Here is a 53115-nt window from a genome sequence, read left to right as displayed (position 1 = left end):
GAACTATTATTCGAAATTCTGATTTAGAGTTTCGTAATAGTTCGTTTTTTTTATTTTTATTACTTTTTAAAATAGAAATCATTCGGCTTTAACAACGGACAATTTAGTTCTGTCCCAGCCTCTTTTTGTTTACTATTTGTTTTACTTTTTGACGTTTTCTCCCTGTCAACCGAACCCGTTAGTCTTGCCCTTAAAGACTTTTCCTTATTTCAATCAGGTATCCTATTTAGTGAAGGTTAGCAGGGAAATACAGGATTTCAAACCCCCAGCCATCAAGCTGAACTTTAAGGTTTTCCGCTTCAGCTGCAAATTCTATGTCTGTAAGCATATTCGTTACCTTAACACCCTTAAGGGGATAAGGCAATACAAATTCCGCCCTTTCATCCGAGGGGTTACCGAGTACAATGATCGTTTTTTCATTATCATATTTTCGGTAGGCAACTATATTAGATTCCGTTTCAATAAATTCAAAATGGCCTTCATTTGCGAGCAGCTTTTCTTCCTTCCGAACCTTGATGAGCTTCTGAATATGAGAAAACAATTCACGGTCCTGTTTTGCCTCATCCCATTCCATGCATTTTCTGCATCCGGGATCCATTGCACCACTTAGTCCAATTTCATCTCCATAATATAGGCATGGTGAACCCATAAAGGTGAATAAAAGTGTGTAAATTAGCTTTACCCTGTCTTTATTTTCTTCACATTCCGTTAAGATCCTCGGTGTATCATGGCTTCCAACCAGATTGAATGCAGATTCATAGACAGTGGCAGGATAGCTGTTAATTTCAGCGGTCATATTATTGGCGAACTCACTGCCGGTTATAGATTTCTTCGCAATTAAATTTAGCAGGTTGGTGGTAAAAGGATAATTCATGACAGCATCAAATTGGTCTCCGCGCAGCCATGGCATAGAGTTGTGCCAGATTTCACCTAATATATAGAGGTCTGGTTTGATGCTTTTTACAGTCTGCCTGAACTCACGCCAGAACTGATGGTCAACTTCGTTTGCCACATCCAGCCGCCAGCCGTCTATATCAAACTCTTCAATCCAGTATCTGGCTACTTTTAGCAAATATTTTTTCACATCTGGATTTTTTGTATTCAGTTTTGGCATTTGTTCTACAAAAGCGAAGGTCTCATAATTAGGGCGCTCCCCGCCTCTCAGAGGGAAACTGTGTGGGTGGAACCAGTCCTTATAAGGTGATGTTTCTTCCTTATCAAGCACATCCTGAAATGGGGGGAAATAGTATCCACTATGGTTGAAAACAGCATCCAGCATCACTTTAATATCCCGATCATGGCATTCTTTTACAAGTCTCTTTAAAGTATCTTTCGCACCAAACTGGGGATCAATTTCCAGATAGTCTATTGTATCATACTTATGGTTGGAAAATGCCTTGAAAACAGGTGTGAAATAGATGCCTGTAATGCCGAGTTCCACAAGATAGTCCAGATGTTCAATAACACCTTCAAAATCTCCGCCAAAAAAGTTATTCGCAGAAGGCTCCTCACTTCCCCAAGGAAGAACACCTTCAGGGTCATTGTCTGGATTTCCGTTAGCAAATCTTTCCGGAAAAATCTGATACCAGACCGTATCCTTTACCCAGGATGGGGCTTGAAATACTTCTTCAGGGTGCAGGTAAGGAAAGTTGAAATAATAACCTGAATCAGCTGGAGCTTCCTCGTAAAAGCCTTTTTCAGTCAAAATCAATTCTTCTTCCCCGGACTTTAAGTAAAATCCGTACCGGGATCTTCTAAATGGCGGGTTAATATAGGCATGCCAATAATCATAAATCCCATCAGAACCTGATTTCTGCATATCTGTTTTTTCATACTGCCATTTACCATCTGCCCATAAGTACTGGTCACCGTGCAGTAAAGTAACTTTAGAAATATCATCTTTCTTTGTTTGCAGTCTAATATGTAAGGTTTCCCTGCTGATAGGATAAACAAAATGATCAGCAGGGTAGTGTATGATGGCTGCCTTTTCCATTAAAAATTCCCCTTTCATAATGCAATCGCTTGCATTATACCACAGTAATGAAGCGAAAATGTATAGTGTAAATTCGAGTGTTTACAAATATATTATTTTCAAACAAAAATAATTTAGAAAAAAGTAGTTGTAAAAGCCCAAAAACCTTGTATAATAAAAAATAGAAATTGTGCAATCGTTTTCATTAAGCGGTTTCATTGAATTATAGGTTAAGTGAACGCTGTTTTAGAAACAGACTAAAGCGTTTACAAATTTGTGCAAACGGTTGTACTGTTTACATTAAGCAACAGATCTATTTAAGGGGGCAATTTCATGAAAAAGTCACTATCTTTCTTTATGATGCTGGTATTGGTTATAGGAATGCTGGCAGCTTGCGGTCCTCAGCGTGAGGCACAGCCGGAAAAAACAGATAAAGATAACGGCACAGGTGAAAACCAGGCTGAAGAGCCGAAACCAGAAAAATTAGTAGTTTGGGAAGACACAGATAAAGGCGTAGCATTAAAGCCTGCCATTGAGTCTTTTGAAAAAGAATATGGAATTAAAGTTGAATTCAAAGAATTAGGCATGGCTGATAAAATCCGTGACCAATTAAGACTTGATGGACCTGCAGGAAATGCACCTGACGTTGTTACACTTCCTCATGACCAAATTGGCCAGGTTGTAACAGAAGGTCTTCTTCAGGAAATCAAAGTTGATGACAGTGTTCTTGATACTTTCACAGAATCATCCATCAGTGCTCAAATGTATGACGGAAAACTATATGGTCTTCCAAAAGCAACTGAAACACCAGTTTTCATCTATAATAAAGCATTAATGGAAAAAGCTCCTGAAACAATGGATGAGCTTTATACTCAAGCTAAAGAATTAACAACTGGCGGCCAGTATGGATTCCTGGCTTTATTCGATAACTTCTATTTCGCTCACGGCCCTATCGCTGGCATGGGAGGATATGTTTTCAATGAAAATGACGGAGCATTAGACCGTGAAGATGTTGGTTTGAATAACGAGGGCGCTGTTGAAGGTGCTGAATTTATTCAAAAATGGTACAGCGATGGCTTATTCCCTAAAGGAATTATCGGGGAAAGCGGAGGAGCTGCAATGGATGGCCTATTCAATGAAGGAAAAGCTGCTTCTGTAATGAATGGTCCATGGGCACTTCAAGGAATGAAGGATGCAGGGATCGATGTTGGTGTTTCTGTAATGCCTAAGCTTCCAAACGGTGAGCATGTTAAAACATTCATGGGGGTTAAGGGATGGAATGTAACTGCATTCACTAAAAATCCTTACTGGGCAACCAAGTTAGTTGAACATATTACAAATGAAGAAAACGCAAAAATCCGTTTTGAGACAACTCAGGAAATCCCTCCTGTAAAGTCTCTTATTGAAGATCCGGTAATCGCAGACAATGAAGCTGCAGAAGCTGTTGCTGAGCAATCTCAATACGCGGTTCCAATGCCAAATATTCCTGAAATGGCTGAAGTTTGGGGACCAATGGCCTCTGCACTTCAAACAATTGCAACAGGTAAAGCGGAGCCAAAAGCAGCGCTTGATGATGCAGTTAATACTATCAAAACAAATATTGAAACAAATCACCCTGCCAAGTAAAGCTTGACAGACAAAAGGGCGGTACCTCCGAGGAGGTATTGCCCATACTTTTATGTAATGATAAAAAAAGCAAGTGCCTGAGCAGACTGCTTCAAATGAATACTTTCGAAGCTTTAAGCAGGAGCGGCAGAAAGCCGCTTTCATGTTCCTTTTATGAGCAACCGTTTGCACAAAAAACCAATCGGTAATATTCTTATAAATGAAATATAATAATAGAAAAATACTTTCTCCTATAAGAAAGGGGAGGCAATAGCCATATGGACGCAAAAAAAATGACATCCAACCATGGAAGAAACGCTGCTCTATTATCCATCCTGCCTGGATTTGGACAGTTTTATAATAAACAGTTCCTGAAAGGTGCCATATTTTTAATTCTTACCATTTCGTTCTTTGCGTCATTCTTTGACACACTGAATTGGGGATTTTGGGGACTTTTCACATTAGGTGAAATTCCAGTTCTGGACCATTCGATCTTTCTTATGATCGACGGAATTATTGCACTGATCATTACAGCATTGGGGCTGATTATTTATGCCTTCAATATTTATGATGCTCATAATAACGGGAAAAAACGTGATTTGGGATTGGCATTAAACAGTGTCAGAGAGCAGTACCACAATCTTCTTGATAATGGTTTCCCATACTTAATGATCTCACCTGGTTTTTTTCTTTTAGTGTTCGTTGTAATTTTTCCCATCTTATTCGTTGTTCTTCTAGCATTTACTAACTATGATCTATATCATTCTCCGCCTGCAAAGCTGGTAGATTGGGTAGGTATTCAGAACTTTATCGATATTTTCAAGCTGGATTTATGGAGAAAAACATTCTTTGGTGTACTGGGCTGGACAATAGTCTGGACTTTCGTTGCTACCACCTTGCAGGTAGCCTTGGGCATTTTCCTGGCAATTCTCGTAAACCAAAAGGATCTTAAAGGGAAAGCATTAATCCGGACAATCTTCATTCTTCCCTGGGCCGTGCCGTCATTTATATCAATACTGATTTTCTCCGGCATGTTCAATGAGACTTTCGGTGTGGTTAATAAAACGATTCTGGATGCACTTGGCATCGGTGCCGTTCCATGGATGACTGAGGAAAATTGGACACGTTTAGCTTTAATTTTCATCCAGTCCTGGCTTGGATTCCCGTTCATTTTTGCCATGACGACCGGTGTGCTGCAGTCTATTCCGGATGAGCTTTATGAAGCTGCAACAGTTGACGGTGCAACGATTCTGCAGAAATTCACAAAGATTACTCTGCCGTTGGTTTTATTTGCAACGGCGCCGATTATCATTACTCAATATACCTTCAACTTCAATAACTTTAATGTTATCTTCTTGTTTAATGGCGGCGGACCGGCTATACCGGGCCAAAATGCCGGCGGTTCGGATATTCTTATATCCTGGATTTATAAACTGACTATGACTTCTGCCCAATATGGTAAAGCAGCTGCAGTTACTATGATTCTTTCGCTTATCGTCATCACTGTAGCATTATGGCAGTTTAGAAGAACAAAATCTTTCCAAGAAGAGGATTTGATGTAGATATGAGCATAAAGAAAAATAAAATGATCCGGCTGACTCTTTCATATTTAATCATTGCCTTAATGAGCTTTATTGTCATTTATCCGCTTTTATGGGTAGTAGGCTCATCATTAAATCCGGGCCAGAGTTTGTCAGGATCATCTATGTTTCCTGAAAATCCAACCTTGGCACATTACAAATATCTATTCGATTTAGAGAAGTCCAATTATGTTAAATGGTACTGGAATTCATTGAAAATAAGTACGCTGACAATGATACTTACGGTTATTACAGTATCCTTGACTGCCTATTCGTTTTCACGCTACCGCTTCATCGGAAGGAAAAATGGTTTATTAACCTTCCTGATCCTGCAAATGATACCTAACTTTGCAGCACTGATCGCCATTTTTGTATTAGCGACAAGAACTGGTTTAATTGATACACATCTTGGATTGATCCTGGTATATGTCGGTGGTCAGATCCCAATGAATACATGGCTGATGAAAGGTTATCTCGACACGATTCCGAAAGAGCTTGATGAATCTGCGAAAATGGATGGTGCAAGCCATCTGCGTGTATTCTGGCAAATTGTTATGCCTCTTGCAAAACCAATTATTGCAGTAGTTGCCCTATTTTCATTCATTGCGCCTTTTGGAGATTTCATCCTTGCAAGAATTCTATTAAGAACAGATGAAAAGTTCACAATGGCAGTAGGATTATATGAAATGGTAGCTAAGCAATTCGGAAATGAGTTTACAAAGTTTGCAGCCGGCTCGGTCTTAATAGCAATTCCGATTGCTGCACTTTTCCTTATGTTCCAAAAATACTTTGTATCAGGTTTGACGGCAGGGGGAACAAAAGGCTAATCTTAAAGGGCTGAAACTTTACTTGGCGCTGCAGGCTGCGAACTTGATTGCAGTTTCGCAGCGGCTTGAAAAATGAAGGAGGAGCGGCGATGAAAAAAGGAATCATAACCTTCATCTTAATCCCGTTTCTTCTTTTTTATGCCCTGCCGGCAGGAGCAGCTGAAAAAGAAGAGCGAAAATGGCAAGATGAATCAATTTATTTTTTAATGGTAGACCGATTTAACAATGGAGATGCAAAAAACGACTTTAAAGTTGATGTTAAGGACCCAAAGGCTTATCATGGCGGAGATTTCAAGGGCATTACAGAACGCCTTGATTATATTAAGGAGATGGGGTTTACAGCAATTTGGCTGACTCCGGTTTTTGATAATGAAGAGAATGGCTATCACGGTTACTGGATAAAAGATTTTTATAATACGGAAGAACACTTTGGGACAATGGATGAGTTCAAAGAGTTAGTCAAGGAAGCTCACAAAAGAGATATGAAAGTGATATTGGACTTCGTAGTGAACCATGTAGGCTACAATCACGAGTGGGTTAAAGACCCTGAAAAAAAAGATTGGTTCCATGAAAAAAAGGATATCGCGAACTGGTCGAATCAGGCTGAAATTGAAAATGGCTGGATATATGGGCTCCCTGATTTAAACCAGGAAAACCCTGATGTGAAAAATTATTTAATAGATGCAGCTAAGTGGTGGATTGAAGAAACGGATATTGACGGTTATCGCCTTGATACCGTTAAGCATGTTCCAAAATCTTTCTGGAGCGAATTCGCCAAAAATGTTAAATCAGTCAAAGAAGACTTTTACTTGCTTGGGGAGGTATGGTCGGAAGATCCCAATTATATAGCCCAATATGAAAAAACAGGGATAGACGGCTTTGTGGATTATCCTCTTAACGACCATTTAAGAACTGCTTTTGCAGAACCTGATAAATCGTTAAGCTGGCTTTTTACTAACTGGGACCGAAATAAAGCAATTTATGAAAATCCCTATTTGATGGGAAGCTTTATGGATAATCATGATACGGTCAGATTTACCCGTGATGCTATATCAAAAAATCATCATCCGGGGCCAAGATGGAAGCTTGCATTAACATACATGTATACTTCACCAGGGATTCCAATTGTTTATTATGGAAGCGAAATAGCCATGGATGGCGGTGAGGATCCTGATAACCGCAGGCAAATGGATTTCCGTACAGACAAAGAATTGATAGATTATATCGCAAAACTTGGAGAAGTTAGGCAATTGCTGCCTTCTTTAACGAAAGGCGATATGGAACTGCTGGAGGAAAAGGACGGTTTTGCTGTTTATAAACGGACATTCGAAGATGAAACGACAGTGATTGCGATCAATAATTCAACAAAGACACAGAAAGCAGTACTTGATTCCTCTCAATTGGAAGAAGGAAGAGAGCTGCGCGGTATGATTTCTGATGATCTTATCCGAAGCAAAGACGATAAATATGAGTTGATTATTGATCGGGAAGAAGCTGAAGTATACGTTCTGAAAGAAAAATCAGGATTGAATATTCCCCTGATTGGAGCCCTTGCAGCAGTTTATTCAGCTTTTATGATTTTTCTATATCTTTTATGGAAGCGGTCAAAAAAGAAGAAATCCGAATAATTTTAATTGCCTCCCCTTCTTCCCAGTCTTGTTTACTGTTTGAGAAATGGAAAGAAATCAAACCTGCATGATTATAATATTAATAACATAGACCTCAAGGAGAGGGTGATTCTATTGGCAGTCACAATTAAAGATGTAGCAAAGATGGCAAAAGTTGCGCCTTCTACTGTTTCAAGGGTTATTGCCAACAATCCTCGCATTAGCGAGAAAACCAAGCAAAAAGTCAGAGAGGCGATGAAACAATTAGGCTACCATCCGAATTTTATTGCCCGCAGTCTTGCAAGCCAGTCAACCCGCGCAATTGGACTGATAATGCCAAGCTCCACAGATGTTGTATTTCAGAACCCATTCTTTCCAACTGTCCTTAGAGGTCTGAGTGAGGGAGCCCATGAAAGGCATTATGCCCTTCATATGACAACTGGAAAAACGGATGATGAAATCTTTGAAGGTGTAATCCAGATGGTACAGGGCGGCCGGGTGGATGGAGTAATTTTGCTTTATTCAAAAGTGGAGGACAAAGTTCTTGCCTTTCTAAAGGAAAGAGATTTCCCGTTTGTGGTTATAGGCAAGCCTTTTTCCGATGAAGAGGAAATTACTTACGTAGATAATAACAATTTCCGCGCAGCCAAAGAAGTAACGGAATATTTGATTAAGCTCGGGCATAAGCAAATTGCATTTGTCGGAGGAAATTTGAATCTAACCGTTACAGTAGAACGGCTGCTTGGCTATGAAAAGGCATTAAGGGATGCTTCAATTGAACTGGTCAATGAATATATTGTTCATGAGGAATTTCTTAAAGAAGGGGGGCAGGAGGCTGTCAGGGGCCTCATATCCCTTGAAAAACCTCCAACTGCACTTGTGGTTGCGGATGACTTGATGGCATTGGGTGTCCTGAATACATTAGATGAATTGGGAATAAGAGTTCCTGAAGATATGTCTATCATCAGCTTTAATAATGTGTTGTTAGCTGAAATGTCCAGGCCGCCGCTGACTTCAGTCGATATCAATATATTCGATCTGGGATTTGAATCTGCCAGAAGCCTCATTTACAGAATTGAAAACCCGCGTGAGCCAGTAAAGCGGATTATCATTCCACACAAACTTGTAAAACGTTCTTCATGCAGCAGTCCTATGCCTGAAGAGCCGGGGATTGTATCATAAAAAGGGAAGCCTGCAGCAGGCTTCCCTTTCAATTTGTTTATCCATTTACAATTGTTCCGCCATTGATATGGATCATCTGGCCGCTAACATAAGATGAATCATCACTGGCAAGATATACATAGGCAGGTGCCAGTTCATAAGGCTGTCCTGCTCTGCCTATTGGGGTATTTGAACCGAATTTTGATACCTTATCTGCTGTGAATGTAGATGGAATAAGCGGTGTCCAAATAGGTCCCGGAGCCACTCCATTTACGCGAATTCCCTGTCCAGCCAGCGATTTGGCCAATGAGCGTGTGAAGGAGACTATTGCGCCTTTTGTAGAAGAGTAGTCGATAAGCTGTTCGTTTCCTTCATAAGCAGTTATGGATGCAGTATTGATGATGGAGCTTCCTTTTTTTAGGTGTGGCAATACTGCCTTAGTCAGATGGAAAAATGAAAAGATGTTTGTTCGGAAAGTTTTTTCAAGTTGTTCAGCAGTAATATCAAGCAGGCTTTTTTGAGGGTGCTGCTCGGCTGCATTATTCACCAGTACATCGATTTGACCGAACTTATCAAGGGTTTTCCTGACAATATCCTTACAGAATGTTTCACTGCCTATATCTCCTGAAATCAACAAGCATTCCTGTCCTTCAGCCTGGATGGCCTCTTTTGTTTTTTCCGCATCTTCATGTTCGTCTAAGTAAACAATTGCTACGCTGGCTCCTTCTTTGGCGAAATAAGTGGCCGCTGATTTCCCAATGCCGCTGTCTCCGCCTGTGATTAAAACAACTTTTCCTTTTAATTTATCAGACCCCTTATAGTTTGGATCGACAGATTGCGGCTCAGGCTGCATTGGCGGCTCTGTGCCGGGCTGATGATCCTGATGCTGGGGCGGAAATTCTGTTGGATTGTTATGAGAATCAGACATTTAAAAATCCCTCCAAATCATTAATACTCTTTTTCATTCCCACTTTATTATGGTGAAAAACCATGGAAATTATTTGAATTAATTTTTATAATGGATATAAAAAGAGCGGGGGAAGAAAATTGCAAATTCGCTTTGCTGAGAAAAAGGACGCCGCAGCAATCTTAAAGCACTGCAGGCAAGCTTTTGGAGAAAGTGATTTTTTATTGACCGAGCCGGAAGAATTTACGATGACTCTAAAGGAAGAGGAGATCTGGATTGAAAGGAGTCTTCAATCAGGAGATCTGATCTTAATAGCAGAAATTAACCAGGAAGTGGTTGGGATGCTGAACTTAAGACGCTCAAAAAGCAAAAAGGTTAACCATTTGGGGTATTTCGGAATCTCGATACAGGAGGAGCATTGCAATCAGGGACTGGGGAGCAAAATGATGAAACAATTCCTGCAATGGGCTAAAGGAGAACCCGGTCTGGAAAAAATTTGTCTTGAGGTGTTTGCCTATAATGAGAGGGCCATTCATATGTACAAACGATTTGGATTTCGGGAGGAAGGCCGTAAAATTAAACATATAAAAAGAAAAGATGGGACCTATGCAGATGAATTATTGATGTATAGATTTGTTAAATAGCAGCACAAACAAAAAAGCAAACGGAGTTTTCCGTTTGCTTTTTTAGCGATAGTTAACGAATTGAACATCAACTGTCAAATCTGCTTCTTTAACAGCAGCAATGATCTTCTGCAGATCATCGCGGTTTTTGCCGGTCACACGTACCTGATCATCCTGAACCTGGCTCTTCACTTTCAATCCGCTGTTTTTAATCAGAGTATTAATCTTCTTGGCATTTTCTTTATCAATGCCCTGGACAAGCTTTGCTCTTTGGCGGACCGTTCCGCCTGATGCTCCCTCAATCTTGCTGTAATCAAGATTTTTTACAGGAATGCCCCGTTTGATTAACTTGCCTAATAAAACATCCTTAAGCTGGTCAAGCTTAAATTCATCATCAGATAGAAGCACAAGCTCTTCTTTATCCAGCTTTATATCACTTTTGCTGCCTTTAAAGTCATAGCGGGTGGAAATTTCCTTCATGGCAATATTAATGGCATTGGTTACTTCAGAAAAGTCGACTTTGGATACAATATCAAATGAGCTTTCTTTAGACATGACAGCCTCCTTAGGGATAACAATTTAAGTTTCACTTCTAGTCCTTATTATAGTAAAATATAGCAGTTCAAACAACTTTAGGAGTTATGTGATCTTTTTGGGGAAAGATTTAATATAATGAATATTTGCTGTTTATTGCAGAGAAGGAGGAAAAGAGATGGCTATAGAAGAGAATTTGGGCCGTGCTGTTAAGCTGATCGTTTCAAGGGAAGCGGCATATGGCTATTTTTTAACGGATGGAGAGGAGGATGTTCTTCTTCATCAGAATGAGACGGATGAAAAGTTCGAAGTAGGGCAGGAGGTTGAGGCTTTCCTTTATATGGACTCACAGGGAAGAATCGCAGCAACAACTGTCATTCCAGAGATTCAGGCTGGTACATATGGCTGGGCGCATGTAAGCGATGTAAAACCCGGCATCGGTGTATTTATCAATATTGGCATTCAGAAGGACATGCTCCTTGGGGAGGAAGATCTTCCTGTCCACGAAGCTGTGTGGCCGATTGAAGGAGATAGATTATACATTACACTCCGGGTAAATAAGAATAACCGGATTTATGTGAAAATGGCTACTGATCCTGTCATTACTGATATTTCAAATAAAGCAACCAAAAGTGACTTTAATAAAAATATTCACGGACATATTTATAGAACCGCAAAGGTTGGAAGCTGGATTTTTACAGATGAGGGTTTTAAAGGTTTTATCCATGAATCCCAGCGAAAAAGAGAGCCACGTCTTGGAGAGAAAGTGGAAGGCCGCATTGTTGATGTAAAGGAAGATGGGACAGTGAATGTTTCTCTTATACCAAGAAAGCATGAAGCACTTGATAATGATTCCGAAAAAATCATTGCTTATCTTGAAAGCCGAAGCGGTGCGATGCCATATGGCGATAAAAGCGCCCCGGAAGATATCCAGGAACGTTTTCAGTTAAGCAAAGCTTCCTTTAAAAGAGCTTTGGGCCGGCTTATGAAGGAAGGCAGGATTTATCAGGAAGATGGCTGGACCTACATTAAGAAAGACTAATCAACTGCAAAAAATAATAAAACGGACAAGCCAATGCTTGCCCGTTTTATTATTATAGGTGATCTGTCTTTTTTGAATATTGGTTTTTCCCGGCTTTGCGATTTTTCTCACGCATCATATTTTTTTCGTGGAGAAGCGCATTATTGTCTTTCGCTTTCTTATCATTATCGGAAGTATGCGGCATAATAAGAATACTCCTTTCATACTGATAGATTTTGCCTTCAGGAATATAACTGAAGTACAGTCATATTGTCTGTCAGAATGAAATGGAGTATGTATCCTGCACTTATGGTTTAAATTTGCTTAAAGTAGAATATCGCTATAGACCCTGGGCCGGTATGGGCCCCAATTGCTGAACCAATGGATGTTATATAGACTTCTTTGGCATTAAGCTCGTCAAGTATCAGATTTTTCATTTCAAGAGCTGTGTCTTCATCATCAGCATGGCTGATGCCGACAGTCTGCATCTCAAAGGAAGTCCCATTTTCTTTCATAAGCTCTATAATGCGGCGAAGCAGCTTCTTCTTGCCGCGCAATTTCTCAATCGGCACAAGTTTGCCATCTTCAACTGTTAAAAGAGGTTTAATATTCAAAAGTCCGCCCAAAAATGCCGAGGCTTTCGAAACACGGCCGCCTTTTGCAAGGTATTCAAGATCATTTACCGTAAATAAGCTCTCGAGGTTCCGGCAGCGGAATTCGATTACTTTCTGGAGGTCTTCCTTGCATGCTCCTGATTGTGCTGCAGCTGCAGCATCCTTCACAATTAATCCGTATCCCAATGAAGCAGCTTTGGAATCGATGATGGTTAATTGGAAATCGGGGTAGTTCTCTTTTACTTGCTCAAGGATCATGACAGCGGTCTGGTATGTACCCGAAAGTTCAGAGGAAAAAGAAATATAAATGCCGTCTTCATTATTTTCTGCCATTTTATTGAACGTTTCCTCAAAAAGAAGAGGCGATACTTGAGAAGTTTTAGGCATTTGGCCTTCCCGTATAGCTCTATAAACATCCTTGGGTTCTATGGTGACTAAATCTTCATATTCTCCATCATTCAGTTGGACCTGTAACGGAAAAAGTGTGACGCCATGTTGTTTATAAAAGCTAAGCGGCAAGTCACACGCACTGTCAGCTAGAATTTTTACTGACATTATCTTTCACCTGCTTTCAAACTATATGAATTAAGTTTATAGAATTCAAGGAGAAAAAACAATGAATTGTGTTGAAAATGCACCTTATTAGGGTAAACAAACTATAAAAATTCAGGGGGTAAAAAATGGTTTGGCTAGAAACTAAGAAAGTATTTATTGTGTTGATTGGCGCGATATTGAATGCAATCGCGATGAATTTTTTTCTCATACCCGCAAATGTATATGCAAGCGGTTTTACAGGAGTGGCACAGCTTCTTTCAAGCATTCTGGGTGATTTCGGATCAACAGGTATATTGCTGTTCATTCTAAATATTCCTGTTACCATATTGGCTTGGAATAAGGTTGGCCGTTCGTTTACGGTTTATAGTTTTTTAAGCGTTTTCCTGATGTCTTTCTTCCTTGAAGTGATACCTGTAATCCACGTATCAAAAGATATCCTGCTAAATGCCGTTTTTGGAGGTGTCATAGCAGCTGTAGGTGTAGGGATCACACTTAAATGGGGGGCTTCCACAGGAGGAATGGATATTATTGCGATGGTTTTGTCCCGAATGAAAGACAAACCAGTCGGTACATATTTCTTCACTCTGAATGCCATTATTATTATAACAGCCGGTTTTCTGTATGGCTGGGAAAAAGCGCTATATACCCTTGTAACACTTTATGCTTCTACAAGGGTTATTGATGCCATCCACACCAGACATGAAAAACTTACAGCTCTGATTATCACAAAAAAATCTGAAGAAATGAAAAAAGCGATTCATGACAATCTTGTCAGGGGAATAACAACTTTCCCTGCAAAGGGAGCTTTTACAAATGAAAATAAGGATATGATGATGATTGTCATCACACGTTATGAGTTATTTGACCTTGAAAGAATCATAAAAGAAGTGGATCCGAATGCTTTTACAAATATTGTTCAAACAACTGGTGTATATGGTTTCTTCCGCAGGGATTAAATGAATGGAGGGATGAAGGATGCTTCGGCTTTTGGCTGCTGCTGTAATTATCTTTACTATGCCTATGCAAAGTTTTGAAGCTTCTGTAAAGGAAATGCCTTATGACTTTAATGTAATGCCTCAAGCAGGACAAGAAACACTAAAGATCGATTTGCTTCTGAGGAATAAGGCCAATTATCCGCTGAGTTTTGAGTTTGGATCCTCTCATTTTTATGAAGTGGAGATTTTCACTCAAAATGGCGATAAGGTATATTCCTCCTCAGAAGGAAAAGTATTTTTACAGGCTATCCAAAACATTACCATTAACCCGGATGATAACAAGTTATGGGAAGAGCAGTGGGATTACATGCATAAAGGGAAAAGAGTTCAGGAGGGAGAGTACCTAGTAAAAGCTCGGCTGCTGGCATCAAACTTAAATGGGGAAAAGTTGGAGACAAAACCTGAATCTCAAGCATCTGTTTATATCCCGGGCCAAAATCCTTCCTTCAGCCAGGCAAAGGTTACAGGCGGGAACGGGGAATATACCATATTATTTAATGCTCGCCCAAAAAGCGGAAAGCTATGGTATACAGTTGAAGATGGCCATAATGAGCTGCAGCCTGAAAAGCCCATAGTGGCGTCATCAAATGATTGGAAGAGCTATAGGATAGAAATAAGCATTCCTTCTGAGAACATCCCTGAAAACGGAACAGTGCTTTTGCATTTATATGAAAAAGATGTAAAAGGGGATATAATAAATTCTTTTCCTGTTATCCTGGAAAAGAGGTAAAAAGAGCTGGCAGCCATTGAGGCCGCCAGCTCTTTTTAGCGATACTGCGAATATTGTTCAAGCTCCTGCTGCATCTCCCGGAGCTGTGCCTGTTCAGCAACTGTTGAGTTGGCAAACGCGGAACTTAAAGCATTTTTCGCCCGGGAAACAGTTTCTTCGTCTGCAGAATTTTTGGCTAATTCCACATACTTTCTGGCTTCCTGAAATAATCTGTTACCCATCGCTATATTCCTCCGAGGGATGATTCTTTCACATTAGCTAATTTTTGGGCTTCCGCCTCAGCATAGGTCATGTGGTACGGGATACGCTCATCATGCTTACTAACAGTATCAGCACCCTGTTGAACGAAGCGTTTTGATTTATTACGTTTACCCATTCGAATCCCCTCCAGCAAGAGTTTGAAGCTGCAATTGGGCTGCTTCATCTTTAGTATGCTCTAGAGGAAGGATTTAAAAAGGGGATTTAACTGTTTCTATTTAATTCCTATTAATGAACTTTTTATAAAGCTTTTAGGTTTAGTAATTCATTTAGATAAATGCCAATGCCATCTTCCTCATTGGTTAATGTGACTTCTTTGGCAATATTCTTCACCTGGTCAATCGCATTGCCCATGGCAATCCCGTAGCCTGCAAATTCAAGCATTTCAAGATCATTGTCCTCATCGCCAAAAGCAATGATCCGCTCGGGCGGTATTTGGAAGTAATCAGCTGCTTTTTTGAGCCCCACAGCTTTATTCAGTCCAGTTTTCACGATTTCAATGACATGCCAGGGAGCTGCCCATCTGCGGTGGTCAATTACTTCGGCATGGACTTCGGAAAGATGGTTTCTGATGGATTTTACATGTTCCTCATCAGTATGGATCAGCATGCTTGTCGGATTATCTTTTAAGTAACTGCGCAAATCCCCGGTGGTAATATTTGGATCGCCGAAACCAAAGATATCGAGAAGCTTCTCATCATGGTAGTGCAAATAAACATCATCAATAACTTCTGCAACGATATTATGAATCGTATAGCTATTAACGGCTTCGACAATTTCCTTAGCCACGTTCATTTGCAGTGGTGTGTGGTAAACACCCCAATTATGGTCTTTAGGATGATGTATGTATGCACCATTGAAATTGACAATCGGAGTAGTCAGATCCATTTCACGATAGTAAATTTCACTCGAGCGAAATGGCCTTCCAGTGGCAATCATAACTTCATGCCCTTGTTCACGTGCCTTTTGAATAATCATTTTAGTTTTAGCCGAGATGGTTTTGTCATCTTTTAATAAAGTGCCATCAAGGTCCAATGCAATTAAATGTTTTTCTGCCATAAGATCTCCTTCTAAGCGCTCAGCACTTTTATAATAATGTAATTGCAGCCAGCAGACTCGAGCGCATGGCTTATAGTGAAGTATGCCCCGCTTTTGTTCTAAGTGTAAAGGTTTTGGAAAAGAAAAGTCCACATGTTAAACTGAAAATATCGAAAGAATTACATAAGACAAGAGCTTAAGCTTTTACAAAATCAATTTATACATATATGTTATCAATATTATTATAATTTTGTAAAAAAATTCATCTTAGTACAACAGGTTTAGGAGGAAAAATTGTGGTCTTAATTGAACATAAGCTTATCAGGGAAATTCCTGTTCTTGAACTTGCCAGGCAGGAAATAAAAGGTGAACCCCTGCCTTTTATTATTTTTGTTCATGGTTTTACTAGTGCCAAAGAACTTAATCTGCATTATGCCTATCTCCTTGCAGAAAAAGGGTTTAGGGTAGTACTGCCGGACACCCTATATCATGGGGAAAGATCCGAGGGCTTATCAGGCACCGATTTAAACTTCAAGCTTTGGGATATTGTTCTGAATACCATTGCGGAATTAAACATAATCAGGAATGTCTATGAGGATTGGAACCTGATTGATCAGGGAAGAATAGGACTTGCGGGCACCTCCATGGGGGGAATAGTCACTTTGGGCTCCCTGACACAATATGAATGGGTCAAGACTGCAGTTAGCCTTATGGGTATGCCATACTATGAAAAGTTTGCTCAGCTTCAGCTCGATGAACTGAAGAAAAATAAAATTAAGGTTCCTCTCACAAATGAAGAACTAGCAGAACTTCTGAGAATTCTTAGGGAGCGGGATCTGAGTCTTCAGCCAGAAAAGCTTGCCGGAAGGCCGCTGATGTTTTGGCATGGCAAAAAGGACCCGGTTGTTCCTTATTCTTATACATACCAATTTTATGAGACCATCCAGCCCCTGTACAGTGACTCGCCTGAAAACCTCCTGTTTATATCAGATGAACAGGCGGGGCATAAAGTCAGCAGGGAGGGACTTCTTGAAACAGTTAAATGGTTTGAAGAACATTTATAACCTGTTTTTTTTCAATTCATTTAAATTTTTGTTAAGATAAAGATAGTAAATAATGAAGGAGTGCTGCAGAATGGATCAGGATTTAAAAGACAGCATTATGGGTGCACTGGAGCTTGTAGTAGACCCTGAGCTGGGGATAGACATTGTAAACTTGGGTTTGGTATACGATGTGAAAATGGAAGAGGAAGGGAAAGCTATAGTTGATATGACTCTTACTTCCATGGGCTGTCCTTTGGCAGGCACAATTGTTGAACAAGTAAAGTCAGCGCTGGCAGATATCCCTGAAGTAAAAGACTCTGAAGTGAATATAGTCTGGAACCCGCCTTGGTCCAAGGACAAAATGTCCCGCTATGCAAAAATTGCACTTGGTGTACGATAAATTTAAGCTCAGAACAGCAGGAGTATTTCCTGCTGTTTTTTTGTGCCCTTGTGAGGTAGTTCACTTATTTAACATGCCTATTTCCCTATAATAACAATGGAAAGACACAATGGCCGGGAGTGAGGCCATCAAGGAGGCATCTCTAATGGGATTTGCTAAAGACTTTAATAAAGACCCTTTTATTGTGATCTGGGAATTAACAAGGGCATGTCAGCTAAAATGCCTGCATTGCAGGGCCGAAGCACAGTACAGGAGAGATCCGAGAGAACTTTCCTTTGAAGAAGGGAAGGCCCTGATTGATCAAATCAGGGAAATGAATAACCCAATGCTTGTGTTTACGGGTGGAGATCCATTAATGAGGCATGATGTATTCGACATTGCCGAATATGCAGTAAAAAAGGGTGTTCGTGTTTCCATGACGCCCAGTGCGACACCAAATGTAACTAAGGAAGCTATTGAAAAAGCCAAACAGGTCGGCTTAGCTCGATGGGCTTTCAGCCTTGATGGGCCAAATGCAGAAATTCACGACCACTTCAGGGGGACTTCCGGTTCCTTTGATTTAACGATTGAAAGGATAAAATATCTACATGAACTTGAAATTCCAGTTCAGATAAATACAGTTATATCGCGTTATAATATCGATTACCTTGAGGAGATGGCCAGGGTTGTAAATGAACTCAGATGTGTTCTTTGGAGTGTGTTCTTCCTCGTTCCAACAGGAAGAGGGCAGGAGAAGGATATGATCTCACCGGTTGAGCATGAAAAGGTTTTTAAATGGCTGTATAACTTAAGCAAAAAGGTTACCTTCGATATTAAAACAACAGCTGCCCAGCATTACCGGCGAGTAGTCATTCAGCAAAAAATGAATGAATCAAAGGGTCAAAATGAGGATATTCAATATCTCGATGCTCTTACACAGCAAGGGCTGACGGGTTCAATAGATGGTTTAGGCAGGGCGCCTAAAGGAGTCAATGACGGAAATGGCTTTGTTTTCATTTCGCACATTGGGGACGTTTATCCGAGCGGACTTTTGCCTGTTAAAGCAGGGAATGTTAGGGAACAGCCGCTAGCCGAAATATACAGGGAATCACCTATCTTTAAAGATCTCAGAAATCCTGATAAATACAAAGGGAAATGCGGCCAATGCGAATTTCGTTATGTTTGCGGAGGATCGAGATCACGTGCATTTGCTATGACAGGGGATTATATGGAAAGTGAGCCGTTTTGTGTATATATTCCTAAGTCACTTAGAAAAAAGCAGCAAAAGCGTAAAGGAATAAAGAAATAAAGGAGTGCATCATGGCTGCACTCCTATTCAATGCTGCAGTAAACGGCAGGGCAATTTTCGCAGCCTATTTCATTTTTTAAATACTGAAGATCTTTAACTGTAATTCTTCCATTCATTATTGAAATAATGCCATCCTTCTTCAGCTCGCCCAGTATCCGGTTGGTGCTCTCTCTGGAGGTGCCACAGAAATTTCCGAGTTCCTGATTCGTAAGTGGCAGATCAATGAGTATGCCGCCGTCAAACTTTACGCCATAGCTGTTAGTCATTCTGATTAGAGTGGAATACAGGGCACCCTTTTTTCCATTAAGCACAAGGTCTCTGAATTTGGTTTGTGTATTGCGGAAATGGTCGCTCATCCATTTCATAAATTCATAGGCCAGAGTACTATTTTTGAAAATTTCCTTTTCCAGGACATCTTTTTTTATCACAGCTACCTCACCAGCTTCAAGAACTAAAGCATTTAATAAATATTTGGGGTCACTGGTAAATAAGGTGAGCTCACCAATGATTTCATTCTCCCCGCATAACCTGAAGGTGAGTTCCCTGCCATCTGCTGTTATCTTGCTGATTTGAATCTTGCCGGAAAGGATGATATATAGCTCATCAGCATCCATGCCTTCCTGAAAGATATAGGCCCCTTTCACAGTTTTCATATGCCGGTCGGCGAAATGAAGAAGCTCTTTAATCTCAATGGAATGTGTTTGTTTAATGGCTGAATGAGCCATGGTAATCCTCCTTCATTAAAAAGCTGTCTTTTCTCACAATAATATCATTTGTATAGTGAAAATAATGCCGCCTTTTGTGTCTCTATTGTGGCATTTTCTATAGAGATAGTAAGTCATAGCTAATAAAACTGCATTTCCCTATTAACAATGCAGCGATTGTATGTTCTAATAATAAAAGTCCTTAATTTGAGATACTGGGTTATTTCTGTTATTTTAAGGGAAAGGCTAAAATATACATCTGTATAAATAGCTTAATAAAGTCACTCTTTAAATGGAGTTGAACGAAATGGCTAAAACAATTATTAAAGATAAATTGAATAGACCCTTAAGAGACCTGCGTATATCTGTCATTGACCGCTGTAATTTCCGCTGCCAATATTGCATGCCGGCAGAGATCTTCGGTCCTGATTTTGCTTTTCTTCCAAAAAGCGAGCTGCTCAGCTATGAGGAAATTGAAAGGCTGGCTAAGATTTTCGTAAGTCTTGGAGTGGAGAAGATCAGGTTAACAGGCGGTGAGCCCCTTATGAGAAGGGACATGCCTAAACTTGTTAAAATACTTTCAGACATTGAGGGATTAAAAGATATTGGACTAACCACCAACGGTGTATTGCTTCCTAAACATGCCAAGGACTTAAAGGAAGCAGGACTGCTGAGGGTTAACATCAGTCTTGACAGTTTGAATGATGAGCTTTTCGGAAAAATCAATGGACGCAATGTGGGTGTCCAACCAGTCATAAAAGGGATTGAAGCAGCAAAAGAAGCTGGACTTGGGGTGAAGATCAATATGGTCGTCAAAAAAGGCCTGAATGATTCTGAAATTGTCCCTATGGCTAAGTTCTGTAAAGATTACGGCTTACAGCTGCGCTTTATTGAATACATGGATGTCGGCAGTACGAACGGATGGAAAATGGATGAGGTAGTAACTAAAAAAGAGATTTATGAGATCATAAAGGAACACTATTTATTAGAGCCGGTAGACCCGGAGTATTTCGGAGAGGTGGCCAAGCGGTACCGCTATAAAGGCACCGATGTGGATGTAGGGTTTATTACATCTGTTTCTGAATCCTTTTGTTCAAGCTGCACTCGTTCAAGATTGTCAGCAAACGGCCAAATTTTCACATGCCTATTTAATGGTGAAGGGCACGATTTAAAGGAATTTATGAGAAAAGGTGCTACTGACGACGAAATTACCGATCGGATTATTAAGATTTGGAATGGCAGAAAAGACCGGTACTCTGACGAGCGGACAGAAGAAACCGCTGCAAACAGGAAAAAGATTGAAATGTCCTATATTGGAGGATGAAAAAGCATGCTCTGCTGTGTGTCATGAGAATTGGACATGGCGGGCAGGCTTTTATTTTTGCCATTTGAATGCACAAAAAATCTGCAGCCGATATTGGCTGCAGAAAATAAGTGTTTAAATATATCGAGGGAAAAGAATGTTATTTTCCAGATGAACATGCATGAAAGTTTGGCTTTCCAAATCTTCTAGCCGCTTATATACAAGACGGTAAGAGCCGCATGCATCAGCTGGAGGGGTAAAATCAGCTGTAATTTCCCTCAATTCCTTTAAAATTGAACCCGCATGATCATGCTCCTTCTCAAGTTCCCGGATATAGCTAATAATTTCTTCGCGATTTTCAACTTTTGGGTCTTCAAGCTTCAGCAGAAGAGGAAAAACTGATTCTTCCTCTTTGGACGTATGTTCAAGAAGCTCGTGCTTCAATTCAAAGAACAATTGATGGACTTTAAGAAGCTCCTCATGGCTTTCTCCATGAACTCTTGATACCTTTGTAACATAAGGACTAAGGAGTGATAATTCTTCTTCCAGAGGACGATGATATTGATTAATGACATGTTCAATAATGTCATCGGATGTACTATCTGTCCAGACCTCTAAATCATCAGTTTGATTTTCCTTTTGAATTACTTCATTTAATTCGCTAATCAGGACGTCCATATCCGCAGACTGCTCTGAAACAGCACGTGCAAGCGGAATGTTACCGCCGCAGCAAAAATCGATGCGATGACGTTTAAAAACATCACTTGTCTTTGGAAATTCATTTACGATATCTTTTACGAGACGATCTTCTGTAATTTGTATAGTCATTGAATTTTCCTCCTTCTATCTTGTGAACTATCTAAAGAATAAACGATTATCCACTTCAACTTGGTGACGTGCATCACACTTGGAGAGTTTTTTTGGGGGTAGACTTTTTTCAAAAGGTTTATTGCAAATTATTGAGTCTAATTGGAGCGGAAGGTGCGAGATCCTCGAAAATGCTATCGCCTTTTCTTCGTGCGATGTGTACTCAAAGAAGCTTATTCAACGTCCTGCGGGAGTAGCGGGACAGGTGAGACCCCGCAGACGCGTAGCGTCGAGTCTGCTCACCGCCCGCCCCGCGGCTCGCTGAGCAGACTCTCGCTTCAATCAACGGACAACATTGAAAATGTAAAAAACAACAATTTTTACGAAAAGGGCCTTTGGGTAAAACCATGTACAAATGAAAACTGGAAGTGTGATAATTGTCATGTAATGGATTTTCTTGTACGTTTATAATAATTGAATTAGAAAAGACATTAAGAAAAGTACATAGGAGCTGATATTATGCTGGAAAAGAGGACTCCCATTCCTGTTGCTGAAGCCGTAAAAAAAATCATGGCATATCAATTAAACGGAAGTGCAGAATACGTATCTATTAATGAAAGCAACGGCCGTTTTTTGGCGGAAGATTTAAAAGCGACACATGATGTCCCTCATTTTGATCGATCACCATACGACGGTTTTGCTGTCCGTTCTGCGGATACCAAGGAAGCTTCAATGGAAAATCCCGTCATATTTGAGGTGGTGGATCACATTGGGGCGGGACATTTGACTTCTAAAAACATTGGTCCATTCCAGGCTGTTAGAATCATGACGGGTGCGCAAATGCCTCAGGAATGTGATGCTGTTATAATGCTTGAACTGGCAAAAGCATATGAAAAAGACGGTAAGAATTATATGTCTATAAAGAGGTCCTATAAACCAGGAGACAATGTTTCCTTTAAAGGAGAAGATGCAAAAAAAGGGGATTCTTTAGTTAAAAAAGGGACAAAAATCAATCCCGGGATTCAGGCCATTCTCGCAACCTTTGGTTATGCAGAAGTGCCTGTTGCCAAAAAGCCTGTTATTGGATTATATGCAACAGGAACTGAACTATTGGAAGTCCATGAACCGCTGGAGCCGGGAAAAATCAGAAACAGCAATGCTCATATGATTACCGCGCAAATTGAACGGGCCGGCGCGGAAGTTATTTATTATGGAAAGCTTCCTGACGAATTTGATACATGTTTTAATGCAGTGAAGGAAGCATTGAACAATGTAGATATGCTGATCACAACTGGCGGTGTATCTGTGGGCGATTTTGATTATCTGCCGGGTATTTATGAAAAGCTTGAGGCTGAGGTGCTTTTCAATAAAGTGGCCATGAGGCCAGGCAGTGTGACGACTGTTGCTCAGCATGAGGGAAAGCTTCTGTTTGGACTTTCGGGAAATCCTTCTGCCTGTTATGTAGGGTTTGAACTTTTCACCAGACCAGTCATCCGAAAAATGCTGTTCGCTGAGAAACCGCATCTAAGGAAAGAAACTGCTGAACTGGTAGCAGAATTCCCAAAAGCAAACCCATTTACACGGTTTGTCAGGACGTCTGTAAGTTATGCGTCAGGACGACTAGTGGCAGCACCAAGCGGAGTGGATAAATCAAACATTGTGATGAGTCTAGCTGGTGCGAATTCGCTAATGATTCTGCCAGGCGGAACCAGAGGCTATGGCAAGGGGGACACCGTTGAGGTGCTATTACTTGAGGACCATGAAGGAAGCGAATGGCCATGGTAAAGGAACCTGTTATCTTACAGGTATCGGGTTACCAAAACAGCGGTAAAACAACGTTGATAAATAAATTAATTTCCGGATTAAAAGAGAAAGGGCTTTCAGTCATAACCATTAAACACCATGGTCATGGCGGCAAACCTGAAACTCCGGAAGGTAAGGATTCCACAAGCCATATTGAATCAGGAGCTGCCGCTTCACTTGTAGAAGGGGGAGGCAGCCTGCTATTGCATGCTGAAAAGGATAGCTGGAGCCTGGAGGAGCAGGTAAGGATTGTGCTACAGCTGCAGCCGGACGTCGTGCTTATTGAGGGTCATAAAAAGGCATCTTATTCTAAGGTTCTCTTGCTAAGGAGTAATGAAGATATACACCTTTTGAAGGAATTGGAAAATATCTGTGCAGTGATCAGCTGGGATGATAAATTAATAAAACCAAACGATGCAAATTTGGGAGCGCTGTTTTTCAGCATTAGTGATCCCAAAGGCCCTGATTGGATTGTTGAGTATTTAGTGGGTGAAAGAATGAAATTTTGATCAAAGCCAAACAGCCCGATATTATTTGGGGCTGTTTTTATTATCCTCAAAATTGAACATTTTGTGGAGTTGCGTGTATCAGTGATAATCTTCACTTTATATTTGCCTGGAAGATTATATATTATAGTCAGAAAGCAACGGGGGGGTATTAAAGATGAAGTTATTTATGCCAAAACAGCATGGTGCCTGGGCAATGCTGATTCTGCCATTTTGGCTCGGAGCAGCTGCATCTGATATTATTTGGTCTCATATCCCGTTTTTTTTAGGATGGATATTATTATATCTGGCCACTTACCCTGGCCTTTTACTATTTAAAAGAAAAAGAATGGCGTTATATTTTAAATGGACAGCCATTTATCTAATACCGGCTATTTTGTTCCTTTTAGTTCCTTTACTGGAAAGACCATCGATTATCATTTTCGGACTTCTAATGCTTCCTTTCTTTATTATTAATGCGTTCTATTCTTCCAAAAACAGAGATAGAGCATTGGGCAACGACTTTAGTGCCATTTGTGCATTTTCAATAGCAGGCCTAGCGAGCAGCTACTTGCCGCATGGGGAAATTTCACCAATGTCCTGGACTGTGTTTACAGCATCTATATTATTTTTTGCAGGAAGCACCTTCTATGTAAAATCAATGATCAGGGAAAAGAAAAATGCTTCTTTTAAATGGGTTTCATGGATTTTTCATACTGTGGTCCCCATACTTTGGCTGTTGGCAGGCGGATGGATTTTAACTGCTGCTTTTCTTCCAAGCCTTTTCAGGTCCATTGCATTTTATGGAAAGTCATTTACACCGAAAAAAATTGGCGTTTATGAAATTGCTAATGCCTCTATATTTTTCTTAATGTTATTATTTGCCATACACACTTAAAAACCGGCCTAAGGAGGCTGGTTTTTTCATTTATCAAGTAATGCGGATAATTAATATTAGAAATCTTTAAAACTTCAGTAAAATAGGTTGCAATTTTTCAAAGCAATTCCTATAATAAGAGAAACACAAATTCATAAATATGTATTTAAATGATTAAATATACAATAAGTGTGAAAGGAGCAATTATGAACGTTTCAATAATCGGAACAACCGGATATGGGGGTGCTGAATTGCTCCGTATCCTTAAGCAACATCCGGAATTTAACATTAAATCGATTCATTCTACCAAAGAAGGCATTCCCATTTGGAATGAATATCCTCATCTATATGAAATATTAGATGAAAATTTACAGCGAATAGATTCAGATCAAATAGCTAACCAGTCTGATATTGTTTTTCTGGCTACACCATCCGGGATATCGGGAAAGCTTGCTGAAGATTTTTCAGGTAAAGACGTTAAGGTAATTGACCTATCCGGTGACCTAAGAATTCCAGCTAAAGATTATGTCGAGTGGTACAAACAAGATCCTGCCAGCGAAGATCTTGTTGAAAAAGCAGTATATGGTCTTCCTGAATGGCACCGAAGAGAAATAGCATCCGCAGAAATCATATCTAATCCCGGGTGCTATCCAACAGCTGCTCTGCTAAGTCTTGCACCTGTGGTAAATGAAAATTTAATTAAACCAGAAACTGTTGTCATCGATGCAAAATCCGGAGTGTCGGGGGCTGGAAGGGCGCTTTCAAGAACAACAAGCTATGCGGAAGCTAATGAAAATCTGCGGGCTTATAAGATAAACCAGCATCAGCATATACCGGAAATCGAACAGCAGCTGATGAAATGGAATTCCGAAATGAAGCCGATCACCTTCACGACTCATCTTCTTCCGATAACACGGGGCATTATGACAACTAGTTATATTCAGTTGACTAAGGCATATACATCTTCTCAAATTCTGGAACTTTATCAATCAGTCTATGAAAACCAGCCATTTATCCGAATTCGGCCGGAAAATACCTTCCCTTCTGTAAAAGAGGTTGCAGGCTCTAACTTTTGCGACATAGGTATTCATATGGACTCCAGAACGGGCAGACTGACAATCATTTCAGTGATAGATAACCTAATGAAAGGTGCTGCCGGGCAGGCGGTGCAAAATGCCAATATAATGAGCGGATGTGATGAAACAGCGGGTCTTGGTTTTGTTCCGCTCTATCCATAAGGAGGAAAGATAAATGCAATTAGTTTCTCAAGCTCAAGTAGCTGAATTGCCTGCCGGAAGTATCATTACACCGAAAGGCTATACAGCAGCGGGTGTTCATGCAGGGCTACGCTATTCTAAAAAAGACTTAGGGATTATTTTAAGTGATACGCCTGCACATTGTGCAGCTGTCTATACAACAAGCCATTTTCAGGCGGCCCCTCTAAAAGTAACGCAGGAAAGCATTGCTGCAGAAGGACTTATTCAGGCTGTCATTGTTAATAGTGCCTGTGCCAATGCTTGTACAGGGGATCAGGGGCTAAAAGATGCCTATCAAATGAGGAAGTCTGCTGCAGATAAATTCAAATTGAAGGAACATCATGTGGCGGTTGCCTCTACGGGAGTCATTGGAGAGTACATGGAGATGGATAAGATAGAAGAGGGCATAAAGCTGCTGGAGCCCGGCAATGAGGCATTACATTCGGAGGATTTTCAAACAGCCATATTAACAACAGATTTAGTAATGAAGAAGTGCTGTTACTCTGCAGATATTGATGGAAAAACAGTAACGATGGGCGGATCGGCCAAGGGATCTGGAATGATTCATCCCAATATGGCAACCATGCTTGCGTTTATCACAACTGATGCCAATATAGACAGCTATGACTTGCAAATGGCCTTAAAACAGGTTACCGATCGAACGTTCAATCAGATAACCGTTGATGGAGATACATCAACAAATGATATGGTCTTGGTCATGGCCAATGGAGCAAGCGGTGCCAACAAACTTTCGCCGGATCATCCGGATTGGGATATCTTTATACAGATGCTAACCAAAACTAGTGAAAGTCTTGCCAAACAAATTGCCAAAGATGGTGAGGGAGCAACTAAGCTGATCGAGGTGGAGGTATCGGGGACAAAAACCGATGAGGATGCAAGAACGATTGCTAAACAAATTGTCGGCTCGAACCTTGTAAAGACTGCTATATATGGAGCAGATGCCAATTGGGGCAGAATTATCGGGGCAATCGGACAGGGCCAGCCGGCTATTGATCCATCTTCGGTAGATATTTCAATCGGACCTATAGTCATGCTGAAAAATAGTGTTCCTTTGGCATTTTCTGAAGAAGAAGCAAAAGAGTACTTATCCAATGCTGCCATTCAGATTACTGTGGATCTTCATCAGGGAGCTGGCATAGGGAAGGCCTGGGGATGTGACTTATCCTATGATTATGTCAAAATCAATGCCAGCTACCGTACCTGAGGGGGATGCCATATGAAAAGTATAGTGATTAAATGCGGCGGCAGTGTAATGGAAGAATTGGGAGAAGCTTTTTTTGATAGTCTTTTAGTTTTAAAAAAAGAAGGATACCAGATTGTTTTTGTTCATGGAGGAGGACCGGCAATTAACAGCCTTCTGGAACTTTATAATATTCCGCATGAATTTGTAAACGGGCTTAGAAAGACGACTCCGGAAGTTCTTAAGGTTGCAGAGATGGTTATGGCAGGTCAATCCAACCGCAAACTTACTTCGATGCTCGAAAAGCATGGCTTGAGGGGATTTGGTGTAAACGGCAGTGATGCCGGATTGCTAAAAGCAGACTGTATCAATCCCAATGAGCTGGGGCTGGTGGGGGAAATTACCTCTGTTGATCAGTCAGTACTGAAAATGTTATTTAATGAAGACCTGGTACCTGTCATTACTCCTATTGCTTCTTCTGAAGGAGGCACGAAATTAAATATTAATGCCGACTATGCCGCTGCAGCTGTTGCCAATGCCATTAAAGCTGAACATTGTATCTTTGTAACGGATGTAAAAGGCATTTATATTGACGGAAGCCTGGCTCAACAGCTGAACGGGGAAGAAATTGAACAGCATATTAACGATAAAAAAATCACCGGAGGAATGATTCCAAAAGTTACTTCTGCATTGAACCTGATCACAAGCGGTCTTAACAGCGTAATGATTGTGTCAGGTAAAGAAAAGTTTTATGAGGATGGCATATGGATCGGGACGAATATATCTGCCAAGAAGGAGGTCTTAACTTGAGTAATTTATTTCCAACGTATGCACGGTGGGAAGTGGAGCCAGAAAAAGCAGAAGGAAGTTATCTTTTCGATAAAAAGGGAAAGCGCTATTTGGACTTTACATCAGGGATCGGAGTATGCAACCTTGGTCACCGTCCGGAATCTGTTAAAAAATCAATTAATGAGCAGCTGAATAAATTCTGGCATGTTTCCAATTTGTTTATACAGGATCAGCAGGAGACTGCAGCTAAAGCTCTCTCTGAAGCTGCTTGTATGGATCTTGTGTTCTTTTCCAACAGTGGAGCGGAAGCAAACGAAGCAGCGATTAAACTTGCAAGAAAAGCAACTGGACGGGAAAAAATCATGACGTTTCAGCAATCATTTCATGGGAGGACCTTTGCAACTATGGCTGCTACCGGCCAGGATAAAATAAAAAATGGCTATGGTTCCATGCTGGAAACATTTAAATATGTTCCTTTTAATGATATGGATGCATTGAGAGAAGAAATGGATTCAGAAACAGCCGCCGTTATGCTGGAAATTGTACAGGGTGAAGGCGGGATTCACATAGGGAATCAGGAGTTTCTTGCAGAAACTGAGCAGCTTTGCAAAGAATATGGTGCACTCCTGATAATAGATGAAATACAAACCGGCATTGGCAGAACGGGCAAAGCCTTCGGATTCCAGCATTTTAACCTGACTCCTGATATCGTAACCGTCGCTAAAGGCCTCGGAAGCGGATTGCCTATCGGTGCGGTGATTGGAAAAAAAGCATTAGAAGAGGTATTTGGGCCAGGAAGCCATGGATCAACGTTCGGTGGAAACCCGATTAGCATTGCAGCAGCTATTGCAACAATGAAGACGATATTTGATGATGATTTTTTACAAGATGTACAAGAAAAAGGTTCATTACTTACTGACAAATTGGCCAAATCGCTTGAAAAAATCCCAGCTGTTAAGGATATTAGAAACCTTGGTTTGATGGCTGGTATTGAAACTGATATCCCTCTTTCATCACTGTTAAAAGAGTTAAGAGACAATGGTTTGCTGGCATTGCCTGCAGGGGAAAATGTTTTACGGTTGTTGCCTCCATTGACAGCATCTATATCTGAAATAGATGAAGCGGTGCAAATTTTGCAATCTACATTAAAGCAATTATCAAAATCAGCTGTTTAAGCTGTATAATTTTTCGAATAAATGAATAAAAATTAGTTAATTTATATAAATATACAGAATGCATCGAGGTGTGAAGAATGGAAGGATACCTTCATTTAAATAGCGGCCATTCCTATAAAGGCCAATGGCTGACGGTTCAGCCTGAAAAAGATATAGAAGGAGAAATAGTTTTTTTTACAGGAATGACAGGTTACCAGGAAGTTTTGACAGATCCCTCTTATAAAGATCAAATTATTGTATTTACGTATCCTCTAATCGGAAATTATGGGATTAATGAGTCTGATTTTGAGAGTAAGAAACCACATGTTGCCGGGGTTATTGTTTATGAAGGAAGCAGAAATCCTTCACATTACAAATCAGCCTATTCACTTCAGGAATATCTTCAAAAATGGAATATTCCACTATTAGGGCATATGGATACCCGTTCCATTGTAAAGAAAATTCGTTCCGAAGGCAGTATGCCGGCAAAAATGTCTTCTTCGGAAGCATCAGCTGACGGAATGCTGCTTCTAAAGGATGCAAAAGTTTGTAAAGTATCTTCACAAGCTAAGGAGTACTTTGGAGAGGGCAGTGTTCATGTAGTTGTTATTGATTTTGGCGCTAAAAAATCTATTGTGGATTCTTTACTGAAAAGAGCTTGCAAGGTAACGTCTGTTCCATATAATACAAACTTTGAACAGATAAAAAATTTAAATCCGGACGGGATAGTGCTTTCAAATGGGCCTGGAGATCCAAAAGAATTAAAAAGCATACTCCCGGAATTAAAAAAGGTGCTGGAGAAGTATCCTGCTTTGGGAATTTGCCTTGGCCACCAGCTGGCAGCTTTAGCATTTGGAGGTAATACAAAGAAATTGTCTTTTGGCCATAGGGGTGCCAACCACCCGATTGCGGACATGAAAAAGAGCACTGTCTTTATGTCATCACAAAATCATAGTTATGTGGTTGATGACGAGAGCATAAAAGATACAGGGTTTAAAACCCGTTATGTAAACCTTCATGACCAGTCAATTGAGGGAATGATGCATAAGGTCCTTCCAATCCATACGGTGCAATTCCATCCCGAAGCACATCCGGGTCCTGCGGATGGCGATTATATTTTTGATGAGTTTATGAACATGATTCAAGAGGAGAATAGGAGAGTTTTCGCTTATGCCTAAAGACACCAGTATCCAATCCATATTAGTAATCGGGTCCGGCCCTATTGTCATTGGGCAGGCAGCAGAATTTGATTATGCAGGGACACAGGCTTGCGCAGCATTAAAGGAAGAAGGCTATAAGGTTATTCTTGTTAATAACAATCCGGCTACCATCATGTCTGACAATGCTTTTGCTGATAAAGTCTATTTTGAGCCGATGACAGCTGACAGCCTTGAGAAGATTATAAAGAAAGAACGTCCAGATGGCCTGCTTGCCACACTGGGAGGCCAGACAGGATTAAATCTTGCTTTTAAACTGAGTGAATCTGGTGTGCTTGAACGTTATGGAGTGAAGCTTTTGGGCAGCAGTATTGAATCTATTAAGAAAGGTGAAGACCGGGAAGCTTTTCGTAAGCTGATGAACGAACTTAACGAACCTGTTCCTGAAAGCATCATTGTCCATGAAGTGGAAGATGCCGTTCAATTTGCGCGTGAGATTGGATACCCAATTATCGTCCGTCCAGCCTATACCCTTGGAGGAACAGGCGGGGGTATTGCAGGAGATCTGGAAGAACTGACATCCTTGGTACAGGGCGGGTTAAAAGAAAGTGCTATTAACCAATGTCTGGTTGAAAAAAGCATAGCAGGATTTAAGGAAATTGAGTATGAGGTGATGCGTGATTCCCAGAATACGTGCATCACGATTTGCAATATGGAAAATATTGATCCTGTAGGGGTGCACACAGGTGATTCAATTGTTGTCGCACCTTCCCAGACCTTAACTGATGATGAATATCAGATGCTCCGAACGGCATCTATTAAAATCATTTCGGAGCTTGGCATTATTGGAGGGTGCAACATCCAATTCGCCCTGGATCCGAATAGCAGGAATTATTACTTGATTGAAGTAAATCCGAGAGTCAGCAGGTCATCTGCCCTTGCTTCTAAAGCAACAGGCTATCCAATTGCCAGAATGGCTGCAAAACTTGCGGTCGGTTATAACTTATCAGAGATCATCAACCCTGTAACAGGAGACACATTTGCAAGCTTTGAACCAGCTCTCGATTATGTCATTGTTAAGTTTCCAAAATGGCCATTTGATAAATTTCCTTCAGTAGACCGTAAGCTCGGAACACAAATGAAAGCCACCGGAGAGGTAATGGGTATTGACCGGAATCTGGAACGGGCTCTATTAAAAGCAATCCATTCACTTGAAGTGAAAGGAATGGATTTAATATCTCCACTCTTATCAGCGAAATCGCAAGATGAACTGGAGGAGTTGCTATTAAAGCAGACTGACGAAAGATTTTTTACCGTGATTGAATTGCTGCGGAGAAATCACTCATTAGAAGCAATACACTCTATCACAAAAATAGATCATTTCTATCTCCACATACTCAGTGAAATGGTTAAACTGGAAAAACACATTTCTTCCTTAACACTTGATGGAGCAACAAAAGAAGAGCTTCAGCTATTTAAGGAAAAGGGCTTCAGTGATAAGTTTCTTGCATTCGAATGGAAAGTAACGGAGAAAGCAGTCAGGGATAAACGGAAAGAGGCTGGTATTCTTCCTGCCTATAAAATGGTTGACACTTGCGCTGCTGAATTTGAAGCACAATCTAATTATTATTACTCCAGTTATTTCGGTGAAAATGAACAGGTGAAGAGTGATAAGAGAAAAGTCCTGATTATCGGAAGCGGTCCCATCAGGATTGGTCAGGGCATCGAATTTGATTATTGCTCTGTTCAGGGAGTGTTTGCGCTGAAAGATGAAGACGTTGAGACAATTATGATCAATAACAACCCTGAAACGGTTAGTACGGATTATACAACAGCTGACAGGCTTTATTTTGAACCGTTAATTCTTGAGGATATTTTGAATGTGATTGAAGCAGAAGGAGTATCAGAAGTTATTGTGCAGCTTGGCGGGCAGACAGCTCTGAATCTGGCATCCGATCTTGAAGCTTATGGCGTTACCCTGCTTGGAACTGACTCAAATACCATTGATGCATTAGAGGACAGGAAGCTTTTTTATCAGCTAATGGACGATTTAAATATCCCGAGGATAAAAGGAGATGTTGTCCACTCAGAAGCAGAACTAAAAGCAGCAGCTGAAAACATTGGATACCCCATTCTTGTACGCCCATCTTATGTTATAGGCGGCAGAGGAATGGAACGTATTTCTTCATCCGCTGAGCTTGAAAGTTATTTAACTAAAGGTGATGTTCCTTATCCGATTTTGATTGATCAATTCGTGCTTGCTTTAGAAGCAGAGCTTGATCTGGCTGCAGATGGAAATTATATATGTGCACCGGCAATTATGGAGCATATTGAAAAAACCGGAGTTCATTCAGGAGACAGCATGTCCGTTCTTCCTCCGCAAAATCTTTCAGGGAATGTTCAGAAGAAAATGTTAGCCTATGCAAAAGCGATTGTGCAAAAGCTCCATTATAAAGGACTTATGAATATTCAATATATCGTGGAGGGGGAAGAAGTATTTATTCTTGAAATTAACCCCCGTGCAAGCAGAACGGTGCCTATTATCAGCAAGGTCACAGGTGTGCAGCTTGTAGAGGTTGCGACAAAAATATTGCTTGGGAAATATTATTTGTCGAAAGATGAAATTCAGGCTGATTCGAATCTCCCGTTTGTATGTGTAAAATTTCCGGTCTTCTCGAATTATGCTTTAAAGGGGTTGGACAGCAAAGTAGGGCCTGAGATGAAATCAACAGGTGAGGGCATTTCATTGGCGCCAAATTATGAGGAAGCTGTCAGAAAGTCTTTCCACGCTGGTTTAAATGGTGTTAAGGGTAAATGTGTCGTAATAGCAAATACTCCAAAAACAGACGAATTAATACATTACATTAATCAGGCTAAAGCCGTTCCTGTTTTCCTGTCTCAAGAGAAAATGGACTGGAATGCCCAGGAAACCTTTGCTTTATATAATCCGGGAACGAGTGAAGAAGATAAAAACATGAGAGAAATGGGAACCAAAAACAGAATTTTGACTTTCAGTGAAAAGGAAACGCTTATTGCATTATTAAAATCAATGACGGCAGGCGAATGGGATGTTAAATCTATTGAAGATTGGCGGGGCATAAAAAATAATGAGGCAGAAAAGGAAGTGGGTGTCATATGATCTCAACTCAGGTAGCGGAAAAATGCTTAAATATTAAAGGGAAGGACTTTCTAACACTTGCAGACTTCTCAGGAGACGAAATAAAGGGGCTTTTGGAAAAGGCCAAGCAATTAAAGAAAGCTCATTTGCAGGGGGGAGAAACATCAATCCTTAAAGGAAAAATTCTTGGCTTAATCTTTGAAAAGTCATCTACACGTACAAGGGTTTCATTTGAAGCAGGGATGATTCAGCTTGGGGGCCATGCCTTATATCTAAACAGCCAGGACCTGCAGCTCGGAAGAGGAGAAAGCATTGCGGATACAGCTAAAGTGCTTTCCCAGTATGTTGATGCGATTATGATCCGCACGTTCTCACATGAGAAGATCCAGGAACTTGCTTACCATGCGGACATCCCGGTTATTAACGGCCTGACAGATCTTTATCACCCTTGCCAGGCCCTTGCAGACCTTCTAACAATTGAAGAAAAAAATGGGGAATTAAAAGGCCAAAACCTGGCATATATAGGCGATGGCAATAATGTGGCTCATTCATTAATGATTGCTTCTGCCAAGATGGGGGTAAATATCACGATTGCCTGTCCTGCAGGGTATGAGCCGGATCAATCTGTTCTCCAGCAATCACAAGAGTTTGCCGAACAAACCGGTTCAAAGGTAATCGTCACATCGGATCCTGAAGAAGCTGCTGCTAATGCCGATGCCATTTATACGGATGTCTGGACGAGCATGGGCCAGGAAGCAGAGAATGACAAGAGGCTCAAAGACTTTGCTGAATATCAGGTTAATCAATATCTTGTCCAAAAAGCCAAAAAAGATTATGTCTTTTTACATTGTCTGCCTGCCCATCGCGGTGAGGAAGTTACAACAGAGGTCATTGATGGAAACAAATCTGCTGTGTTTCAGCAGGCTGGGAACAGGCTTCATGTTCAAAAAGCCATTCTTTCAGAGATATTATAATGAAAAAGCCTTCTCATCGCGGAGAAGGCTTTTTCATTAAGATAATAAGTAAACAAGTGGGCCAACGATAAAACAATAAATTGCAAAATACTTCAGGTTCCCTTTAGCCATAATATTCATGAACCATTTTAGCGAAAAGTAAGATGCAATCAGTGAGGCAAAAAAGGCTACAGTATAGGGCAAAGCCAATTCAGATAAATTGGGATCTGTTAAAATGTCTTTGAAACCCAATATCATTCCGCCTGCACTTACGGGGATATATAAAAGGAAAGAAAACCTTAAGGCTGTCTCCTGTTTCATCCCAAGTCCCATAGAGGCTACAATGGTGGCACCTGAACGGCTGATTCCCGGTATCAGGGCAACTGCCTGGGCAAGACCTACAATGATTGCGTCCTTATAAGATAATTCAGCATCATTTTTCTGTCCTCGTAAATTCCGGATCAGCCACAGGGCAAGTCCAGTTGCAATAAGAGTAATACCTACTGTCTTAATATTGGCAAGATGAACATCAATAAAATCCTCAAACAAAATGCCTATAACACCGGCAGGGATAGTACCGATAATCAAGTAAATGATAAAACGGAAATCAGATTCCGCCTGTTTTTCTTTAGTTGTAACGTATGCAAGTCCATTTCGAATCAGTCTTTTAATATCCTTTCTGTATATAAGCAGAACTGCTAATAAAGAGGCTGTATTTACAAGAAGTGCAAAGCTGAGACCTTTAATGTCCAGATTGAAAAAGTACTGGGCAATTTCCAGGTGCCCGCTCGATGAAATGGGAATAGGCTCTGTAAATCCTTGAAGCAAACCTAAAAACAAGTATTTAAGCAATGTCAGAAAATCAGTCACATTTAAATCCTCCATATTGAAATCTAATACCTTCCCATTTAACAATAAAAAGGATGGCAGAGTAAAGTAATATCCTTTTCTTTGCTTTTTGGGAATGCCAATAGTTTCCCTTATGAGAGATGCAGGAATGGAAATAATAATAAGTGATTTACGATTAAAGGAGGTATTTGGATGGGGCAAAACAGACAATTTAAGCCTGGCCAGAAAGCGCCTAATAATGGAATTTATATAGAAGTTGGCGAAACGGGAAGCAATGTCAATAATCCGCAAATGCTTAAAATGAGAGCGGGTGACCAATTTCCGGAAACATCCAATCATAACCGGATTTGGACATATAAAAGAAAGCCCTGATTAATTAAATGGACATTGGGGAAATAGAAGATAGAGCCATCCCAATAGCGGATGGCTCTTTAGATATGGAAAAGGCTGAAAACTTTACATATGAAAAGATTGCCCTATAATAAAATTAAAAGGTCAAAAAAGGTCAAAGAGGAGGTTGCATAATGGATGTAAATCGGATGACAGAGCGGCTTCAAGAAGGGTTAATGAATGCACAGTCCATTGCTATTCGCGGGCAGCATCAGGAGGTGGATGAAGCTCATTTATTCCTTGCTCTACTGGAGCAGGAAGACAGCCTTGTTTCATTAATTTTGTCAAAAATGCAGGTTCCTGCAGATTCTTTTACTAATAAAATGCAAGAAGCACTTAGAAAGAAACCGCAAGTATTCGGTTCAGGAAAAGAACAAGGGAAGCTGTATATTACCGGTAAACTGCAGCGGCTGCTGGCCGAAGCAGAAAATTATATGAAGACCTATCAGGACGATTTCATGTCAGTGGAGCATGTACTGCTGGCTGCTGCTGCAGCGGATACCGAAACGGCAGCAATTTTAGAATCTTACGGGATAAGTCAAATGCAAGTGGAGCAGGCGATTAAAGAAGTCAGGGGGAATCAGAGAGTGACATCGCAGAATCCTGAATCAACATATGATGCGTTAAAAAAGTATGGAAGAGATCTTGTCTCAGAGGTAAAGAAGGGAAAAGTTGATCCTGTAATTGGCCGGGACAGCGAAATCAGGAATGTTATTCGCATCCTTTCAAGAAAAACTAAAAATAATCCGGTTTTAATAGGCGAACCTGGGGTAGGAAAGACTGCAATTGTCGAAGGTTTGGCGCAGAGAATTGTCCGTAAAGATGTGCCTGAAGGACTTAAGGATAAAACCATTTTTGCCCTTGATATGAGCGCTTTAATTGCAGGGGCCAAATTCCGGGGTGAATTTGAGGAAAGATTGAAAGCAGTTTTAAATGAAGTTAAGAAAAGCGAAGGCAGAATTCTTCTTTTTATTGACGAATTACACACCATTGTAGGTGCGGGCAAAACAGAAGGAGCCATGGATGCAGGGAATATGCTAAAACCAATGCTTGCAAGGGGAGAATTGCATTGTATAGGAGCTACAACCCTTGACGAGCACCGCAAATATATTGAAAAAGATCCTGCTTTGGAACGGCGTTTTCAGCAGGTTTTGGTGCAGGAGCCGGATGTAGAGGATACAATCTCCATTCTAAGAGGGCTGAAGGAGCGCTTTGAAATTCATCATGGGGTCAACATCCACGATCGTGCATTAGTGGCTGCCGCAACCTTATCAGACAGGTATATTACAGACCGTTTCCTCCCTGATAAGGCGATTGACTTGGTTGACGAAGCCTGTGCGATGATCAGGACGGAAATTGATTCAATGCCTTCTGAGCTGGATGAAGTCACTAGAAGGGTCATGCAGCTGGAAATAGAAGAAGCGGCACTGAGAAAAGAAATTGATGAAGCAAGCAAAAAGAGACTGGGAGATCTGCAAAAAGAACTGGCTGAACTAAAGGATCAGGCAAATAGCATGAAAGCTAAATGGCAGCTTGAAAAAGAAGGAATCCAAAAAGCTCAGGAAAAGCGGGAGCAGCTTGAGATTATGCGCCGCGAACTGGAGGAAGCCGAAAATAATTATGACTTGAATAAAGCAGCAGAACTTCGCCATGGAAGAATCCCAGCTTTGGAGAAGGAATTGAAAGAGCTTGAAATTGCAGTTAATGAGAATCAAGGGGACAGGCTGCTGAGAGAGGAAGTCACAGAAGAAGAGATTGCTGGCATCGTAGCAAGGTGGACAGGTATTCCAGTGGTAAAACTTGTTGAAGGAGAACGTGAAAAGCTGCTTCGTCTTGAAAGTATCCTTCATGAAAGAGTAATTGGTCAGGATGAAGCGGTTCAGCTTGTGTCAGATGCTGTCCTAAGAGCCAGGGCAGGCATTAAAGATCCAAACCGCCCCATTGGCTCTTTCATCTTCCTTGGCCCAACCGGTGTGGGAAAGACTGAATTAGCTAAGGCACTTGCACAGTCACTGTTCGATAGTGAGGAGCAAATAATCAGAATTGATATGTCCGAATATATGGAAAAATATGCTGTATCAAGATTGATTGGCGCTCCTCCGGGGTATGTAGGGTATGAGGAAGGCGGTCAGTTGACAGAAGCTGTCAGAAGGAAGCCATACTCAGTAATTCTGCTTGATGAAATCGAGAAGGCACATCCAGAAGTTTTTAATATCCTCCTGCAGATGCTGGATGATGGAAGGATCACCGACTCACAGGGACGCACGGTGGATTTTAAAAATACAGTTATCATTATGACTTCCAATATCGGCTCTCACATTCTTCTGGAACGATCTTCCAATAATCCGGACATAACTGAAGAGACCAGAGACAATGTACTTGGACAGCTGAGGAGCCATTTCCGTCCGGAGTTTTTAAACAGAGTGGACGAAATTATCTTGTTTAAGCCTTTAGCTCTCAATGAAATAAAGGGTATTGTATTAAAATTAATTACTCAGCTTCAAGCAAGATTATCAGAACAGCATATTAAGTTAAGTATAAATGAAAATGCGAGAGAATATATTGCAGAAAACGGATTTGATCCTGTCTACGGCGCCAGGCCGCTCAAACGGTTTATCCAAAGGAACGTTGAAACAGCACTAGCCCGAAAAATAATCACAGGAGAAATTAAAGATCAAAGTGAAGTTATTATATCAGTAGAAAACGGCAGAATTGAACTGCTGGTAAAATAAGGACACAAACGAAAAGAATCATCCTGAACTAACAGGATGACTCTTTTCATTTCCTACAGAAGCTGCAGATTAATGAATTCCTTCTTTCTCAACAGGACCTTCAGGAATGATGGAAGCGACAACAAAAATTAGAACAGTTGTCCCAGCCGCCAGAATGGTGCCGGTTACAAAATCGTATGGCGCTCCAAGCATTGAGGAAACTACGTACGTTAACATTTGAACAAGAAGGAAAGTCCAGAAGAATGTCCAAAAGAATCTCATCTATTTCACCTCTAACATAATTACTCCCTTTTCATATTAGCATAAGCTATTAAAGAAATAAATTTATTTTTTCTCGTTTGAGCCCATTTGAACATTGATGAACTTGTCTAAAACTAGGCTAATCTCCCTTTCATTTTATGTTTATTTACATACAATATATTATGAACAAACTTGCAAAGGAGTTTTACTATGGAAAGCCGGAACTTCCAGCTGGATACAGAATGGTGCATGATTCATTACCCAGATAAACCAAGTGGTTTCGGTATTCTGATAATTGGGGATGATCGGCATTTTGTTGATAGAAACTGCAGTTTTTGGACTCAAAATGAAGGGAAATGTTCATTAATTAAGAAACTCAGGCAAGATGGTTATACTATCTTTTATTCAAATTTATACGGAAGGCACTGGGGAAGCGATCGGGCTGTTGAGAAGGCTAAGCATTTGTATGAATATATTCTGCGTACAGAAATAATTAACGAAAAGATCCATATTATTGCTGAGGGCATGGGAGCGTTGGTTGCCCTAAGATTATTGCATGAAATGAGTGATTTAATCCGTTCAGCGGTATTAATAAATCCTATTCTCTCACTGAAGCACCATCTCGACCAGGAAAAAGAGCATAAGTTTTTTTATAAGAAACTATTAAAAGAATTGGCAGCTTCCTATAAAATAGATACGGATAACATATCAGAACAGCTCAGCAAACATGAAAAGAACCTCACCTCCGGCCTTAAAGTCCCTGTCAGAATCATTCAGGTTCTGGCCGGCGGAAGAGCTTACAAGCAATCGGATTATTTAAAGAAACGATCCATACAATGGGAAAATGAAAATAGCCCCATCTCAGTGTTTTATATCCTCCCAGATAAAAAACAGCGAATTTCTTCTCAGATGACAAGCTTCTTTAGAAAATATGAAAAAGTCCTATAAACCTGCTGTAATTCCGCAAGAAATAAAGACAATCCTTTGAGCATAGGATACATTAATATGCTTCTAAGGAGGGGTGAAGATGGACAGGGCAGTCATTCTAGGGACATTTGAATTTATAGGTTTCAGCCTGTGCAAGAATCTTTTGGACCAGGGCTGCGAGATAGATGGAATCCATTTCGACAAAGAACAAGATGACGCGTTAATTCACGAAAAACGCCTGACAATCGGACGAAATGCGAATTTCAATGAAAAAAACTATTCTGCATGGATTAAATCTGGAAAAATACTAAAAAATGACACGATTTTTATAGATATATACGACTTGTATATTAGGAATAAGCTTAGTGCTTTATGGGAGAAGGAGCTCATTGACGTATTTCTTATGAAAAACCTGGCTACATTCCAGAGCCTTCAGATAAAAATTGCATTTTTTCTTCCCATTCAGTGGCTTAAAGACATCAGCAGAACACACAGCAGGGTGGAAGATGTTATTACAGTCCTTAAAGAAAACAATATTTCAGTTGCGTCCTTTTATCTGCCTGTCATATATGGTCCCTGGCAGCCTAAGGAATTTAGTTTTCATCAGGTTATTGCAGGTGAAAGAGTAATGATAAGTGAAAGAGAATGGATATATGATGCTATCTATATTGATGATCTCATCAATTTCTTATCAAATTGTACAGATAAGCATTTTAATGAGTCTTATCTTTTGAAAAGCAGCATCACCGGGCACTGGCGAAAATGCGCTGACTACCTTTCTTTTGGCAATAATGAAAATTGGAGATGTCCCGATTTGGCAAAAGGGAAAGTAACTGAAAGAACGATTCAGTGTTCAGTAAAATTCTCAGATGGTCTCGAAAAACAAAGACTACAGTTTATTTCATTAGGAAACCCGGGTGACTTGTAAATTGGAAAAAAATCTTTCCATTTGAGATAAAGAAAAGGTAGAATTAAATTAGTCTGATAAATTAAACCGGCAGCAGTATGCGAAAGACAGAGAGGCGGAGAAAAAGAAGATGCATAAGACATTAAAGAATTTAGGGATCCTTCTTTTGTGCCTTCTTTTATTGGCCTCCTGCAGACAGCCGATGTCTGCAGGAAAACTTGAGAAAGCTGGATTATTAGTGCCCGATACTGTTAATGACCAAGTATGGGGGACCAAAGGCTATAAAGGCATGCTAAAGATTCAATCCCATTATGATATTGATGTTTATTATAAAGAAGGCATGAATTCAGAGATGGTTGTTGAAAGAGCTGTTAAAGAGTTTGACCAAAAAGGTGTAAACCTGATCTTTGGACATGGCAATGAATACGCTGCATACTTTAATAACATCTCAAAAAAATATCCTGACATTCACTTTGTCAGCTTTAATGGTGACGCTCAAAATGAAAACACCACCAGTTTAAACTTTGAAGCATATGCAATGGGTTTCTTCGGAGGCATGGTGGCAGGACATATGACGAAAACAAATAATGTAGGAATCCTGGCGGCTTTTGAATGGCAGCCAGAAGTAGAAGGTTTTTATGAAGGTGCAAACTATACCAATGAAAAAGTAAACGTGCAGATCCAATATGTTGGCAACTGGGACAATGATAACAAAGCCATCGCTCTTTTGGACAAACTTATTGCCAATAAGACAGATGTTGTATATCCGGCCGGAGATGGATATAATGTTCCTGTTATCGAAAAGCTGAAAGAAGAAGGGCTCTACGCCATCGGCTATATTTCTGATCAGTCGGATTTAGGTGAATCAGTTGTCCTGACCAGTACAATTCAGCATGTAGATGTTTTATATGAACTAGTGGCAGAAAAATATAACGAAGGCGAGCTGGAATCAGGAAATCTATCTTTTGATTTCGAGGATGATGTGATTTCATTTGGGAAATTCAGCCCAGACGTCGACGAAAAATTCAAAAAAGAACTAAACGCTGTCATTGAGAATTACAAAAAAACAGGCAAATTGCCTGAATAATAATTACCATACATAGGAGGTACTGCAAGATGAACGAAAAGAATATGGAATTCATGCAAATCGCCATGAAATACCTGCCGGAAGCCAAACAGCAGCTTGACGAAGCAGGCATCGAACTATCCATGGAAATGATTCAGCCATTCATGAACCTATTCACTAAAGTCATGAACGAAGCCTATGAAATGGGCAAAGCGGATGCCTTGAATAAGAGTGAATAATTTAGGAAACCAGCCTTTTAGGCTGGTTGTTGTTGATTTTGGGATACCAGCCTCTACTTCTTCCAAAACATCTCAAGCAAAGGACCTGCTTTTTTCAGTAGCGGCTTTAAATGATGAGCTGAAGATATGAGCGTATCAATGTTGCCCATCAGTTCCTCGAGGTTTATATTGTTCAGGATATTGTTCTCACTTTCTTTACCGGAACTTTCTCTTTCAGTAGTTTCACTGCTTTTTCCCCCTAAGAGCCAGTCGTCAGCTTCGTGAGCATTTCTGTTTCTGCCACCGAAAAGCCAATCATCTTTCTCCTGATGTTCTTCAGCACTGCTTTCGAAATCAATTTTTCCTCCAGCTGGGTTATGGTTACTCACTCTTTCCCCAAATAAAAAATGGGTTAAAGGGTCCTCTGTATATCCCCTGTCTTTTTCATCTTTATCAAGCATATGCCAGTTTCCTCCTTCCAGATGCCTATATATCAGCATATGAAGAAAAATTAACCCCGGTATAGACATTTGTGTAGTTATCAGCAGGCAATGTAAAAAGTGTTGCGTTATTATATAAACTTTTGATAAAATTAGTACCAAGTCATAATAATTGATAATAATATTTAAATAGAGAATAGTTATGGGTTTTTAAATATGAAAGGGAGTGGGACTCCATGAATGCTGGAATTATAGGAATCGGAAGATATCTTCCTGAAAAAGTGGTAACAAATGCTGATCTGGAAAAAATAGTTGATACTTCTGACGAATGGATTCGGACCAGGACTGGAATTGAACAAAGAAGAATTGCTGATGACAATATTGATACATCAGATATGGCCTACGAGTCGGCACTGAAGGCATTGGCTAATGCAGGCATTGAAGCAGAGGACTTAGATCTGATTTTAGTTGCAACCGTTACACCGGATAAGCCCTTTCCATCTGTTGCCTGCATGCTCCAGGAGAGGCTAAAAGCAAGCAAGGCTGCGGCAATGGATGTTAGCGCTGCATGTGCAGGATTCATGTATGGTATCATAACAGCAAAACAATTTATTGAAACTGGGACATACAAAAATGTTTTAGTAGTAGGTGTAGAAAAGCTTTCAAAAATTACAGACTGGAATGACCGTAATACTGCCGTTTTATTTGGAGACGGAGCAGGTGCAGCTGTAATTGGGCAAGTCTCGGATGGCCGCGGGATATTATCATTTGAATTAGGAGCAGATGGTACGGGGGCAAAACATCTATACCAGGATGAATTTATCATCATGAACGGGCGTGAAGTGTTCAAATTTGCAGTTCGTCAAATGGGTGAAAGCTGCATCAATGTGCTTGAGAAAGCTGGATTATCCAAAGAAGATGTGGATTTTTTAATTCCTCATCAGGCGAATATCCGGATCATGGAAGCTTCCCGACAAAGATTGGAACTTCCTGTAGAAAAGATGTCTAAAACAGTGGATAAATACGGAAATACATCTGCTGCATCTATTCCGATTGCATTGGTGGAAGAGCTGGAAGCTGGTAAAATTAAAGATGATGATTTGCTTGTGATGGTCGGCTTCGGAGGAGGACTAACCTGGGGAGCCATTGCGATAAGATGGGGAAGATAAGAACTTCATTTAAAATGATGATAATATAAAAGGAGCTGCAATCTTATGAATAAAAGAAGGGTTGTTGTTACAGGCATTGGAGCTGTAACACCGCTTGGAAATAATACAGAAACAACATGGAATAATATTAAGTCAGGTGTTTCAGGGGTTGGTCCGCTGACTAGATTAAATGCAGATGAGTACCCGGCTAAAGTAGCTGCTGAGGTAAAAGATTTTAATCCTGAAGACTTTTTTGATAAAAAAGATGCGCGAAAAATGGACCGCTTTACACATTACGCTGTTGCGTCATCCATGATGGCTGTTAGAGATGCAAACCTTCAAATTACAGATGAAAACGCTCATCGCATCGGTGTCTGGATTGGTTCAGGCATTGGCGGAATGGAAACATTTGAAAATCAATATGAAGTATTTATGAAACGTGGATACAGAAGAGTCAGTCCATTCTTCGTGCCAATGATGATTCCGGACATGGCTACTGGCCAAGTCTCCATTTATCTGGGTGCAAAAGGGTTTAACTCATGTACAGTGACTGCATGTGCCACTGGTACCAACTCAATCGGAGATGCCTTCAAGGTTATTCAGCGCGGCGATGCGGATGCGATGATTTCAGGGGGGGCAGAAGCACCAATCACCAAAATGTCTGTAGCCGGATTTTGTGCAAACACCGCGCTTTCAACTAATCCGGATCCACAAACGGCCAGCCGTCCATTTGATCAGAACCGTGACGGGTTTGTTATTGGAGAGGGTGCGGGAATTGTAGTACTTGAAGAACTTGAGCATGCACTTGCCCGCGGAGCAAAAATCTATGCAGAAATAGTAGGCTATGGTGCTACCGGGGATGCCTATCATATCACTGCGCCGGCTCCGGGAGGAGAAGGCGGAGCAAGGGCCATGAAAATGGCAATCGAAGATGGCGGCTTAAAGCCGGAAGATATCGATTATATTAATGCCCATGGCACAAGTACCGATTATAATGATAAGTTTGAAACACTGGCAATCAAAGAAGTGTTTGGAGAGCATGCCTATAAACTGGCTGTAAGTTCGACTAAATCAATGACAGGACATCTTCTGGGAGCTGCAGGCGGAATTGAAGCCATTTTCACAGTTCTGGCAATGAAGGAAGGAATCCTGCCGCCGACCATTAATCTCGAAAACCCGGATCCTGAATGTGATTTGGATTATATTCCAAATATGGCCAGGGAAAAAGAAATAACAGCTGCAATGAGCAATTCACTTGGCTTTGGCGGTCACAATGCAACCATTGTTTTTAAAAGATATGAATAAGAAATAACCAAAGCTGATTTAAGGGAAGTCAAACCTCCTTTGAATCAGCTTTTTTAAACGGCTGTTTTCGTAAAGTTGCTATTTACATAATTTTTACTGAGTTGATTGTAGTGGAAGGTGCGAGATCCTCGAAAATGCTATAGCATTTTCGTCGTGCGGTGTTTATTCATGGCAGCATATTCAAAGTCCTACGGGAGTAGCGGGACAGGTGAGACCCCACAGACGAGCAGCGTCGAGAAGGCTCACCGCCCGCCCCGTGGTTCGCTGAGCAGCCTCTCGTTTCAATCAACGGACAACATTGATAAGCAAAAATAACAATTTATACGAAAAGAGCCTTTTAAATTAACAAAATTCTTATACCTACATATTATCGAGTAAAGGAGGTGCGAAATGGGATAGTTAGAACAGATTTATGGCTCGAGGAAGGCTTTAAGGAACCGCTTAAAATATGTGAAAAGCTTACTGGACATTTCAATGATGATAACCCCCGAAAAATATACGAGTACCTAACGGGCTTCGGCATGTATACACCTGACAGGTTCAGCAGAAATATCTTCAACGAGTTAAAAGAAAAGAATGTGTGGGACCTGGCAAAAAGCATTTACTTAAAATATAGGAGGATGTGGGCAGGACCTGACATTAATGTTTACATTTTCCCTTCTGCTGGAGGCGGACTATTCTCGCGCCAACCTGGTAAATCAGGAGTTTCCTTTGCAAATATGCTCTTTCTTTTTCTTCCTTCAGAAATAGAAGAAGCTGAACTGGAGGCTTTATTTGTGCATGAATATCACCATGTCTGCAGAATTAACTCGCAGAAAAAATCGCTTGAAGAATTTACACTGCTGGATTCCATTATACTGGAAGGGCTTGCCGAACATTCAGTAGAAATACACTGTGGAAAAAAGTTCAGAGGATCCTGGTGCACCAGGTATTCGAAAGAGGAAATCAGGAATTTTTGGGATAAATTTATTAAACCGAACTTAAAATTGAAAAAGAATGATAGGCTGCATCAAAAGATTTTATATGGTGAGAGACCCTATCCTCAATTACTTGGCTATGCTGCCGGCTACGAAATTGTAAAGGAATTCAAAGAGGAAAAAAGTTTTTCTACAAAAATTTCTTTTACTGCGCCGTCCGATTACTTTACAGATCCAACTTCCTATAAACTGGATTCTTGTTTGCTTTAAAGCCCTAAAATGCGGGCTTTTTTTTGATTTAAAACGAATTTTAATAAATTTTAAAAAAATCTTGCAATTGTAATAAATTTGTAATAATATTTTAGACAAATAGAATGAATTAACAGAATAATTAAAAATGTAAGAGGTGTCCTATGAGCGCAAAACCCCGTAAGCATAAATACGCACCTTTACTAGAGGTGAAGAATCTAGAAACGGCTTTTTCCATAGATGGTACATACTATAACGCAGTTGATAATGTTTCTTTCCGAGTGAATCCCCGGCAAATAGTTGGAATAGTGGGAGAGTCCGGGTGCGGAAAGTCTGTAATGAGTCTCTCTGTTATGAAACTCCTGCCTAAAGGCATTGGCAAGATCCGAAGCGGTGAGATTCTCTTTGATGGTGTTCATTTAGAGAACATGACAGATTCAGAGATTAATAAGATCAGAGGAAAAGATATCGCGATGATATTTCAGGAACCTATGACGTCATTAAATCCTGTCTTCTCAATCGGGTTCCAGCTGCAGGAAGTATTATTCAATCATATGAAAATCTCCAAAAAAGAAGCACGGCTTAAAAGTATTGCACTTCTAAAAAGTGTAGGAATTTCAAGACCTGAAAAAATTGTAGATGAATATCCCCATCAGCTTTCAGGAGGTATGAGGCAAAGGGTTATGATTGCCATAGCGATTGCATGCCAGCCGAAGCTGCTGATCGCAGATGAGCCTACTACTGCCCTGGATGTTACTGTACAAGCCCAAATTCTTGAACTTTTAAAAGAAATCCAGGAAGTCAATGATATGTCCGTCATTCTGATTACTCATGATCTTGGTGTAGTAGCTGAGATGTGCGATGAAGTAATCGTTATGTATGCAGGGAAAATAGCAGAGCGGACAGATGTAGATTCTTTATTTCACAATCCAAAGCATCCTTATACTCAACTCCTGATGGGAGCCATTCCGAAAATGGATGAAGAAGTGGAAAAGCTAAGCACAATAAAAGGAATTGTGCCTTCATTAAAAAATATGCCTAAAACAGGCTGCAAATTTGCGGCGCGCTGCCCTAAGGCAATGCCCGAATGCCTGACAGTAACACCTCAATTGGCAGAAAATGAAAATGGACATGAGGTTGCCTGTCTGCTTTACGAGACAAGCCAGCCGAAACAAGAGGTGAACGCATAATGAGTAAAGAGCATAATAATACAGCTGTTCTAAAAAAAGATAAAAGCAGTAATGAAGTGCTGTTAGAGGTTAAAAACCTAAAAACATACTACCCTGTAAAAGGCGGAATCCTTAGAAGGACTGTAGCTGTCGTTAAGGCTGTCGATGATATTACCTTTGAAATTAAAAAAGGGGAGACACTAGGACTGGTTGGAGAATCAGGCTGTGGAAAATCAACAGCAGGTAGAACAATACTCAGACTTCTGGAACCGACAGAGGGGCAAATCATCTTTGACGGACAGGATATCACTAATGTGAGAGGGACCAGCTTGAGGAAAATCCGCCAGGACTTCCAGATGGTCTTCCAGGACCCATATGCTTCATTAAATCCCACGATGATGGTCGGACACCTTGTGTCAGAGCCTATCAGAAACTATAACAGCAAATCCGAAAAGGAACTGAAGCCGGAAGTAATGGATCTTCTTGCGAAAGTTGGACTGCCTGAAGATGCTTATTATAAATATCCCCATGAGTTTTCCGGAGGGCAAAGACAGCGTATCGGAATAGCAAGAGCCCTGGCTTTAAGGCCTAAGCTGATTATTGCGGATGAGCCTGTCTCAGCCCTGGACGTTTCGGTCCAATCACAGGTATTGAATCTATTAAAAGAACTGCAGGATGAATTTGATCTTACGTTTTTATTTATTGCCCACGATTTGAGTGTTGTTAAACATATGAGTGACCGGATAGGGGTTATGTATCTGGGAGGCCTTGTAGAAGTCGCTGAAAAGGACAGCCTCTATGCAGAGCCTCTGCATCCATATACTCAGGCGCTGATTTCTGCGATTCCTGAACCTGATCCGCGGAAGAAAAAGGAAAGAATCATATTAGAGGGTGATGTACCAAGTCCGATTGATCCTCCAAAAGGATGTACATTCCATCCGCGCTGCGCACATGCAATGCCTGAATGTCAGAGTGTAAAACCGCAATTAAAGGAGGTGAAGCCTGGGCATAGAGTCGCTTGTCACTTATATAAATAAAGCTTTGTCAAAAAATATTTTTCGGGGGGAAAACAATGAAGAAATCAGCATTTTGGCTGCTTTCGCTTCTGCTTGTCATGTCTGTGTTCCTTGCAGCATGTTCTGGCGGCGGAGAGAAAGCTAACACAGAAAAGGAACCAAAAGATGATGGGAAAGCATCTGGAGAAGTAAAAGAAGGCGGTAAAGTAACATTCGGTTACACACAGCCATTTAAAGGCGTTTTATCTTATGCTTATTATGAAGGTGAAGATGATGCAAATGCCCTTCAATTTATGCATGAAGGCTTGCTTGCAGTAAATGATGAGCTTATTTCTGAACCGAACCTGGCAGAATATGAGTTATCTGATGACAACACTAAATTAACCTTCAAGCTTAAGCAAGGGGTTAAATGGCATGATGGTGAAGAATTAACAGCGGAAGATATGGAATTTGCTTGGTATTTAATTGCAGATCCAACATATGAAGGTGCCCGTTTTGCTAATGTAGCAATGATCAAAGGTGCTCAAGAATATAAAGATGGAAAAGCTGACAAAATTGAAGGTATCAAGGTAGTAGACGATTATACAATTGAGGTAACAGTAACTGAGCCTTCTGTTAACTTGTTGGAAAACATTTGGATCTATCCTGAGCCAAAGCACTACTACGGAGATATTTCTTCTAAAGAGCTTCCGGATGCCGATCAAGTCCGTAAAGCCCCAATCGGTGTAGGACCTTTTAAAGTGAAAAACATCGTACCTGGCGAAATGATCGAATTTGAGCGTTTTGATGATTACTGGCAGGGACCAGCCAAATTGGATGGTGTAGTTTACAAAATCATTGATGGTTCTTTGGCACAAGGTTTAGTGCAAAATGGAGAAATCGATGTTATTGAAGCTCCAAAAGATCAGTGGGAAGCTATTAAAGCTCTTGATAACGTAAATCCAGTAGAAGCAGATGCTATGTCTTACAGCTATATTGCTTTTGACTGGGGTCACTATGATACTAAAAAAGGTGTAGTAGTATCTGATAACAAGAAATTCCAGAACAAATCCCTTCGCCATGCAATGGCACATGCGATTGACCGTCAGGCATTTATCGATGGTTTTGCAAACGGCTTAGGAAAACCATTAAACACTCCTTTCCCTTCGGTATCATGGGCTAAGATTGATGATTCAGAAATCAATCCATATGAGTATGATCCTGAAAAAGCAAAGAAATTACTTGACGAAGCAGGCTATGTTGATAAAGACGGCGACGGCTTCCGTGAAGATCCAGAAGGCAAGCCATTTACAATTAACTTTGATGCAATGGCAGGCGCTGAAACTTCAGAGGCACGTGCTCAATTCATCCTGCAATCCTGGCAGGAAGTTGGCTTAAATGCAAAGCTTAATGGCGGTTCATTAAAAGATTTCAACCTTTTCTATGACACTATCGAAGCAGATGATCCGTCTGTTGAGACATTCATGGGTGCATGGGGCCTTGCTAATGATCCAGATCCAGCTGGAATCTGGTTATCTACTGATAAGTGGAACATGTGGAGATGGTACAGTGAAGAGTCTGATGAGCTAATTAAGAAAGGTATTACATTCCCTGAAGATGCAAGTAAAGATGTTACTGAACATCGTCAGGAAGTCTATAATGAATGGCAAAAGCTAGTTAACGAAGAATTGCCAATCATCTTCTTCGAACAGCGTGTAGATCCATGGGCAATCAACAAGCGTGTTGGCGGGGTTAAAGTAACTCCATTTGGAACTGATGAGTTCCACAAATGGCACATTGTAGAGTAACAGAATAATAGGAGCCTGTATTCCTTGGGGGAGTTGCTCCTCCAAGGAATACAAGTTTAACCAGCGAATAAATTTTTGTTTGGTAAGGGGAATGGAAATGCTACAGTACACAATTCGACGACTTATAGGTATGATTCCCATAATCTTCCTTATCTCAGTGGTGGTTTTCACCCTGGCAAAGCTTATGCCTGGTGATGCACTATCTGGAAAAATTGACCCATTGAACTCAGATCCAGAGTATATTGAAGAAATGCGTGAGAAGATGGGATTGAACGACCCTATTCCTATGCAGTATGTCCGCTGGATGAGTGGTGTGGTACAAGGGGATTTTGGAGATTCATTTGTTCATAAGCGCCCGGTTATGGAATTAATTGGTGACCGTTTGCCGAACACGATTATTTTAGGAATATCAGCTCTATTAATCACTTATTTATTGGCCTTTTTAATGGGAAGATACTCTGGGCGATTTGCCTATAGCATTGGAGATTATTTAATATCAGCTTTTAACTATCTAGCACTTGCAATTCCAAGCTTTGTTGCAGCTTTGGTTGCCATTTATGTTTTTGCCATCAATCTTGGATGGGTTCCTGCCACTGGAAGTATCGGCAGCGGGGTAGAAGCAGGGACACTGGAATATTACTTAAGTAAAGCAAAACATACAGTCTTGCCGGCTTTAGTACTCGGAGCCATGGCTACAGCCGCTTATACACAGTTCTTAAGAAATGATATGATCGAAAGCTCTCGCAAAGATTATGTTCGTACAGCAAGAGCTAAAGGTACGAAAGAATCTGCGATTTATAATAAGCACATTCTAAGAAACTCAATCATTCCTATTGTTACTTTACTTGGATTCGATATTGCCAACCTATTTGGAGGGGCAATTATCACAGAAACCATTTTTACATACCCTGGCATCGGTTATTTATTCGTAGAATCAGTTAATTCACGTGATTATTCAGTCATGATGGCTATTGCCATGATGCTTACTATTTTAACATTAATTGGAAATTTAATTGCAGATTTACTATATGGATTAGTAGATCCGCGTATTCGTTTAAGTTAGGTAGGTGAGAGTATGGAACCATCAATTTCACAGCAAACTTCGCCTGGTTTAGCAGAGCCTGTTAAACCTCCGAAGAGTCAATCACCATGGGCTCTCGCCCGCCGCAAGTTTTTGCGCAATAAAGCAGCAATGATCAGTCTTGTTTTCCTGCTGCTAGTCTGTGTAATGTCCATATTAGCTGAACCGCTAACTATGCCGGTTGAGGAGACAGCTAAGATTAATTTAACACAAATGAGCAAAGAACCATCTGCTGATCATTACTTCGGCACTGACAAGTCTGGCCGAGATGTTTTTGCCAGGACTCTCCACGGCGGCAAGACATCACTCTTGCTTGCATTCTCTATCACGATCTCGGTTATTACCCTTGGTACTCTCGTTGGTGCTACTGCGGGCTACTTTGGCGGTTGGGTTGATAATGCCCTGATGAGATTTACAGACTTTATGATGAACTTTCCATTCCTGCTATTTGTTATCGTATTGAAATCCATTTTTATCGAATCAAGTACAGGAACCCTCATTTTTGTAATAAGTGTACTAAGCTGGACAGGAACGGCACGTCTGGTGCGAAGCAAGGTTATGGCTGAGAAGGAAAATGAGTATATTATGAGTGCTGTATCCATTGGATGCTCTGCACCAAAGACCATTTTTAAACACTTGCTGCCAAATGTCATGTCAACTATTATTGTTCAGGCAACCATTACTCTTGCAGCGATGATTGTAGCTGAGACAGGTCTAAGCTTCCTCGGTTTTGGTGTACCAATTAACATTCCAACCTGGGGGAACATGCTTCAGGAAGCAAGAAGTCCTGATGTTTTAACAAGTAAATGGTGGATTTGGATTCCGCCTGCTGCGATTCTGACATTTACAATCCTATCTATCAACTTCATAGGGGAAGGTTTGAAAGATGCATTCAACCCTAAATCCAACAGATAGCAAAAAAACGCCTGTAATAAGGCGTTTTTTGCTGTTTTGTGGGCTAAAGCTTGTACATATCAAAGCAATTGCCTTCATATACATATAAAAAAGGTAGTGGGAGTGAGTTTATGGCAGCAATAAAACCTTATATGACTCACAAATATAGTAAAGAACATGTTATTTAGGGCATTTTGGCTTTTATCTGGGTTTGGAATCTCTGTTTCGGGAGGAGTCAGTGTCATAGGGTATTTGAATTTACTTACAACTGGACAGACCTTCAAGGAATACTTGCATTTTATCACCTATCGACCGGAATGCTATTTGCTTCCACTCGGTATAATTATAATAACATTGACCATATATCTTCCCTATTCAAATGAAGATGATTAAAAAGACATTTCATCAAATATAAAGCCGATCAATTACAAAAAATGGATCGCAAGTACAATATAGGAATAAATATACTGTCTCCTGCCCATACTGAGTGACAAATAGTTTGTTGAAGTGGGGGTTAAAAATGTTGTATCTTCATGATGTTTGGGTGAATTGGTTTGAAGGAGAAGAAAATGGATATAATGTATGTCATTTTCATGAATGGAGAAAAGATGATGGCGTAGAACTGCTTGACCAGGTTCCGCTGCTAAAGATTGATCCGGTCCTTTTTAATTATATTGAAAATGATCTTTCTGAGCTGCCACAACAACTGCTAGATGATATTTATCAAAAAGCTTACTTAAGGAAAAATCATGAAAGAGTCCAAATGGAATATTGCTTTGTTGTATCTGATGGGACAGGCATTTTGGCTGTAGATACAATCGGCTACAACATTCCAATCAGAAAAAGCAGGCTAATACCAAGGCAGGAGCAGCTGGCCTATGAAATGCTGGAAAATCAGCAAACGGCAAATTACTCTTTTAATGATCAAACCGCATTGAAGGAATTTCATATTCTTTCTCCTTCTCCGGATCTGATGGCAGGTCTGACAAGAAAAGAAAGACAGCTTAAACAGCTTCTGTTTATGGCGCTGGACCAGCTTCATTCCTCCAAAAATGATGCCGAAATCCGTTATTGGTATACGGAGTGGAGCCCTGAACGATATACTAAAATACAATCAATGAATTTCGAAGAGGCCTGGTATGAATTATTTGATGAAAGTAAATACGGCTGGTCAGCCAAACATGAAAAGTTTTGTGAAAACTTAATAAAAGGACAGCCGTTTTTTGAGAAGTTGTGGGAAATGGAGCATGGTCCAAAAGTAAATTAAAAAAAACAGCCAAAGGCTGTTTTTCAGACTGTCGACAAACTCGATGAAAATCGTACTTGTCGGGAGTCTTTTTTGATTTAAAATAGAAGTAATACAATGCTTGAGGTGATTAATATGCTTTCTAAACATAATCCAATTCAACGGGATC

51 protein-coding genes are annotated in these 53115 nt (G+C 40.5%); 38 read left to right on the top strand and 13 right to left on the bottom strand.

The window, feature by feature from the left end:
• Positions 1-226: 226 nt before the first annotated feature.
• Complete coding sequence (locus M3205_RS14545; protein ID WP_251170572.1) at positions 227-1993, bottom strand: alpha-glycosidase; 1767 nt, start codon at positions 1991-1993, stop codon at positions 227-229.
• Positions 1994-2305: 312 nt separating this feature from the next.
• Between M3205_RS14545 and M3205_RS14540 the strand changes: the two genes are divergently transcribed.
• The 5 genes from M3205_RS14540 (at position 2306) to M3205_RS14520 (ending at position 8773) form a co-directional block, all read left to right on the top strand.
• Positions 2306-3598 (top strand): extracellular solute-binding protein, encoded by a 1293-nt coding sequence (locus M3205_RS14540; protein ID WP_251170571.1) that lies wholly within the window; start codon positions 2306-2308, stop codon positions 3596-3598.
• Between the two features lie 257 nt (positions 3599-3855).
• The gene (locus tag M3205_RS14535; protein WP_251170570.1) at positions 3856-5139 is read left to right on the top strand and encodes a carbohydrate ABC transporter permease; all 1284 of its coding nucleotides are present in this window, start codon (positions 3856-3858) and stop codon (positions 5137-5139) included.
• Positions 5140-5141: 2 nt separating this feature from the next.
• On the top strand, positions 5142-5984 hold the full coding sequence (locus M3205_RS14530; protein WP_251170569.1) for a sugar ABC transporter permease: 843 nt from the start codon (positions 5142-5144) through the stop codon (positions 5982-5984).
• 89 nt (positions 5985-6073) lie between these two features.
• Positions 6074-7612, top strand: coding sequence for an alpha-amylase family glycosyl hydrolase (locus M3205_RS14525; RefSeq protein WP_251170568.1), 1539 nt, complete (start codon positions 6074-6076; stop codon positions 7610-7612).
• 114 nt (positions 7613-7726) lie between these two features.
• The gene (locus M3205_RS14520) at positions 7727-8773 is read left to right on the top strand and encodes a LacI family DNA-binding transcriptional regulator (RefSeq protein WP_251170567.1); all 1047 of its coding nucleotides are present in this window, start codon (positions 7727-7729) and stop codon (positions 8771-8773) included.
• A 37-nt stretch (positions 8774-8810) separates the two neighbouring features.
• Here M3205_RS14520 and M3205_RS14515 read toward each other — a convergent pair whose 3' ends face one another.
• Complete coding sequence (locus M3205_RS14515) at positions 8811-9680, bottom strand: SDR family oxidoreductase (protein ID WP_251170566.1); 870 nt, start codon at positions 9678-9680, stop codon at positions 8811-8813.
• A 119-nt stretch (positions 9681-9799) separates the two neighbouring features.
• Here M3205_RS14515 and M3205_RS14510 point away from each other — a divergent pair, with 119 nt between their 5' ends.
• Positions 9800-10303, top strand: coding sequence for a GNAT family N-acetyltransferase (locus tag M3205_RS14510; RefSeq protein WP_251170565.1), 504 nt, complete (start codon positions 9800-9802; stop codon positions 10301-10303).
• Positions 10304-10345: 42 nt separating this feature from the next.
• Here the strand turns inward: M3205_RS14510 and M3205_RS14505 are convergent, their stop codons facing one another.
• Positions 10346-10837, bottom strand: a complete 492-nt coding sequence (locus M3205_RS14505) for a YajQ family cyclic di-GMP-binding protein (protein WP_035327116.1) — start codon at positions 10835-10837, stop codon at positions 10346-10348.
• Positions 10838-10994: 157 nt separating this feature from the next.
• On the opposite strand from M3205_RS14505, the gene M3205_RS14500 reads away from it, so the two are divergent.
• Positions 10995-11858 carry a CvfB family protein gene (locus M3205_RS14500; RefSeq protein ID WP_251170564.1) on the top strand — a complete coding sequence of 288 codons (864 nt, stop codon included), beginning with the start codon at positions 10995-10997 and terminating at the stop codon, positions 11856-11858.
• A gap of 52 nt (positions 11859-11910) precedes the next feature.
• On the opposite strand, the gene M3205_RS14495 is transcribed toward M3205_RS14500, so the two are convergent.
• Together M3205_RS14495 and M3205_RS14490 are read right to left on the bottom strand one after the other, a co-directional pair.
• On the bottom strand, positions 11911-12042 hold the full coding sequence (locus M3205_RS14495; protein ID WP_009331260.1) for a DUF3941 domain-containing protein: 132 nt from the start codon (positions 12040-12042) through the stop codon (positions 11911-11913).
• Positions 12043-12151: 109 nt separating this feature from the next.
• Positions 12152-13006: a DegV family protein gene (locus tag M3205_RS14490; RefSeq protein ID WP_251170563.1), complete on the bottom strand. Its 855-nt coding sequence runs from the start codon at positions 13004-13006 to the stop codon at positions 12152-12154.
• A 125-nt stretch (positions 13007-13131) separates the two neighbouring features.
• Between M3205_RS14490 and M3205_RS14485 the strand changes: the two genes are divergently transcribed.
• Both M3205_RS14485 and M3205_RS14480 read left to right on the top strand, forming a co-directional pair.
• Positions 13132-13962, top strand: coding sequence for a YitT family protein (locus M3205_RS14485; RefSeq protein WP_251170562.1), 831 nt, complete (start codon positions 13132-13134; stop codon positions 13960-13962).
• Between the two features lie 19 nt (positions 13963-13981).
• Positions 13982-14731, top strand: coding sequence for a BsuPI-related putative proteinase inhibitor (locus tag M3205_RS14480; protein ID WP_251170561.1), 750 nt, complete (start codon positions 13982-13984; stop codon positions 14729-14731).
• A 35-nt stretch (positions 14732-14766) separates the two neighbouring features.
• Here the strand turns inward: M3205_RS14480 and M3205_RS14475 are convergent, their stop codons facing one another.
• The 3 genes from M3205_RS14475 to M3205_RS14465 all read right to left on the bottom strand — a co-directional run bounded on the left by M3205_RS14475 (position 14767) and on the right by M3205_RS14465 (position 16048).
• Positions 14767-14952, bottom strand: a complete 186-nt coding sequence (locus M3205_RS14475; protein ID WP_251170560.1) for a DUF3813 domain-containing protein — start codon at positions 14950-14952, stop codon at positions 14767-14769.
• Between the two features lie 2 nt (positions 14953-14954).
• Positions 14955-15107, bottom strand: coding sequence for a hypothetical protein (locus M3205_RS14470; RefSeq protein WP_174750431.1), 153 nt, complete (start codon positions 15105-15107; stop codon positions 14955-14957).
• A 122-nt stretch (positions 15108-15229) separates the two neighbouring features.
• On the bottom strand, positions 15230-16048 hold the full coding sequence (locus M3205_RS14465; RefSeq protein WP_251170559.1) for a Cof-type HAD-IIB family hydrolase: 819 nt from the start codon (positions 16046-16048) through the stop codon (positions 15230-15232).
• A gap of 275 nt (positions 16049-16323) precedes the next feature.
• Between M3205_RS14465 and M3205_RS14460 the strand changes: the two genes are divergently transcribed.
• From M3205_RS14460 to M3205_RS14450, 3 genes are all read left to right on the top strand, one after another.
• On the top strand, positions 16324-17091 hold the full coding sequence (locus M3205_RS14460) for an alpha/beta fold hydrolase (RefSeq protein ID WP_251170558.1): 768 nt from the start codon (positions 16324-16326) through the stop codon (positions 17089-17091).
• Between the two features lie 70 nt (positions 17092-17161).
• On the top strand, positions 17162-17470 hold the full coding sequence (locus tag M3205_RS14455) for a metal-sulfur cluster assembly factor (protein ID WP_251170557.1): 309 nt from the start codon (positions 17162-17164) through the stop codon (positions 17468-17470).
• A 145-nt stretch (positions 17471-17615) separates the two neighbouring features.
• Positions 17616-18758, top strand: coding sequence for a TIGR04053 family radical SAM/SPASM domain-containing protein (locus tag M3205_RS14450; protein WP_251170556.1), 1143 nt, complete (start codon positions 17616-17618; stop codon positions 18756-18758).
• 23 nt (positions 18759-18781) lie between these two features.
• Here the strand turns inward: M3205_RS14450 and M3205_RS14445 are convergent, their stop codons facing one another.
• Complete coding sequence (locus M3205_RS14445; RefSeq protein ID WP_251170555.1) at positions 18782-19483, bottom strand: Crp/Fnr family transcriptional regulator; 702 nt, start codon at positions 19481-19483, stop codon at positions 18782-18784.
• 286 nt (positions 19484-19769) lie between these two features.
• Here M3205_RS14445 and moaA point away from each other — a divergent pair, with 286 nt between their 5' ends.
• Positions 19770-20786: a GTP 3',8-cyclase MoaA gene (gene moaA / locus M3205_RS14440; protein WP_251170554.1), complete on the top strand. Its 1017-nt coding sequence runs from the start codon at positions 19770-19772 to the stop codon at positions 20784-20786.
• Between the two features lie 114 nt (positions 20787-20900).
• Here moaA and ric read toward each other — a convergent pair whose 3' ends face one another.
• The gene (gene ric, locus M3205_RS14435) at positions 20901-21593 is read right to left on the bottom strand and encodes an iron-sulfur cluster repair di-iron protein (protein WP_251170553.1); all 693 of its coding nucleotides are present in this window, start codon (positions 21591-21593) and stop codon (positions 20901-20903) included.
• 498 nt (positions 21594-22091) lie between these two features.
• Here ric and M3205_RS14430 point away from each other — a divergent pair, with 498 nt between their 5' ends.
• The 10 genes from M3205_RS14430 to argF all read left to right on the top strand — a co-directional run bounded on the left by M3205_RS14430 (position 22092) and on the right by argF (position 34386).
• Positions 22092-23357 carry a molybdopterin molybdotransferase MoeA gene (locus tag M3205_RS14430; RefSeq protein WP_251170552.1) on the top strand — a complete coding sequence of 422 codons (1266 nt, stop codon included), beginning with the start codon at positions 22092-22094 and terminating at the stop codon, positions 23355-23357.
• A complete protein-coding gene (gene mobB / locus M3205_RS14425; RefSeq protein ID WP_251170551.1) occupies positions 23351-23884 on the top strand; it encodes a molybdopterin-guanine dinucleotide biosynthesis protein B in 534 nt (177 codons plus the stop codon). The genes M3205_RS14430 and mobB overlap by 7 nt, the downstream gene beginning before the upstream one ends.
• Positions 23885-24038: 154 nt before the next feature.
• A complete protein-coding gene (locus M3205_RS14420) occupies positions 24039-24758 on the top strand; it encodes a YwiC-like family protein (protein WP_251170550.1) in 720 nt (239 codons plus the stop codon).
• A gap of 185 nt (positions 24759-24943) precedes the next feature.
• Complete coding sequence (gene argC / locus M3205_RS14415) at positions 24944-25975, top strand: N-acetyl-gamma-glutamyl-phosphate reductase (RefSeq protein ID WP_251170549.1); 1032 nt, start codon at positions 24944-24946, stop codon at positions 25973-25975.
• 13 nt (positions 25976-25988) lie between these two features.
• The gene (gene argJ / locus M3205_RS14410) at positions 25989-27218 is read left to right on the top strand and encodes a bifunctional ornithine acetyltransferase/N-acetylglutamate synthase (RefSeq protein WP_251170548.1); all 1230 of its coding nucleotides are present in this window, start codon (positions 25989-25991) and stop codon (positions 27216-27218) included.
• Between the two features lie 12 nt (positions 27219-27230).
• A complete protein-coding gene (argB, locus tag M3205_RS14405) occupies positions 27231-28004 on the top strand; it encodes an acetylglutamate kinase (RefSeq protein ID WP_251170547.1) in 774 nt (257 codons plus the stop codon).
• Positions 28001-29158: an acetylornithine transaminase gene (locus tag M3205_RS14400; protein ID WP_285886367.1), complete on the top strand. Its 1158-nt coding sequence runs from the start codon at positions 28001-28003 to the stop codon at positions 29156-29158. Before argB ends, M3205_RS14400 begins: the two co-directional genes overlap by 4 nt.
• 77 nt (positions 29159-29235) lie before the next feature.
• A complete protein-coding gene (locus M3205_RS14395; RefSeq protein ID WP_251170545.1) occupies positions 29236-30315 on the top strand; it encodes a carbamoyl phosphate synthase small subunit in 1080 nt (359 codons plus the stop codon).
• Positions 30308-33433 (top strand): carbamoyl phosphate synthase large subunit, encoded by a 3126-nt coding sequence (locus M3205_RS14390; RefSeq protein WP_251170544.1) that lies wholly within the window; start codon positions 30308-30310, stop codon positions 33431-33433. Before M3205_RS14395 ends, M3205_RS14390 begins: the two co-directional genes overlap by 8 nt.
• Entirely contained in the window at positions 33430-34386 is a 957-nt protein-coding gene (gene argF / locus M3205_RS14385) for an ornithine carbamoyltransferase (RefSeq protein WP_251170543.1), read from the top strand. The genes M3205_RS14390 and argF overlap by 4 nt, the downstream gene beginning before the upstream one ends.
• A gap of 36 nt (positions 34387-34422) precedes the next feature.
• On the opposite strand, the gene M3205_RS14380 is transcribed toward argF, so the two are convergent.
• Positions 34423-35235 carry an undecaprenyl-diphosphate phosphatase gene (locus tag M3205_RS14380; RefSeq protein WP_396105787.1) on the bottom strand — a complete coding sequence of 271 codons (813 nt, stop codon included), beginning with the start codon at positions 35233-35235 and terminating at the stop codon, positions 34423-34425.
• A 171-nt stretch (positions 35236-35406) separates the two neighbouring features.
• Here M3205_RS14380 and M3205_RS14375 point away from each other — a divergent pair, with 171 nt between their 5' ends.
• Entirely contained in the window at positions 35407-35586 is a 180-nt protein-coding gene (locus tag M3205_RS14375) for a YjzC family protein (RefSeq protein WP_076256660.1), read from the top strand.
• A gap of 152 nt (positions 35587-35738) precedes the next feature.
• A complete protein-coding gene (gene clpB / locus M3205_RS14370) occupies positions 35739-38336 on the top strand; it encodes an ATP-dependent chaperone ClpB (RefSeq protein WP_251170542.1) in 2598 nt (865 codons plus the stop codon).
• Positions 38337-38405: 69 nt separating this feature from the next.
• Here clpB and M3205_RS14365 read toward each other — a convergent pair whose 3' ends face one another.
• Positions 38406-38597: a DUF2929 family protein gene (locus M3205_RS14365; RefSeq protein ID WP_035327181.1), complete on the bottom strand. Its 192-nt coding sequence runs from the start codon at positions 38595-38597 to the stop codon at positions 38406-38408.
• Positions 38598-38786: 189 nt separating this feature from the next.
• On the opposite strand from M3205_RS14365, the gene M3205_RS14360 reads away from it, so the two are divergent.
• The 4 genes from M3205_RS14360 (at position 38787) to M3205_RS14345 (ending at position 41715) form a co-directional block, all read left to right on the top strand.
• Positions 38787-39524, top strand: coding sequence for an alpha/beta hydrolase (locus tag M3205_RS14360; protein ID WP_251170541.1), 738 nt, complete (start codon positions 38787-38789; stop codon positions 39522-39524).
• Positions 39525-39603: 79 nt separating this feature from the next.
• On the top strand, positions 39604-40431 hold the full coding sequence (locus M3205_RS14355) for a hypothetical protein (RefSeq protein ID WP_251170540.1): 828 nt from the start codon (positions 39604-39606) through the stop codon (positions 40429-40431).
• Positions 40432-40540: 109 nt separating this feature from the next.
• Positions 40541-41497 carry a BMP family ABC transporter substrate-binding protein gene (locus M3205_RS14350; protein ID WP_251170539.1) on the top strand — a complete coding sequence of 319 codons (957 nt, stop codon included), beginning with the start codon at positions 40541-40543 and terminating at the stop codon, positions 41495-41497.
• 29 nt (positions 41498-41526) lie between these two features.
• Positions 41527-41715, top strand: coding sequence for a ComZ family protein (locus M3205_RS14345; RefSeq protein WP_251170538.1), 189 nt, complete (start codon positions 41527-41529; stop codon positions 41713-41715).
• Between the two features lie 53 nt (positions 41716-41768).
• Here the strand turns inward: M3205_RS14345 and M3205_RS14340 are convergent, their stop codons facing one another.
• Positions 41769-42155: a hypothetical protein gene (locus M3205_RS14340; RefSeq protein WP_251170537.1), complete on the bottom strand. Its 387-nt coding sequence runs from the start codon at positions 42153-42155 to the stop codon at positions 41769-41771.
• A 215-nt stretch (positions 42156-42370) separates the two neighbouring features.
• Between M3205_RS14340 and M3205_RS14335 the strand changes: the two genes are divergently transcribed.
• The 9 genes from M3205_RS14335 (at position 42371) to M3205_RS14290 (ending at position 52967) form a co-directional block, all read left to right on the top strand.
• Positions 42371-43303, top strand: a complete 933-nt coding sequence (locus M3205_RS14335) for a beta-ketoacyl-ACP synthase III (RefSeq protein ID WP_251170536.1) — start codon at positions 42371-42373, stop codon at positions 43301-43303.
• A gap of 45 nt (positions 43304-43348) precedes the next feature.
• Complete coding sequence (gene fabF / locus M3205_RS14330; protein ID WP_251170535.1) at positions 43349-44587, top strand: beta-ketoacyl-ACP synthase II; 1239 nt, start codon at positions 43349-43351, stop codon at positions 44585-44587.
• Between the two features lie 383 nt (positions 44588-44970).
• On the top strand, positions 44971-45774 hold the full coding sequence (locus tag M3205_RS14325) for a DUF2268 domain-containing putative Zn-dependent protease (protein WP_251170534.1): 804 nt from the start codon (positions 44971-44973) through the stop codon (positions 45772-45774).
• Positions 45775-45917: 143 nt separating this feature from the next.
• Complete coding sequence (locus M3205_RS14320) at positions 45918-46943, top strand: ABC transporter ATP-binding protein (protein ID WP_251170533.1); 1026 nt, start codon at positions 45918-45920, stop codon at positions 46941-46943.
• A complete protein-coding gene (locus M3205_RS14315; protein ID WP_251170532.1) occupies positions 46943-47959 on the top strand; it encodes an ABC transporter ATP-binding protein in 1017 nt (338 codons plus the stop codon). Before M3205_RS14320 ends, M3205_RS14315 begins: the two co-directional genes overlap by 1 nt.
• A 35-nt stretch (positions 47960-47994) precedes the next feature.
• Positions 47995-49725 (top strand): oligopeptide ABC transporter substrate-binding protein, encoded by a 1731-nt coding sequence (gene opp4A / locus M3205_RS14310; protein WP_251170531.1) that lies wholly within the window; start codon positions 47995-47997, stop codon positions 49723-49725.
• Between the two features lie 97 nt (positions 49726-49822).
• Complete coding sequence (gene opp4B / locus M3205_RS14305) at positions 49823-50788, top strand: oligopeptide ABC transporter permease (protein WP_251170530.1); 966 nt, start codon at positions 49823-49825, stop codon at positions 50786-50788.
• 12 nt (positions 50789-50800) lie between these two features.
• Complete coding sequence (gene opp4C, locus M3205_RS14300) at positions 50801-51721, top strand: oligopeptide ABC transporter permease (protein WP_251170529.1); 921 nt, start codon at positions 50801-50803, stop codon at positions 51719-51721.
• A gap of 499 nt (positions 51722-52220) precedes the next feature.
• Entirely contained in the window at positions 52221-52967 is a 747-nt protein-coding gene (locus M3205_RS14290) for a YjbA family protein (RefSeq protein ID WP_251170527.1), read from the top strand.
• Positions 52968-53115: the final 148 nt, after the last annotated feature.

The sequence above is a fragment of the Cytobacillus firmus genome (genome assembly GCF_023715565.1).
GTDB classification, from domain to species: domain Bacteria; phylum Bacillota; class Bacilli; order Bacillales; family Cytobacillaceae; genus Cytobacillus; species Cytobacillus firmus_C.
This window is presented reverse-complemented; position numbering and strand designations above follow the sequence as displayed.

Bases quoted from the DNA above. Each gene is read 5' to 3' on its own strand.
- M3205_RS14545 (WP_251170572.1), bottom strand. From the start codon at position 1,993: ATGGAAAAGGCAGCCATCATACACTACCCTGCTGATCATTTTGTTTAT.
- M3205_RS14540 (WP_251170571.1), top strand. From the start codon at position 2,306: ATGAAAAAGTCACTATCTTTCTTTATGATGCTGGTATTGGTTATAGGA.
- M3205_RS14535 (WP_251170570.1), top strand. From the start codon at position 3,856: ATGGACGCAAAAAAAATGACATCCAACCATGGAAGAAACGCTGCTCTA.
- M3205_RS14530 (WP_251170569.1), top strand. From the start codon at position 5,142: ATGAGCATAAAGAAAAATAAAATGATCCGGCTGACTCTTTCATATTTA.
- M3205_RS14525 (WP_251170568.1), top strand. From the start codon at position 6,074: ATGAAAAAAGGAATCATAACCTTCATCTTAATCCCGTTTCTTCTTTTT.
- M3205_RS14515 (WP_251170566.1), bottom strand. From the start codon at position 9,680: ATGTCTGATTCTCATAACAATCCAACAGAATTTCCGCCCCAGCATCAG.
- M3205_RS14505 (WP_035327116.1), bottom strand. From the start codon at position 10,837: ATGTCTAAAGAAAGCTCATTTGATATTGTATCCAAAGTCGACTTTTCT.
- M3205_RS14500 (WP_251170564.1), top strand. From the start codon at position 10,995: ATGGCTATAGAAGAGAATTTGGGCCGTGCTGTTAAGCTGATCGTTTCA.
- M3205_RS14495 (WP_009331260.1), bottom strand. From the start codon at position 12,042: ATGCCGCATACTTCCGATAATGATAAGAAAGCGAAAGACAATAATGCG.
- M3205_RS14490 (WP_251170563.1), bottom strand. From the start codon at position 13,006: ATGTCAGTAAAAATTCTAGCTGACAGTGCGTGTGACTTGCCGCTTAGC.
- M3205_RS14485 (WP_251170562.1), top strand. From the start codon at position 13,132: ATGGTTTGGCTAGAAACTAAGAAAGTATTTATTGTGTTGATTGGCGCG.
- M3205_RS14480 (WP_251170561.1), top strand. From the start codon at position 13,982: ATGCTTCGGCTTTTGGCTGCTGCTGTAATTATCTTTACTATGCCTATG.
- M3205_RS14475 (WP_251170560.1), bottom strand. From the start codon at position 14,952: ATGGGTAACAGATTATTTCAGGAAGCCAGAAAGTATGTGGAATTAGCC.
- M3205_RS14470 (WP_174750431.1), bottom strand. From the start codon at position 15,107: ATGGGTAAACGTAATAAATCAAAACGCTTCGTTCAACAGGGTGCTGAT.
- M3205_RS14465 (WP_251170559.1), bottom strand. From the start codon at position 16,048: ATGGCAGAAAAACATTTAATTGCATTGGACCTTGATGGCACTTTATTA.
- M3205_RS14455 (WP_251170557.1), top strand. From the start codon at position 17,162: ATGGATCAGGATTTAAAAGACAGCATTATGGGTGCACTGGAGCTTGTA.
- M3205_RS14450 (WP_251170556.1), top strand. From the start codon at position 17,616: ATGGGATTTGCTAAAGACTTTAATAAAGACCCTTTTATTGTGATCTGG.
- M3205_RS14445 (WP_251170555.1), bottom strand. From the start codon at position 19,483: ATGGCTCATTCAGCCATTAAACAAACACATTCCATTGAGATTAAAGAG.
- moaA (WP_251170554.1), top strand. From the start codon at position 19,770: ATGGCTAAAACAATTATTAAAGATAAATTGAATAGACCCTTAAGAGAC.
- ric (WP_251170553.1), bottom strand. From the start codon at position 21,593: ATGACTATACAAATTACAGAAGATCGTCTCGTAAAAGATATCGTAAAT.
- M3205_RS14430 (WP_251170552.1), top strand. From the start codon at position 22,092: ATGCTGGAAAAGAGGACTCCCATTCCTGTTGCTGAAGCCGTAAAAAAA.
- mobB (WP_251170551.1), top strand. From the start codon at position 23,351: ATGGTAAAGGAACCTGTTATCTTACAGGTATCGGGTTACCAAAACAGC.
- M3205_RS14420 (WP_251170550.1), top strand. From the start codon at position 24,039: ATGAAGTTATTTATGCCAAAACAGCATGGTGCCTGGGCAATGCTGATT.
- argC (WP_251170549.1), top strand. From the start codon at position 24,944: ATGAACGTTTCAATAATCGGAACAACCGGATATGGGGGTGCTGAATTG.
- argJ (WP_251170548.1), top strand. From the start codon at position 25,989: ATGCAATTAGTTTCTCAAGCTCAAGTAGCTGAATTGCCTGCCGGAAGT.
- argB (WP_251170547.1), top strand. From the start codon at position 27,231: ATGAAAAGTATAGTGATTAAATGCGGCGGCAGTGTAATGGAAGAATTG.
- M3205_RS14395 (WP_251170545.1), top strand. From the start codon at position 29,236: ATGGAAGGATACCTTCATTTAAATAGCGGCCATTCCTATAAAGGCCAA.
- M3205_RS14390 (WP_251170544.1), top strand. From the start codon at position 30,308: ATGCCTAAAGACACCAGTATCCAATCCATATTAGTAATCGGGTCCGGC.
- argF (WP_251170543.1), top strand. From the start codon at position 33,430: ATGATCTCAACTCAGGTAGCGGAAAAATGCTTAAATATTAAAGGGAAG.
- M3205_RS14375 (WP_076256660.1), top strand. From the start codon at position 35,407: ATGGGGCAAAACAGACAATTTAAGCCTGGCCAGAAAGCGCCTAATAAT.
- clpB (WP_251170542.1), top strand. From the start codon at position 35,739: ATGGATGTAAATCGGATGACAGAGCGGCTTCAAGAAGGGTTAATGAAT.
- M3205_RS14365 (WP_035327181.1), bottom strand. From the start codon at position 38,597: ATGAGATTCTTTTGGACATTCTTCTGGACTTTCCTTCTTGTTCAAATG.
- M3205_RS14360 (WP_251170541.1), top strand. From the start codon at position 38,787: ATGGAAAGCCGGAACTTCCAGCTGGATACAGAATGGTGCATGATTCAT.
- M3205_RS14355 (WP_251170540.1), top strand. From the start codon at position 39,604: ATGGACAGGGCAGTCATTCTAGGGACATTTGAATTTATAGGTTTCAGC.
- M3205_RS14350 (WP_251170539.1), top strand. From the start codon at position 40,541: ATGCATAAGACATTAAAGAATTTAGGGATCCTTCTTTTGTGCCTTCTT.
- M3205_RS14345 (WP_251170538.1), top strand. From the start codon at position 41,527: ATGAACGAAAAGAATATGGAATTCATGCAAATCGCCATGAAATACCTG.
- M3205_RS14340 (WP_251170537.1), bottom strand. From the start codon at position 42,155: ATGCTTGATAAAGATGAAAAAGACAGGGGATATACAGAGGACCCTTTA.
- M3205_RS14335 (WP_251170536.1), top strand. From the start codon at position 42,371: ATGAATGCTGGAATTATAGGAATCGGAAGATATCTTCCTGAAAAAGTG.
- fabF (WP_251170535.1), top strand. From the start codon at position 43,349: ATGAATAAAAGAAGGGTTGTTGTTACAGGCATTGGAGCTGTAACACCG.
- M3205_RS14320 (WP_251170533.1), top strand. From the start codon at position 45,918: ATGAGCGCAAAACCCCGTAAGCATAAATACGCACCTTTACTAGAGGTG.
- M3205_RS14315 (WP_251170532.1), top strand. From the start codon at position 46,943: ATGAGTAAAGAGCATAATAATACAGCTGTTCTAAAAAAAGATAAAAGC.
- opp4A (WP_251170531.1), top strand. From the start codon at position 47,995: ATGAAGAAATCAGCATTTTGGCTGCTTTCGCTTCTGCTTGTCATGTCT.
- opp4B (WP_251170530.1), top strand. From the start codon at position 49,823: ATGCTACAGTACACAATTCGACGACTTATAGGTATGATTCCCATAATC.
- opp4C (WP_251170529.1), top strand. From the start codon at position 50,801: ATGGAACCATCAATTTCACAGCAAACTTCGCCTGGTTTAGCAGAGCCT.
- M3205_RS14290 (WP_251170527.1), top strand. From the start codon at position 52,221: ATGTTGTATCTTCATGATGTTTGGGTGAATTGGTTTGAAGGAGAAGAA.